Consider the following 57671-nt stretch of genomic DNA (forward strand, 5'->3'; position numbering starts at 1 on the left):
CCCTTTTAAAACAGGATTGTCGCCGTAGGTCAGGTGCAGATCGTTAACCGCTAATTCAATCATGTATTTTCACTCCGAAACGAAGGGCAATGCCCAGACCTACCACCACCAGCAGGATGTTAATAAAAGAGAGCGCCGCCACAATATCAATGGCTCCCGCGGCCCAGAGGGATACCAGCATCGAGCCGATGGTTTCCGTGCCGGGTGAAAGCAGGTATACACCCGTTGAATATTCGCGTTCAAAAATCAGGAACATCAGCAGCCACGAACCGATAAGGCCGTAGCGGGAGAGCGGGATCGTGACATGGCGGGTGATCTGGCCACGCGTAGCCCCCGTACTGCGGGCGGCCTCTTCAAGCTCCGGCGCGACCTGCAGCAGGGTGGACGAGATGAGTCTCAGCCCGTACGCCATCCAGACCACCGTATAGGCCAGCCAGACGCTGAAAATGGTGCTGCGCAGCGAACGTAGCCAGACAATCAGGTTTTCACGCATCCAGTCGCTCCAGGCGAACCCGGAAAGCCAGCCCGATTTCAGCGAGTTATCCAGCCACATGGGCAGGAACAGGAACACCCAGAGAAAGGCCAGACCCGCGAGCAGGCCAGGCACGGCGCGCGGCACCAGGACGCTGTAATCCAGGAAACGCGTGGTATTGTCCGGTTTGCGGTGCATGGCGATACCGACAAACAGGTAGCACGCCACGGCCAGCGCGCCGCCAATGACCCCAATGGACATGGAGTTGACGATGGCGCGCAGCAGGTTCGGCTGCGCCCATATCGTGCGAAAAGTACTGAGGGAAAGCTCGTCCCACAGCGAAACGCCCACGCCCCAGTTTGAGATAAACGCGCGCAATACCACGCCGAGCAGGGGAACGCCGATCGTGACGGTAAGCCAGAAGGCGACCACCGCGCCCGCCACCCAGCGCCATTTACCCAGAGGTAAGGCCCGGGCCTGGGACGCTTTGCCTTTCATGGTCACGAAACGGTTGGCGGTGCGCATCAGGCGACGCTGCAGCATGACCAGCGGAATGGTGATACAGATAAGCACCACCGCAACCGCCGCCATCAGGTGGTAGGAAGGGGTACCAAGCTTGTTGGTCAGCTGGTACAGGTAGGTTGCCAGCACCATGTTGCCTTCCGGATCGCCGAGGACCAGCATCAGACCAAACACTTCAAGACCGAGGAAGAACAGCAGAACGATGGCGTACAAAATGGACGGGCGCACCATCGGCAGGCTGACCGAGGTCATCACCTGTAACGGCGACGCGCCCGCGGTACGTGCGGCCTCTTCCACATCGGAACCGACGCTTCGCAGCGCGGACGAAATATAGAGATAGGCATGCGGAACATGCGTCAGGCCAGCAATGACCACGATGCTCGACATGTCGTAGATATTCCACGGTACGAAACCAATCAGCGCCTGGGCCCAGAGGGATAAAAAGCCCACCGGACCGGCGGCCACCACGTAGCCGAATCCCAGCACCATTGGCGACACGAAAACCGGCACGAGGATCAGCGGTTCAATCAGACGGCGGCCGGGCAGGTCGGTACGCACCATCAGAAAGGCCAGCACGCCCCCTAACGGAATGGCGATGATGACCAGCCCGAAAGCGAGAATAAAACCGCTTTTCAGCGCCTTATAGAAATCAGGGTCGGTGAAGATAAAACCAAATGATTCAAGGCTCCACTCTTTTGCCGGTGAAAAGAACGGGGCGGACAAGAAGCTCTGTATCACGATAAACGACAGCGGCGTGTAGATAACCAGGGCGGTTATCAACACGACAATACCGCGCGGCAGGCTTTGCCACTTTCTGCGTAATGTATTCATGGGGTATCCCTGGTGTTGCAGCCCAGCAAAACGAACTCAGGTAACAGGAGCGCGACGACCCGCGTCGCGCTCAGACGCTTATTTGGCGGCGGCGGTACGCCACTGTTTGATGTACTCCAGGCGTTTTTTCGGCTGCAGATACTCCAGCAGGCTTTCATCAACCGGAATAGGTTTCAGCGCATTGCCGAGCACTTTCGTCAGGCCGTCGATATCATTTTTGCCGTCGATATCGTTACGAATGGACGGGATATCCGCCTGGCTTGCCAGAATACTTTGTCCTTTTTCAGACAGGACGTAGTCCAGCCACAGTTTCGCGGCATTGCTGTTTTGCGCCTGCTGGCTGATGAACGACACGCGTGATAACACCAGGGTGTAATCTTTTGGATAGGCGATCCCCAGCGACGGATCGTTCTTCGCACGCGCTTCCGCGTAGGATCCGAGGATATTAAAACCGATCAGGTTTTCCCCTGATGACACCCTCTCCATCATGGTGCCGGTTGAAGACTGAACGGCTAGGCCCCCTTTGGCGATATCGGCCAGGGTTTTGAAGTAGTTAGGATCGGCCTTGTGATCCTGCACCGAGAGCATAAAGCCCAGACCCGATTTTTCGATGTCGTAGGTGGTGACTTTGCTCTTGAATTTATCCGTCTGGCTGGCAATAAGCTTAGCCAGCGCCGCATGGGAATCAGGCACGTCGCCCGCCGGGATCAGCCGTTTGTTGTAGATAAACACGACGGGCTCATAGGTGGTGCCGTAGGCTTTATCTTTCCAGACCGCCCATTTCGGTAGCTGACTTTGCTCCGGTGATTTGTACTCCATGGCGTAGTCGGTAGCGAGCTTCAGCCCGGTGTCCATGGAGGAGCTCCAGACCACATCGCCGCTACCGCCACCCGAGGCCTGTTCGCTGATAAAACGGTTGTACAGCTCGGTGCTGTTCATGTCGTTATATTCAACTTTGATGCCCGGATAGGTTTTTTCGAAGCCCTCAATCAGCGGCCCGGCAGCTTTGGTGTCGGTGGTGGAGTAGATCACCACTTTGCCCTCTTTGGTCGCGGCATCGACCATTTTTTGATAGTCAGCAGGGTAGCCCTGCGGCAAAGCAGACAGTGCGGAAGCAGAACACAGTACGGTAGCGGTAATCAGAGAAATTCGGAAAATGTTCGACATTATAGTTAACCTTTTAGTTACATTTGAGGAACTAATTGTCAACATAGCGCATGGCTCCGCGCCGACAATAGGGGGGCGCGGGTTGCGGTTCCGAAGTGTGATTGTCGGCGTCGTTTCAGCAATTAACACCATAAAATCCGCGACGCTTAGCAAACGAACGGTTGCGGATTACGTTTTCTCTGCCACTTTGCGGTAAAGCCTTCTGGGATGACCGATATTGCCATACAGCATTTCAATGCTGATTAACCCACTTTCCACGCAGTATTCCAGATAACGGCGGCCCGTGGTTTTGCTGATCCCGACGTATTCCACCACCTCTTCCACCGACATTGTTTTTTCGGGGTGCTCCGCAAATAAACGCTTAATACGGTCCAGGGTGTGGGGCTCAATACCCTTTGTGGACGGGGTCTGCGAGGTGTCCGCGGCGGGGAGGTTAAACAGGCGATCCAGCGCATGCTGGTCGACAACCTTCACCTGCTGCACGGTGTGGATGAAACGCATAAAACGCTCCAGCGAGGCGTGCAGACGCTGGAAAAAAACGGGCTTAATCAGGTAGTCAAACGCGCCGCTGCGCATGGCATGGCTACAGGTCTGCATATCGCTGGCTGCGGTGATAAAGATCACCGAGCATTCATAGCTTTTCAGGAGCGGGTTATCGATTAACGCCACGCCTTTACCGTCCGGGAGATAATTGTCCAGCAGTATCAGCCTCGGCTGATGCTGGCGTATCAGGTTACACGCCTGCTCAATCGACGCGGCAATGCCCACCACGCGCAAATGGAAATTTTGCTCGATATACTCGCGATGCAGTTCCGCCAGGTGCGGCTCATCCTCAACAATCACAACATCAAGTGCTCGGGTCGTGGTCATGCGTTAGCCCTGTCGAACGGGGAGTGGATTGGGAATAAACACAGAGAATATCGTGCCTTGAGGAGCGTTATCCGTTATCTCAATGCTGCCGCCCGCCTTGTTGATATAGCCTGCCACCAGAAACAGGCCAATACCGTGCTCTGTGCCCACAATGTCGTTCTCGCTTTCCGGCTTACTGCTGAACCCCTGGCGAAAAAGATGCGGTTTCATCGCCTCATCCACCCCGCAACCCCGATCGGCCACCTCTATCAGCAACTCCTGGTTGCGATCGGAAATGTAAAGCTCTACAGGTGCGGGAACCGGGGCTTTCAGGGTGGCGTCAACGGCGTTATCCAGCAGGTTGCCAATCACCGACACCAGCTCCGTTTCCGTGATGCTGGCAGGCATGCGGGTGAGCTGGCAGGCGGGATCAAACTGCAGTTCAACGCCCTTTTCCCGGGCGCTGACATATTTCCCTAGCAGCAATCCGCACAGGGCCGGCGAGACAAAATGGGCTGAGACGAAGTCCAGCACGCGCTGCGCCCCTTCTGACTGTGCCTGGATGTAACGGATCGCCTCGTCATAGTGTTTCATCTGCAGCAACCCCACCAGCGTGGCGGTCCAGTTCAGTTGTTCATGACGCATAATGCGCAGGTTATCCGCATAGCGTTTAATCTGGCTTAGCTGGCTGCTGAGAGTGTTGATATCATTCTTGTCGCGAAAGCTATAAACCCAACCGCTTTCAACACCAGGTTCAACCTCAATCGCCACGCGGTTCACAATCACCTCGCGCTGGTTAAGCACCGCAATCTGGTCGTGGCTGCCCCGGCTAACCGAGGCGTAGCGCTGAGATAAAAAACCGGGGGACGTTTGCAGAACGTCTTCCAGCGGTTTGCCGATAAGCGCTTTCTCACTTTGATGAATATCCAGCATCTCTCTGGCGGCACGGTTAATTAAAATCAGCTGCTTTTCTTCATTGACGGCAAATACCCCTTCATACATTGCTTCCAGCAGCGCGCGTTGCTGTAAGACCAGTTGCGCAATATCTTTTGGCTCAAGGCGGAACATCTGCTTTTTAAGATTGCGGGTAAACAACCAGGAAAAAATAAACAGTAACAGCAACAGACCCATACCGTATAACCCGGACTGCCAGAGAATACGCGCATTGATATTCGCAATGTACGACGTCAAATAACCGACCGAGACAATCCCAATCACCTGATGCTGCGCATTAAAGATGGGCGCTTTGCTGCGCAGTGAAACCCCAATCCCACCCTTACGCACCGAAATAATTGTTTTGCCTTGTAATACCTCCGCATTATCCCCGCCGATCATCGGTAAATTGATGCGCTCCGGTGATTCTGAATGATAGAGATGCTGTTCCCGGGTATCGCCAATGACAATATAACTGGCATCACTTTCGGCCCGTATAGGCTGAATTAAACGGGCGATGGCGGGGATATTTCTGGCCGCGACGTTTTCCGCCAGACCCGGCATCAACGCGATTTCGCTGGCCTGAACCCGGGCGCGTTGGCCGAGATCGTGATGCAATTGCCGGTCAATAAAATGAAACAGGATGGTTCCCAGCAGAACTAACAGCAGGCAGGAGAAGCACACCAGCGCTAAAAAAAGTTTTACCTGAAAAGAGAGTCTGCGTTTCATACGACCTGACGCGGGGAGTCTGATTAGAGCGGTCTGCGCAGACTGACATGAGGAAATGGGGGATGCAATCTGGCGAAAACAGAGTTGTGACCTGGCTTTTCGTTTTGGGGGTTATAGCTATCAGGATCGCGTAAGGCTATGCTTCATTCAGCACCCGAATAATTACAGAGGCAATGTCGTGGATAAAGCGCTACTGGATGCAGGCTACCGGGCCTATACCGGAGAGAAAATTGACGTTTACTTCAACACCGCGATCTGCAAACACTCAGGAAATTGCGTGCGCGGGAGCGCTAAGCTCTTCAACCTGAAACGTAAACCGTGGATTATACCGGATGAAGTCGACGTCGAAACGGTTATACATGTGATTGATACCTGCCCGAGCGGTGCGCTGAAGTATCGCCAAAAATAAGCGAGGAACCATGGATATTCTGGAAGGCCATAACAAGTTTTACGTCAACGATGCTGACGGTAACCAGGTTGCAGAGATTGTCTTCGTACCGACCGGTGAACATCTGAGCATTATCGAGCACACCGATGTGGATCCAAGCCTGAAAGGGCAAGGTGTGGGTAAACAGCTGGTGGCAAAAGTGGTCGCAAAGATGCGCGGTGAAAATCGAAAAATTATCCCGCTATGCCCGTTTGCCAAACATGAGTTTGATAATACGCGGGAATATGACGATATTCGGGCGTAGAAACACACCGGCGATGGCCGGTGTTTTTTTATCTGATCTGTTCAAACAGCAACACCACCGCAATCACTACCATCATTCCCCCTGATGCTCTGCTCACCAGACGCGCGGCCTGCGGGCGGGTGGCCAGGATGGCTTTTGAACCGTATCCCACCAGCAGATAGACCAGCGTACAGGTGATGAGGTGTAGCAAGCCCAGCGCGGACATCTGCATCGCAACCGACCAGCTTCCCTTCGGGTCAGTAAATTGTGGAAGCAGGGCCAGGAACAGCAAAAAAACTTTCGGGTTAAGGCCGCTGATACATAATCCCTTCACCGCCCACTGTTTCCAGTTTGCCGCCGAGGTTGTGGCGCTTTCCGGTGCGCCAGGAGCGCGTAACAGTGAGATACCAAGCCACAGCAAGTAAAGTGCGCCCGCTATTGTCAGCCCGGATAATGCCAGCGGATGTTGCGCCATCATGACGCCCACGCCCGCGACCACAATCAGTGTCGCCAGCAGATGCCCGGACATGAGGCCCATCACTGCGGGTACCACGCGCCGCCCGTGGATGCCGGCGCTAATGGCGTAAGCCCAGTCGGCGCCCGGTGTCATGATGAGCAGGAAAGACACCACCCAAAACCCGGCCACAATACTCATTTCCATCGTCTGTAAAACTCCAGAATTTCACCCGTCAACAGAGAGAAAGCATATCGGTATCCGGACGAAATGAGTTTTCAATGTTATGCTCAAAAGACGGTGAAATTGACAAAATCTTCCACATGGACAGCATCGATCGAAAAATTCTTGCGCAGTTGCAGGCTGATGGCCGTTTATCTCTTACGGAGCTGGCTGAACGGGTGAACCTGAGCCTCTCGCCGTGTCACCGGCGCGTGCGGGCACTGGAGCAGAGCGGGGCCATTACGGGATACCGGGCCAGTCTCGATCCCGCCAAAATGGGGTTTAACTTTCTGGCGATCGTGTTTGCGACGCTGAAAGAGGGCGACAGAAAGGCGGTGAGCGCCTTTGAGGAGGCGGTGGAAGAGATCCCGCAAATTGTGCTGGCGCAGCGTTTATTTGGCGATCCTGATTATCTGATGCACGTCGTGACCCGCGACCTGCCGGCTTTTCAGAAACTCTATGATGAGAAGCTCTCTGCGATGCCCGGCGTTCAGCATCTTCGCTCAACGCTGGTCATGAAAACGGTCGTGCAGGACAGGCCGTTTCCGCTCGACATCTCAGGGCGTGACGAATAACGCGCCCGGCAGAACGCCGGGCGCAGGGGCGTTTAGCCTACAAACATCACTGACACGCACAGTACGCCAACGATCAGCGTCAGCAGGTTGCCGACAGATCGGTACGGTTTCAGGGACGGGATCAGGTACGTCGACAGCGTCGGCATGATAAACAGGATCATGGCGATAAGCGGACCGCTGATGGCATAAATCATCGAAATGGCATTCGGATTAATGCAGCACACCGCAAAGGTGATTAACGACACCCCCATGATGGAGATCGCGCGGTTAAAGGCGCGGCTCTTTTTCACGCCCACCTGGTTCAGCGATGACTTCACAATCTCCGTCGCCCCTTCGATCACCCCAAAATAGGTGCCGAGGAACGATTTCGACATGGCGATAATCGCCACAATAATCCCGGAAATCCCCAGCCATGTCGGAGAAGAGGGCATCATCGACAGCGCTGACAGAATGGTTACCCCTTCCTCTTTTGCCGAAACGATATAGGACGGTGGAATTGAGAGCAGGCAGCTGAACACGAAGAACAGCACGCTCAGGCAGATAATCAGGTACGCCACCTTCATGATTTTCTTGCACTTGTCCATAGCGGCGTCGCCAAACTTCTCACGGCGGTCAACGGCAAACGTCGAGATAATCGGCGTATGGCTGAAAGCGAATACCATCACCGGAATCGAAATCCAGACCTGATGCAGCGTATGGCGGTCAAATGCCATCTGGCTTGTGAGCAGCGCGGGTTGCCAGCTTCCGGTCAGATAGAGCGAGACAAACAGGAAGTAGGCGATCAGCGGAAACACCAGGAAGCCCATCACTTTTATGGTGATATGCCGTCCCATCAGGAAGATCAGATTTAACACCAGCACCACGCCAAAACTGACCAGCACGCGAACGGCGGTATCCACCGTCATGTGTTTTGCCAGCTGCTCAGTTAACGAGTTGGTGATGGCCACTGCATAAATCTGCACCACCACGAAGAAGGCGATGAAATAGAGCGTGGTGATCAGGTTGCCTATCTTCCTGCCGTAATAATGGGAGACGGCGCCGGTGATCCCTTCATTGCCTTTTGTTTTCGACGACAGGATGAATTGTGCCAGCGCGCGGTGCGGCCAGTAGGTTAATGGGTAGGCCACAAGGGCAGTGATAAACAGGACGATAGCGCCTGCGGAGCCCAGCTGAATGGGCAAGAACAGCGTTCCTGCGCCCACGGCCGTGCCATAGAGAGCGAAACTCCAGAGAGTCTCATCTTTTGACCAAATTTTCGACATTAGAGCAACGTATCAACTATCAAACCAACAGAATGGAGCGCAATTTACCATAATTATGGGTTGAGAGCGCAGTTGCTTCGAAGGAGTTTGGCCGGAGCGGGCGTCCGGCCAGAGGGAATTAGCCTGCGAGGGCGCGTCGCTGCTGGCGACGTTTAAGGAATTTCGCGCGCAGCGTATCGTAAACCCAGTTATAGAACATGGTGTACGGCAGGAAGAACAGGAAGAAACCAATTTCCAGTGTGAATGCCTGCAGCAGCGTGACGCCCAGCACCGCGGCGACTATCGACACGCCGATCACAATAAACCCGCTCTCGAATCCCAGCGCATGCAGTGCGCGGATTTTTGCCGTGCGTGTGATGCGGTGAACCGGCCAGAAACGGTCGAAGCCGACGTTATAGATAATGTTCCAGAGCATGGCCGTGGTTGCCAGGATAATGGTCAACCCACCCATCTCCACCACGGAACGTTGCATAAGCCACGCCGCCGTCGGGGCGAGGATCGCCGTGGCAATCCCTTCGAAACAGACGGCATGAAAGATCCGCTCCGGCAGTTTACGTTGGAGTGCATCCTGATGTTGCATAGTTTTAGACCTCGTGAATACGCATTTTGGCGTTGATGCGGCCTATTGTTATCGCTAAAGGTGATATATTAAAGATGGTATCCATCGATAAAGTAGATAGTGCATGCGTTATTCACCTGAAGCCCTTACCGCATTCGTTGAGACCGTCGCGGCGGGCTCTTTTTCTGCCGCCGCGCGTCGGTTACGTAAAAGCCAGTCGACCGTGAGCACATCCATCGCCAATCTTGAAGCCGATCTGGGCTTTGATCTGTTTGACCGTTCGGCCCGTCAGCCGGTGTTAACCGCCCAGGGCGAACAGGTGCTGGGTTATGTGCAGGCGATCCTCGCGGCCAGCACGCGGCTTGACGAGCTGGCGGTGTCGTTAACGGCACAAACGGAGGCGCGCCTGACGTTTGTTCTTTCCGATACCCTCAACCCGGACGTGCTGGAAGACCTGATGAACCAGTTCGACCAGCGCTTTCCCCATACCGAATTTGAATGCCTGATTGGCGAGGAAGAGGACGTTATCGATCTGCTGCAGAAGTCGCGTGCGCAGGTTGGTCTCACGGAAGCGCGTGACAGTTATCCGACCGATATTGGTTTTACCCGGTTGCCGATACAGACCCGGATGGCAATCTATGTCGCGACCAACCATCCTCTGGCCGGGCAGCAAGTAATCCAGGCCGATGAGCTGCACGGCTGGCGGGAGTTGCGGCTCAGCACCTATCTGGAGCGGGAGGCAACGCTCGCACGCGGACCCGTCTGGTCGGCACCCAACTACCTGTTACTGCTGAGTATGGCCGTGCAGGGATTTGGCTGGTGCGTGCTGCCGTGCGCGCTGGTGGATGAATTTGCCGCCGCGAAATCGCTGGTGCAGCTGAATGTCCCCGGCTGGCCACGGGCGATCGGTATCGATCTGCTCTGGAATAAACGATCCCCGCCCGGCGTTGCCGGAAGCTGGCTGCGGCAGTATCTGCAGGATGCGCGCTAATCCTTGTGATTAAACTCACTATTTTTAAACAATTAAGATAATTGCCAATAACAATCCACTACTATCGTCATGTCATTTAACACAGAGGTTGTGATGAAAGATGTCGTTATAGTGGGTGCGTTGCGTACGGCTATCGGCTGTTTTCAGGGGGCGCTTGCACGCCACTCGGCTGTTGATTTGGGCAGCGTAGTGGTGAAAGCGCTGGTGGAACGCAGCGGGATTGCAGCACATGAAATTGATGAGGTGATCCTGGGACAGGTGCTGACCGCCGGTGCCGGGCAAAACCCTGCCCGTCAGGCGGCCCTCAAGGGCGGCCTGCCCAATACCGTCTCCGCTATCACCATCAACGACGTCTGTGGCTCAGGGTTAAAAGCGCTGCATCTGGCGACGCAGGCCATTCAGTGTGGTGAAGCGGATGTCGTGATTGCCGGCGGACAAGAAAATATGAGCCGGGCACCACACGTGCTGACCGACAGCCGTACCGGCGCGCAGCTGGGCAACAGCCAGTTGCTCGACAGTCTGGTGCATGACGGTCTGTGGGATGCGTTCAATGACTATCATATGGGCGTGACGGCGGAAAATCTGGCACGTGAGTATGGTATCAGCCGTGAGTTGCAGGACGCTTACGCGTTAAGCTCGCAGCAAAAAGCGCGCGCAGCGATTGATGCCGGGCGCTTTCGGGATGAAATCGTCCCGGTCAGCACGCAGCGTCAGAACGGTGAGGTTGCCGTGGTGGATACCGATGAGCAGCCGCGCACCGACGCCAGCGCTGAAGGGCTGGCGAGGCTCAATCCTGCGTTTGAAACTCAGGGCTCAGTGACGGCGGGAAACGCCTCCTCCATTAATGATGGCGCTGCGGCCGTGATGATGATGAGTGAAAGCAAAGCCCTCGAGCTGGATCTGCCCGTCCTGGCCCGCATTAAGGCATTTGCCAGCGTGGGTGTTGATCCTGCGTTAATGGGTATCGCCCCGGTTTATGCTACCCGTCGCTGCCTGGAACGCGCAGGGTGGCAGCTCTCTGATGTGGATCTGATTGAAGTCAACGAGGCCTTTGCCGCACAGGCAATCTCGGTTGGCAAAATGCTGGAATGGGATCCCCTGCGGGTAAACGTGAACGGTGGGGCAATCGCACTGGGTCATCCTATCGGCGCGTCCGGTTGTCGAATTCTGGTATCGCTGGTGCATGAGATGAAAAAGCGCAATGCCCGCAAAGGCATTGCGACGCTCTGTATCGGTGGTGGACAAGGTGTCGCCCTCGCCATTGAACGCTAAAATCCCGCCCGCATAAAAGAGCCTCCCTTCAGGAGGTTTTTTTTACATAACGTATGACGAATTAACCGTTATTAGTACATTCTCACTCTGGTATTGAATAATTACGGCCTTAATTATTATCGTTGTTAACGTCTTAGTGTGATCCCCCTCCGATAATTTCACGTTAATACACCCTGTTTGTTGATGGATGTCACGTCCATCTTTGCCAAAAAAAATGAAACAAATAATTACGATCTTTGTCACTAAAATAATGTTCTTTAAAAAATAAACTGCAGTTTCATAAATAAGAAACATTATTTCAGTTGAGGGTTTTTTCATGTTTAAGAAATCTCTGGTCCTTACTTCCCTTATCGGTACGTCCTTCATGGCTCAGGCCGTTACCGTCGATCTGCGCCATGAATATATCGACAGTGGTGCCAATGCTGACCGTGTCTCGGTCTCACATCGCTTTGCTAACGGGGTCGGTTTTTCTGTAGAAGCTAAATGGAAATCCGGCGGTGATAAAGCCGACCAGCCGTTTGCGGATGTGGTGGGTAACGGGCATGAAGATCAAATTAGCTGGCGCTGGAAAGCGACTGAGAATATTGCACTGACGCCGGCGTTTACCCTTGAAAGTAACGACAGCCGCACAATATATAAACCGAATCTGCATCTGCAATATAGTTTCGACAACGGCTTCTACGTTGCCGCGCGTTATCGTTATGAATATACCCGCTACCCGTCAAGCTCGAATAAAGATGACGACAAAGTTAACCGTGGTGATGCCTGGGTTGGCTGGGTAATGGGTGACTGGCGTACCGAACTCAATTATGTTTATGCGAAGAGTTCTGAAGGTATGGTTCGTAATAATAACAAAGATTATTCCAACGAATATAACGCCAAGCTGGCGTATAAATGGGATAAAAACTGGGCACCGTATGTTGAAGTGGGTAACATCGGCGTGAAAGACACCGATGAACGCCAGACCCGCCTTCGTTTGGGCGTGGCCTATTCTTTCTGATATCACGTTATTCCGCTGAACATTGCCGGGTAGCGCCAGTGCCTACCCGGCTTACTCATGCCTGATAAGCGCCGCCCAATGGGCAAAAGTCCACTAAAAAAAAGGCCCTCCTAAACGGAGGGCAAGGCCAGTTACAGAAACACAAACTCAAATCATGCATGCAACATTTCAGGTTGCTCAGGAAGTTTCGCGATATAGAGGGCGGGTTGACCGTCTTTATCGGAACTGAACAGCACCGCTTTCTCATCCGGAGTAAAGGAGGGATGCGGGTGGGTGACCTGGCGGCTATTTGCCACCGTTGCCCAGGAGGTGTCGTGACGGGCAATGCGGAAGTAGCTTTTTTTCGCCACGTCAAAGGCGTACAGATACGGATCGTTATCGATGGTGTAACCGTGCGTATCCTTCACATCAACCGGCGTGCCTGAACCGTCGCCCACCAGCAGGGAGCCGTCAACGTTGCTCATCAGATGGGAACAGGCGGGCATTGGCATGACTGCGTCATTGACGCCCGTATCCGGATTGAAGCTGCAGATGGTGCGGCCCTTTTGGCCCTTCAGATAAGAGACATACACAAGGGCAGAACCGTTCGGCACCCAGAATTCATGGGTACAGCTTTCGCCTTCCGCATGCGTTTTCACTTTGCGCACGTGCGTACCATCTTCGTTGACCAGCCACATGCGGGCGTCGACCAGGTCGTGCGGCCCTTCATGGCAAAACGCCACCGTGTTGTCATCAAACGGACGATAGATAGGGTGGCCAAGCCAGTTTTTCTCTTCGTGGATTGTGGTGCTTAAACCGGTTTTCAGATCCACCCGCAGCAGTCGACAGTGCGGCCCCTTATGGAAGAAGTCGTGGAAAATTTTCCAGTCGTTGAGCGGCGTCCAGTCACGTCGGGCGATTTCTATCCCAACCAGTTTGGTGCAGTCGCTGTTGGCGACCCAGGTACCGTAACCCACCCAGTCATCTGGGACACGGTACACCTCGCGTTCTACCAGGGTATGGAGATCCACCTCCAGCAGCGTGCGGTCGTTCTTCACATAGTAGAAGGATTTATCATCCGGAGAGAGGAACCCGCCAAAGGTATTATCCCCTGCGCCTTCCGTCAGCTGTACCGCTTCGGCCTTCTGCAGATCCAGCAGGTAGTAGTTCCAGTGACCGTCAAACGCCCCTGCGAACAGCAGGTGGCTGCCATCATTAAAGAAGCACTTCTGGTAGAAGTAGTTGCGGTGACAGGTCACGTCGGGTGGGGTCAGGCGGGTGACTTCCACGCCTGTATCCGGATCGTGGCTGACCTCGTAGTTCAGCTTGACCCGCATACCTTTAGCCATAATGCACTCCTTTGAACGATAAAAGTAGATTAAAAAGTGAGTATTAAATTATCAAAACAATGTTTCATTATGTGTGACTGATGGCGCACTTTGTCTGTTTCATTGGCGAGATTAATGTCTGGCTCTCTTTATCGTGATCCGAACGCCATTTCTGGTATAAACAAACAGAAAAAATGAAACGTTGTTTTAAATGTAATTGAAAACCCCCTTCTCTGGGGCTAGACTGTGCTCATCATGAAAACGGAACGTCGTTTCGTTAATTTTCTGCCTGCGGGCACGATCATTTCTGGAGGTTACGGTGGACGTCAGACAAAGCATCCACAGTGCGCACGCCAAAACGCTGGATACTCAGGGGCTGCGCAATGAGTTTTTAGTCGAGCAGGTGTTCGAGGCCGATAAGTACACCATGGTCTACAGCCATATCGACCGTATTATCGTTGGCGGGATTATGCCAGTGACGCAGACCGTCTCCGTGGGCGGAGAAGTGGGTAAACAGCTTGGTGTGAGCTATTTCCTTGAGCGTCGCGAGCTGGGCGTGATTAACATCGGTGGCCCCGGTACCATCACCGTAGACGGACAGTGCTATGAGATAGGTCATCGCGACGCGTTGTATGTCGGTAAAGGGGCGAAAGAGGTCGTGTTCGCCAGCATCGACAGCGGTAAACCGGCGAAGTTTTACTACAACTGTGCGCCCGCACATACCCCGTATCCCACCAAAAAAGTGACCCCGGCGGATGTCGCCCCGGTGACGCTGGGTGACAACCTCACCAGCAACCGTCGCACCATCAATAAATACTTTGTTCCGGATGTGCTGGAAACCTGCCAGCTCAGCATGGGGCTCACCGAGCTTGCTCCGGGCAACCTGTGGAACACCATGCCGTGCCATACCCACGAGCGCCGTATGGAAGTGTATTTCTACTTCAACATGGACGAGGACGCCTGCGTGTTCCACATGATGGGGCAACCGCAGGAAACGCGCCATATCGTGATGCATAACGAGCAGGCGGTTATTTCGCCGAGCTGGTCTATTCATTCGGGCGTAGGCACGAAAGCGTACACCTTCATCTGGGGTATGGTCGGTGAAAACCAGGTCTTTGATGACATGGACCACGTCGCGGTTAACGAGCTGCGCTAGCCGCAGGCAGTTAAGCATAAACCTGCCTGTTGGTGACAGGCGCTGAAAGATTAAGGAACAAACATGATTCTGGATGCATTTTCTCTGCAGGGTAAAGTGGCTGTGGTGTCCGGTTGTGACACCGGACTGGGCCAGGGTATGGCGTTAGGGCTGGCGGAAGCGGGCTGCGATATCGTCGGGATTAACATTGTTGAGCCTACTGAAACCATCGAGCGCGTCACCGCGCTGGGGCGTCGTTTTCTGAGCCTGACCGCCGATCTGCGTAAAATTGACGCCATCCCTGAACTGCTGGATCGCGCGGTGGCGGAATTCGGCCATATCGACATTCTGGTGAACAATGCCGGACTGATTCGCCGTGAAGACGCGATTAATTTCAGCGAGCGCGACTGGGACGACGTGATGAACCTGAACATTAAGAGCGTGTTCTTTATGTCCCAGGCGGCGGCGAAACACTTTATTGCCCAGGGGAAAGGCGGCAAGATCATTAATATCGCCTCTATGCTCTCCTTCCAGGGCGGTATCCGCGTGCCGTCTTATACCGCATCCAAGAGCGCGGTGATGGGCGTTACCCGTCTGCTGGCAAACGAGTGGGCGAAGCACAACATCAACGTCAACGCGATTGCGCCGGGGTACATGGCGACGAATAACACTCAGCAGTTGCGTGCTGACGAACAGCGTAGCGCGGAAATCCTCGACCGTATCCCGGCAGGCCGCTGGGGCCTTCCGGACGATCTCAAGGGACCGATCGTGTTCCTGGCATCTCCGGCATCCGATTACATCAACGGCTATACCGTGGCGGTCGATGGCGGCTGGCTGGCGCGTTAATTGCGTATTCCGTCTTAAACCTCTGCCGGTGGGTGGAGGTTTTTTTTGCCCAAAAATTGCCATTATCCATATGGCTCAAGACGAAAAATCCATACTAAAAAATCATAAATGATATGCATCACAGTTTTATTGCTTAAAAATTAAATGATTAATAAAAACTGGCGGTATTTCATCGTTAGTTGAAATTGTAATGTCCATCACAGATCGCTATGCAACAGCGAAATAATCCATATCTTCGCGAATTACGGCCTGACACTTTTCCGCGCTATCTCGTAATTTCAGTTAACGAATTTCGCTGTTCAGGCAGGAAAATATGACATCTATAAATGACTCTACCCTTATGCCCGCCGCGTTGCGTGATACCCGACGCATGAATCAGTTTGTCTCCATCGCGGCTGCAGTGGCCGGTTTACTGTTCGGTCTGGATATTGGCGTGATCGCCGGGGCGCTGCCCTTTATCACCGATCACTTTACGTTGAGTAACCGCCTGCAGGAGTGGGTGGTCAGCAGCATGATGCTGGGTGCGGCCATCGGCGCGCTGTTTAACGGCTGGCTTTCGTTCCGCCTCGGGCGAAAATACAGCCTGATGGTGGGGGCGATTCTGTTTGTCGCCGGCTCCATTGGGTCAGCATTTGCCACGAACGTGGAAATGCTGCTGCTCTCCCGCGTGCTGCTCGGCGTGGCGGTGGGGATTGCCTCTTACACTGCGCCGTTGTACCTCTCCGAAATGGCGAGCGAGAACGTGCGCGGCAAGATGATCAGTATGTACCAGTTGATGGTGACGCTGGGTATCGTGCTGGCGTTTCTGTCTGACACTTATTTCAGCTACAGCGGCAACTGGCGCGCGATGCTGGGCGTGCTGGCGCTCCCGGCGCTGGTGTTGATTGTTCTGGTGATTTTCCTGCCAAACAGTCCGCGCTGGCTGGCGCAAAAGGGCCGTCATGTGGAAGCGGAAGAGGTGCTGCGGATGCTGCGTGATACCTCAGAAAAAGCACGTGAAGAGCTGAACGAGATCCGCGAAAGCCTGAAGCTGAAGCAGGGGGGCTGGGCGCTGTTTAAGATCAACCGCAACGTACGCCGCGCGGTGTTCCTCGGCATGTTGCTGCAGGCAATGCAGCAGTTCACCGGGATGAACATCATCATGTACTACGCGCCACGTATCTTCAAAATGGCGGGGTTCACCACCACGGAACAGCAAATGGTTGCCACGCTGGTGGTGGGGCTGACCTTTATGTTCGCCACCTTTATCGCGGTGTTCACCGTGGATAAAGCCGGACGTAAACCGGCACTCAAGATTGGCTTTAGCGTCATGGCGCTCGGTACGCTGATCCTTGGCTACTGCCTGATGCAGTTTGATAACGGCACGGCCTCAAGCGGTCTTTCCTGGCTCTCTGTTGGCATGACCATGATGTGTATTGCCGGATATGCGATGAGCGCTGCGCCCGTCGTGTGGATCCTGTGTTCCGAAATTCAGCCGCTCAAATGCCGTGACTTTGGCATCACCTGTTCCACGACCACCAACTGGGTGTCGAACATGATCATCGGCGCGACCTTCCTGACGCTGCTGGATTCAATTGGCGCGGCAGGAACCTTCTGGCTCTATACGGTTCTCAACGTCGCGTTTATCGGGGTCACGTTCTGGCTGATCCCTGAAACCAAAGGCGTCACGCTGGAGCATATCGAGCGCAGGCTGATGTCCGGCGAGAAGCTGCGTAATATTGGCGTGTAATCTGTTGCCGGGTGGCGAAGAGGCCACCGGGCTTTTTGTTAGCGCATCGCGCGTTTCAGAATACGTTCAGCCTGACGCTGGAAGTCAGCGGCGGTCTCTTCCACGGATTTCTGTCCATAATCGATGTACTGCAGAGAGGTGCCGAACTGGGCCACAATCTGCGGATCGTCAAAGTAAGGTGACACGGAAAGTTTGGCCGGCAGAGACTGCGCCAGACGCAGCCCCGCGACCGACGGATCGCTCTCTTTGATGGTGCCGTCTTCGGTCAGGAACTGCACCGCGGCTTTACTCAGCGGCACGCCACGCTCCAGACCCAGCGTGTCTACTCCCTCTTTGCTGTTCAGCAGGAAGTTAATCAGTTTCGCCGCCGCTTCCGGGTTTTTGGTGGATTTACCAATCGAGAGCATCTGCGCCGGTTTGAAGAAAAGGCCCGCATCGGTTGCGCCCGGCAGCATCGGGTAACTGCCCAGCACCAGTTTTGCCGGTGGCTTCAGGTTGTCGGAATACTTGTTGATGGTGGAGTTCCACATGTAGGTTCCCGCCCATTCCCCCTGGATCCACGGCTTCATCTCATACATGTTGCTCTTACCAAACGACGCATAGTATTTGGTGTCCGGCATGACGTGGCTATCCACCAGCGTTTTGTAGGTCTGGAAGAATTCCACCCACTGCGCTTTGCTGTAGGCGAACTTCTTGGTTTTTTCGTCCACGGCAGGGATGTTGTACTTCTGAATCATGTACGAGTTCAGCAACGCCAGCGTGTCCTGATGCTCCAGCACGACCGGGTAGTACTGCTTGCCGAGTTTACTCTCGAAGGTTTTACCCGCCGCCATCAGCTCGTCCCAGGTTTTCGGGTATGCAATACCGGCTTTTTTCCAGGTCTCGTCGTTGAAGTAGAACACGCGTGCGGTGACGGAGATCGGAATGCCGTTCAGCTTGCCGTTGATGGTGGTGGACTGAAGTTCTTTGGGATCGAACTGGGTCAGGTCGATCACGTCTTTCATTTTGTTCAGGTCGTAGAACCCGTCGCCGGTTTTCGAGAAGATTGGCAGCCAGTTCCAGTTGGTCTGCATCACATCCGGCTCGGTGCCGCCCGCAATTTGAGTGGTCAGGCGGGAGAGGTGCCCATCCCAGCCGGTGTACTCTGCTTTAACGTTGATATCCGGGTTCTGCTTATGGAATTCCTCCAGCGCTTTCAACGTCACCTGATGGCGGCCATTACCGCCCCACCAGGACATGCGTAATTCGACATCTTGCGCCATCGATGGCAAAGCGGTAAGGCCCAGCGTCGCGGAGATTGCTGCGCTTAAAAGCACTTTTTTCATTTTTATAAACTCCATCAGAGAGAGAGGTTCTGTTCAGTTTTTGCGTCAAAAATATGACATTTATTCATATCAAATTTGAAATACACCTTGCGATGAAGGCCTTTATCAATCATTGGCTTAGCTTCATCGGATGGAATTCTGGCGGTCAGTTCGTACTCCGCAACCTTCAGATAGACGAAGAATTCGTGGCCCATGTTTTCCACGCGAACCATTTCGCCACTGCAGCCCCCGTCAACGAATGGTGCGTCGGAGAGGGAAACGAATTCCGGACGTACGCCGTAGTAAATGGCCTGCCCGGCATAAGCGGAGACTTTCTCCTGCATCCCGGCGTTCAGCGGCATGGTTTCATTGCCGATGGCGATGTGCAGTTTCCCGGCGCTTTCCACCAGCTGGCTTTGACGAATATTCATCTCCGGCGCGCCGATAAAGCCTGCCACGAACATGTTTTTCGGCTTGTGGTAGAGGTTGTCCGGGGTATCAACCTGCATGATGTGGCCGAGTTTCATCACGCAGATGCGGTCGCCCATGGTCATCGCTTCGGTCTGGTCGTGGGTGACGTAGACGGTGGTCGCCGGTTTACCGGATTTCTTTAACTGCTTATGCAGGTCGGAAATACGAATGCGCATTGAGGCGCGTAGTTTGGCGTCGAGGTTTGACAGCGGTTCGTCAAACAGGAATACATCCGGCTTTTTCACAATCGCACGGCCTACCGCCACGCGCTGTGCCTGGCCGCCGGAAAGCTGGCGTGGCAGGCGGTCGAGTAACTCTTCCAGCTCAAGGATTTTGGCCGCTTCGTTGACCTGAGATTCAATCTGATCTTTTGGCAGTTTGCTCAGCTTCAGACCAAAGGCCAGGTTTTCGCGCACCGTCATGTGGGGATAGAGCGCGTAGTTCTGGAACACCATCGCAATCCCGCGCTCTTTTGGCGCGAGGTTGTTCACAATCTTATCGCCGATGCGGACTTCACCCCCGCTGATGGTTTCCAGGCCGGCCAGCATGCGCAGGGTGGTGGATTTGGCGCAGCCGGAGGGGCCGACGATCACCATGAACTCTCCTTCAGCGATTTTCAGGTCAATGGCATGTACCGCTTTAAAGCCGTTGGAGTAGACCTTTTCCAGTTTGTTGAAGATAACTTCAGCCATAATATTTCCCTCTTAACCTTTAATTCCGCTGCTGGTGACGCCCTGGACGAAGTAGCGCTGTGCCAGGAAGAAGACAATGATGGATGGCAGAATGGAGATGCTCGCCATTGCCAGAATTTCGTTCCACGGCGCCCCTTCGGTGACGTCGATGGACATTTTCAGCGCCAGTGCAATCGGGTATTTATCCACGCTGTAGACATAAATCAGCGGCCCGATAAAGTCGTTCATTGACCACATGAACTGGAACAGGGCGACGGAGATAATGGCCGGTTTCAGGATCGGCACCACCACGTACCACAGCACCTGAAGCGAGTTACAACCGTCAATTTGCGCCGCCTCCTCCATGTCACGCGGCACGCCGCGCAGGAACTGGATAAGCATGAAGACGAAGAACCCCTGGGTGGCGAAGGCCAGCGGCAGGTACAGCGGCATATAGCTGTTGAGCATGCCCATTTCACGGAACATCAGGTACTGCGGGATCAGCAGCACGGTGCTGGGGAGCAGCATGGTGGTGATGAGGGTAGCGAACCAGAATTTCTTCCACGGGATTTCAAAGCGCGCAAAGCCGTACGCCACGATGGTGGAGGAGATAATGGTCAGGATCACTTTCGGGATCACATACTTAAAGGTGTTCAGCATGTAATGGCCGAAGTTGTATTCGGTACCGGTTTTCCAGCCATTCACAAAACCGTCCCAGGTCGCATGGGCAGGCCACAGGCTGAGAGTGGTGAAAATCTCGTGGTTCGGTTTGAACGACGCCGAGAACATCCACACCAGCGGATAAAGCATCAGCAGGCCGACAAACAGCAGGATCACGTAGCGCACAGCGGCGTTAATTTTCTCTCTGCGCAGCGTGCGGGCGACTTCACGCTCGGCAATCGTCCTCGCCGTGGAAAGTTGTTGGATATCAGCCATTTTTGCCTCCTTTATCGGCGGAGTAGAACACCCAGTATTTCGATGACTTAAAGGCGATACCGGCAAAAATGGCTACCACCAGGAACAGGATCCACGCCAGTGCTGCGCCGTAACCCATGTCAAAGTATTTGAACGCGGTGTCGTAGATGTAGAGTGAGAACAGGTAAGTGGAATACGTTGGCCCGCCGCCGGTAATGACATACGGTCCGGTAAATTCCTGGAACGCCTGGGTGGTCTGCATAATGAAGTTGAAGAAAATCACCGGCGTGATCAGCGGCACGGTCACTTTCGTGAACATCTGCCATTTGGATGCCCCATCGATCATCGCCGCTTCATACTGCGACTGCGGAACGTTTTGCAGCGCGGCCAGGAAGATGACCATCGCGGAACCGAACTGCCAGACGCGCAGCAGGGTGACCGACATCAGTGCCAGCGAGGGCTCACCCAGCCAGTTCACCGGGTCAAAACCAAATACGCCAATAAAGCTGTTCAGCAGACCATCAATGGCAAAGAGCGCGCGCCACAAAACAGCAATGGCCACGGAGCTGCCGAGGATCGACGGAATATAGTAGGCGGTACGGAAGAATCCAATACCGCGTAATTTAAAGTTCAGAACAAACGCAATCCCTAATGCAAAGGCGAGCTTCAGGGGGATGGTCAGAAATACATACGCAAACGTCACTCCCATTGATGTCCAGAAGAGCGTGTCTTCCGTAAACATGTAGCGATAATTTTCAATGCCGTTAAATACCGGCGGGCTCATCAGGTCGTAATCCGTAAAACTCAGGAAAAACGATGAGACGAAGGGGAAAGCCGTAAAGAGTATCAACCCAATGATGTAGGGTGATATCCACGCGAGCCCCAGCAGCTTGTTTTCATTCATACTTACCTACCTGGTAATCAATGGTTTAAAACGGAATCTGCGTCTGTAACAACCTTTCAGGCTGTCGAAACCGAGCCTGAACGGCAATGTTCTGGGTAATACGTGTCACGGTTACTTCATTTAACTTTGTTTTATAAGACTTTTTTCGATTTCATCGATGCGCGAAACGCCTGGGTTTCAATACGGTAGAACTCGTGTTCCTGGATAATAAAACGCCGTTTTATTTTATATTATTGCTATTTGTTTCTGCGTCATTCGCTTAATAGCGGAAATGTGATCAAAGTCGAAACGGTGTTTCAATAAGGTGATGAGGATGGCATTTTTGCGCTATTTCAGGCGTTCAAAGAAGAGAGAGGAGGGCGGGCGGAAAGAACCGGATGATTAATAAAGACAATACCGTGGAGAAACTAACTACTAATTCTGATAGCAGGTCTACAGCTGGATCATTCTTTCGTTCAGATAATTCTTACTTTCTTGTATCATCGGACCACTGTAACCAATCAGGCAGAAATGGTCTGCACCCTCAAAAGAAGAATGGCTATGTCAGCAATGGATTTCAAAAAAAATACGGATCTCGACTTCCCCCATTACGCGGCCCCGGTAGTCAGTTCCAAAGAAATTGACCTTCTGGGACTGTTAGAAGTTCTTCTGGCGGCAAAAAAACGTATCATCGTGATTGCCTTCGCATTCGCACTGGTTGGACTGGCCATCGCGTTCTTACTGCCACAAAAATGGACCAGTAAAGCGGTGATCACACCGGCGGAACAGACGCAGTGGAACCCGCTGCGCCAGATGATGGTCGCCCTGCAGGTGCTCGACGTGGACGTGAAAATTACCCGTCCGGACGTGTTTAACCAGTTTATTAAAAAGTTCCAGTCGCAGTCGTTGCTTGAGGAGTACATGAAATCCTCACCTTACGTGATGGCACAGCTGGAAGGCACTGACGTGGATCCGCTTGAGCTGCATCGTGCGGTGGTCAATATCTCCGAAAAGATGAAAGCGGTAGATAACACCCTGGCAAAAGACGCGGATAAAGCGCCGTACGTCTCGTGGACATTGAGCTTCACCGCGCCGACGGCGGGGGATGCGCAAACGGTTCTTAAAGGTTACGTGGATTACATCTCGCAGATTGTTGAGCAGGAAACCATGGAGAATATCCGTAACCAGATCACCCTGAAAACCAAAGTGGTGGAGCAGCAGCTGGAGCTGGATCGGGTACGTCTGACGAATGTTCACAACACCAATCTGCAGCGTCTTAACTATTCTCTGGAAGTGGCCAACGCGGCGGGTATCAAAAAGCCGGTCTACAGCAACGGTCAGGCGGTTAAAGACGATCCGGATTACTCCGTCGCGCTCGGTGCCGACGGTATCGCGCAAAAACTGCAGATTGAAAAAAATCTCAAGGATATCGCTGAGCTGAACGCAGACTTCCAGAACCGGGAATACTACCTGGCGCAGCTGAAAAAGCTGTCTGTCGAAGACGTAAAACTTGAACCTTTCAAGTATCAGCTCTCTCCATCCATGCCGGTGAAAAAAGACGGTCCGGGCAAAGCCCTGATTGTGATCCTGGCGGGACTGCTGGGCGGGCTGTTTGCCTGTGGCAGCGTATTACTGCGTGAGGCCATGCTCAGTCGCAATCCTCTGGTCGAGCCTGTAACGGAATAAAAAACGCAGACGAGAAGGGCGCTGTTATCAGCGCCCTTTTTTTATTTCAAAAAATCCTCACGTACCGGCGTGAAGGTATCCAGCAGCGTGCCGGGTTTAAGACACACGCAGCCGTGCATCACATGTGGCTTTTTGTAGAGGGTATCCCCGGCTGTCACCACATGTTTTTCATCTCCAATCGTGAACTCAAACTCGCCGGACAGCACATAGGTTAACTGTTCATGAGGATGGTTATGCAGTGGGCCAGTCGCGCCCTGTTCAAAATTCACCTCCACCGCCATCATTTTACCGCCATGGGCAAGAATACGGCGCGTCACGCCGTTACCCAGATCGTCAAGCGTGGTCTCGTTGTGGAAAATAAACATATCGTCACCCCGGAATGTATTAAAACAATGTTTCATTTAATTTATATCACCAGGGGTTAAAAAGAAACGACGTGACAAAGAACTGGAAACACGATCACAAGTTTGCTTCACTGGGATAAACACATAAGGAGGGATGATGAAAACGATCGGCCTGTTAGGGGGGATGAGCTGGGAATCGACAATCCCCTATTACCGCCTGATTAATGAAGGGGTGAAGCAACGTCTGGGGGGCCTGCATTCTGCCAGCCTGCTGCTGCACAGCGTAGATTTCCATGAAATCGAAGCCTGCCAGTCGAGCGGTGAATGGGATAAAGCCGGGGAAATACTGGCCGAGGCCGCGCTGGGGCTGGAGCGTGCGGGAGCAGCGGGGATTTTGCTCTGTACCAACACCATGCATAAAGTCGCGTCCCATATCGAAGCGCGCTGTTCGCTGCCCTTCCTGCACATTGCCGATGCAACCGGGCGGGCCATCACCGCATCCGGGTTACGTCGTGTGGCGCTGCTGGGAACGCGCTACACCATGGAGCAGGATTTTTACCGCGGTCGGTTGAGCAGCCAGTTTGGCATTGAAAGCCTGATCCCGGATGAGGCAGACCGGGCCCGCATCAACCAGATTATCTTTGATGAACTCTGCCTCGGCACCTTTAGCGAATCATCCCGGGCATATTACGTCAGCGTGATTGAAAAACTCGCGCAGCAGGGGGCGGAAGGGGTGATCTTCGGCTGTACGGAAATCGGTTTACTGGTGCCGGTTGAGCAAAGCCCGATTCCGGTCTTCGATACCGCCGCGATTCATGCCGCCGATGCCGTGGAGTTTATGCTGTCATAAACTTTGCCGATCGGATAAACGAAGCGCCACCTGACGGGCATGGGCTATAAGGTGCTCCGTAAACGCCTCCACCAGCGCTGAGACCGGGCGATGGAGGGGGCGGATCAGGCTCACGGTGAACGGGACTGACAGGCTAAACGGGCGGATCACAATATCGCGCCCGGCGTAATCCAGCGCCGTCAGTGGATTCACCACCGAAACGCCCACCCCGGCGCGCACCATGGCGCAAATGGAGGCCGCACTGTGGGTCTCGACCACCATCCTGCGCTTCACCTGATGCTCGGCAAACAGTGAATCCAGCAGCTGCCGGTAGCTGTCGGTTTGTGACAGGCTAATGTAGTTCTCACTGTGAAAATCCGCTGGCGTCAGAATCTGCTTGCGGGCAAGTGGATGCCCGGCTGGCAGCACGCACACCTCATCTAAAGAGAGCAGTTCCGTGCGTTCCGTTCCCGCGGGCGTAGAGAGGGTTTCGGTCAGGCCTAAATCATGGCGCTGTGCGGAGAGCCACTCCTCGAGCAGCGGTGACTCCTGCGGGACAATCGTGAGATTCACCTCCGGATATCGGGCCAGAAAAGGCTGGAGCAGCGTCGGCAAAAAAGACTGTGAAAAGACGGGCAGGCAGACAATCGATAGCTCGCCCTGCCGAAACTCGCGCAGGCTTTCCGCTGCACTGACAATGCGGTCCAGCCCGTACCATGAGCGCTGCACTTCCTCGAACAGGCGCAGCCCCTGTACCGTCGGATGAAGCCTGCCCCGGGTGCGTTCGAACAGCTTCAGTCCCAGCACTTTTTCGAATCGCGCCAGCTCGCGGCTGACCGTTGGCTGCGAGGTATGGAGCATCTGCGCAGCCTCGGTGAGGTTGCCCGTGGTCATCACGGCGTGAAAAATCTCGATATGGCGTAAATTGACGGCGGGCATAGGTCACCTGAATACAAAGAACTGTCCATATCATTTTTGCATAGACTCGCGATAAAACGATATTTTTTATTCTCTTCCTGCTGTGGCGTAATCATAAAAAAATGTCACCCCGGAGAAAGACCATGCCACGCCCGCTTAACCAGACTGATACCGATTTGAATGCCGAAAACCTGCTACGCCTGCCTGCCGAGTTTGGCTGTCCGGTGTGGGTCTACGACGCGCAGATCGTTCGCGAGAAGATTGCTGCCCTGCATCAGTTTGACGTGGTGCGTTTTGCCCAGAAGGCGTGCTCCAATATTCACATTCTGCGTCTGATGCGTGAGCAGGGTGTGAAGGTCGACTCCGTCTCCCTGGGGGAGATTGAGCGCGCGCTGGCGGCCGGGTTTGATCCGAAAGCCGATCCTGACGCGATTGTGTTTACCGCCGATGTGATCGACGACGCCACGCTTGCTCGCGTCCATGAGCTGCAGGTGCCGGTAAACGCCGGGTCCGTGGATATGCTGGAACAGCTTGGGCAAGTTTCTCCGGGCCACCGCGTCTGGCTGCGCGTGAACCCTGGCTTTGGTCACGGTCATAGCCAAAAAACCAATACCGGCGGCGAAAACAGCAAGCACGGTATCTGGTATGCCGATATGCCCGCTGCCCTGGACGTATTGCAGCGTTACAATCTGAAGCTGGTGGGGATTCATATGCACATCGGCTCCGGCGTGGATTACGCGCACCTTGAGCAGGTCTGTGGCGCAATGGTGCGCCAGGTGATCGAGTTTGGTCAGGATCTGGAGGCGATCTCTGCCGGGGGCGGTCTTTCCATTCCTTACCGTGAAGGGGAAGAGGCGATCGACACCGATCACTATTACGGCCTGTGGAGCGCCGCGCGTGACCAGGTCGCCGCGCATCTTGGTCATGCCGTTAAGCTGGAAATTGAGCCGGGTCGTTTCCTGGTGGCTGAATCCGGGGTGCTGGTGGCGCAGGTTCGCAGCGTGAAAGAGATGGGCTCGCGCCACTTTGTGCTGATTGACGCGGGCTTTAACGATCTGATGCGCCCGTCAATGTACGGCAGCTATCACCACATTTCGGCTCTGGCTGCCGATGGCCGCGATTTAACTCACGCGCCGCGTATCGAGACGGTTGTTGCGGGCCCGCTGTGTGAGTCTGGTGATGTCTTTACCCAGCAGGAAGGGGGGAAAGTGGAAACCCGCGCGCTGCCGGAAGTTAAACCAGGCGACTATCTGGTGCTGCACGATACCGGTGCGTACGGGGCGTCAATGTCCTCAAACTACAACAGCCGCCCGCTGCTGCCAGAAGTGTTGTTTGATAACGGCAAGGCGCGGCTGATCCGCCGCCGCCAGACCATTCAGGAACTGCTGGCGCTGGAACTCGTCTGAGTGAAGTACGGCCCCGTCGTGACCGAGTCGCGTAATACCAGCGTACCGGTGAACGGCGGGATCGCGTCGACCGGTTGGTTTTTTGCCAGCCGGATCGCCTGATCGATAGCCGTAACGATCATATTGTCGATGGGCAGGTAAACCGACGAGAGCGCTGGCTCCAGCCATTTCGCGCATGGGGCATCGTCAAAGCCAAACAGGGAAATATCCTGTGGGATCCGCAGCCCCGCCTGGTGTAGCGCCTTGGACGCACCCAGCGCCATATCATCGTTACAGGCAAACAGAGCGCTAAACGCTATACCGTCGGCAATCAGCTCTTTGCAGAGCTCATATCCTCGCGTCATTCCCGCATCGCCATACTTAATCCGCCGCTCGTCCAGACGAATGCCGTGCTTTTCCAGCGCCTTACGGTAGCCCATCAGCCTCGCTTTCCCGGTTGGCGTGTGGATCGGGACGGTGATACAGGCGATCTCCCGGTGGCCCTGGTTGATCAGGTAATCCACGGCCTTAAAGGCGGCATCCTGCTGTTCGAAGAACACGCAGCGATCGGGCGCCTGGCTGACTTCACGGTTGATGACCACGAGCGGGGTTTGCACCGAATGGATCAGCTTCATGATCGCTTTTTCGCTCATGTAGCGGGTGTAAAGCACTATGGCATCGCATTTGCGATCGGCCAGCATTTGTACCGCCTGCTCTTCCTGCTCCGGGGCGTCGTGACCATCCGTGACGATCAGCTGCTTGCCGTGGGTTTCCGTCTGCCGGGAGGCCTGCTGAAGAAGACGACCAAAGTAAAAACCATCAAAGGTAGAGACCACCAGACCAATGCTGTTGCTGGTCTGGTTCGCCAGCGAACGCGCGAGAAAATTTGGGCGGTAGCCCAGCTCTTCCATCGCATTAAACACCTGCTGACGCGTACTCTCTTTAACCTGACCTGTGCCGTTCAGCACGCGCGATACCGTGGCTTTCGACACGCCCGCGCGCAATGAGACATCCAGCATTGTTGCCATTAGACATTCCTGATTCCACGTAACGATCTGCAGTTTAACACAGACCATCCGGTGCATAAGCGATGCGGGAAGGGCAAAACTTCCAGCACGATCACGCTTTTAGGTAACGATCGGTCAGTTCGAAATACAGGATTTTAAGTGGTATGCCAAAATCGATATAAACCGCATTTTGGAATACCTGTTACGTCGTTGAGAGCTTAATCACAGAACAAAACCCGACATGAAGCTATTTTTGGTATGCCAATAGTATCCGGCTGTACACCTTATCCAATAAAAGCCCTTTTACTGAGGTATTACCCTATGGCATTACAGGAAAAACTGATCGACGCTCTGGGCAGTTTTGCCACAAAATTCAACAGTTATCGCTATATCATGGCGATCAAGTCTGCCTTTATTACCTTAATGCCGGTCATCATCGTTGGGGCATTCTCTGTCTTGATCTCCAATATGGTACTGGATCCGAAAAATGGCCTGGCGAGCTTCCAGTCCCTCTCTTTTCTCGCCACGCTAAAACCCATCACCAGCGCGCTCAATTACGCCACCCTGAATTTCCTTAACATTGGCGCGGTGTTCTTAATCGGCATCGAACTGGGCCGCATCAACGGGATCAAATCCTTATTCCCTGGCCTGCTGGCGGTGATCTGCTTTATCTGCGTGACGCCGACAACCGTTGAGATGCTGGTGGATGGTGAAATGCACGTGGTGAAAGACGTGCTGCTGCGTCAGTTCTCTGATACCCGCAGCCTGTTCCTCGGTATGTTTATCGCGATTCTGTCGGTAGAAATTTACTGCTGGCTGGAAAACCGCAAGGGGCTGAAGATCAGGATGCCGGACACCGTACCGCCAAACGTGGCGGCATCGTTCTCCGCGCTGATCCCGGCGATCATCACCACTACCGCGATTGCCACATTGGGTTTCGTCTTCCATCAACTCACCGGCATGTATCTCTATGACGCGGTCTATCAGGTGGTGCAACAGCCGCTGGAGCGCGTGGTGCAAAGCCTGCCGGGCATTCTGCTGCTGATGTTTGTCGCACAGCTTTTCTGGGTGATTGGTATTCACGGCAACCAGATGATCAAGCCGATCCGCGAGCCGCTGCTGTTAGGCGCCATCACCGTTAATATGAGCGCCTTTGAGCAGGGCAAAGAGGTGCCGAATATCATCACCATGCCGTTCTGGGATGTGTACATGAGCATCGGCGGGTCGGGGCTGACCATCGGCCTGCTGATCGCGGTCATGATTGCCACCAAACGCAAAGAAATGAAAGAGATCGCCAAGCTTTCCATTGGTCCGGGGCTCTTTAACATCAACGAACCGGTGATCTTCGGCATGCCAATCATGCTCAACCCGATCCTCGCCATTCCTTTCATTATCACGCCGCTGGTGACCGGCTCTATCGGTTACTTTGCCACCGTAACCGGCTTTGCCGGTAAAGCCGTGGTGATGGTGCCGTGGACCACGCCGCCGCTGATCAACGCCTGGCTCTCCACCGCCGGATCGATGGGGGCGGTCATCACTCAGCTTATCTGCATTGTGACTGCCGTCATTATCTACCTGCCGTTTGTGAAGATTGCTTCACGACGTGCCGAACAGGCCGCACTGCAACAGGCGACCGACAATGCATGAGGATGTGATGACGACAAAACAGATAACCATTCCGCAGGATTTCATTCTGGGCGCGGCCGCGTCAGCCTGGCAAACCGAAGGCTGGAGCGGCAAAAAGGCGGGGCAGGATTCGTGGATCGATCTCTGGTACAAAAACGATCGCCACGTCTGGCACAACGGCTATGGCCCGGCGGTGGCGACCGACTTTATCAACCGCTTTCGCGAGGATGTGGCGCTGATGAAGCAGGCAGGGCTGACGCACTACCGAACCTCGATTAACTGGTCACGTTTTTTAACCGACTATGAAAAAGTGACGGTGGACGAGGAGTACGCCGCCTATTACGACGCGTTGTTCGATGAGATGCACCGTCAGGGCATTGAGCCGATGATCTGCCTTGAGCATTACGAGCTGCCGGGCGTGCTGCTTGACACTTACGGCGGCTGGGCTTCAAAGCAGGTTGTCGACCTGTTTGTCCGCTATGCGGAAAAAGTCTTTGAACGCTACCACGGTAAAGTCACCCGCTGGTTTACCTTCAATGAACCGATCGTGGTACAGACCCGCGTTTATCTCGATGCGCTGCGCTGGCCCTACGAGCAGAATACCGGTAAATGGATGCAGTGGAACCACCATAAGGTTCTGGCGACGGCAAAGGTTGTACAGCTGTTTCGTGCCAAAGGCTACCCTGGCTCGGTTGGTTGTATTCTCAACCCCGAAGTCACCTATCCTCGCTCGTGCGCGCCGCACGATGTTAACGCCGCAGAGAAGTACGATCTGTTCTATAACCGCGTATTTCTCGATCCGCTGGTGCACGGGCGCTACCCGCCAGAACTGTTTACGCTGCTGGAACAGCATCAGGTGGCGTGGGACTACACCGCAGAAGAGCTGGAACTGATTGCGCAGAACACCGTCGATGAGCTGGGGATAAACCTCTATTACCCGCATCGGGTGAAAGCGCCGTCTCGTGCCTGGCACCCGGAGACACCGTTCCACCCGGCGTACTACTACGAACCGTTCGAACTGCCTGGACGGCGAATGAATAAATCCCGCGGCTGGGAAATCTACCCCCGCATTATCTACGATATGGCGATGCGGATAAAAAATGACTACCGCAACATCGACTGGTTCGTGGCGGAGAGCGGGATGGGCGTGGAGAACGAAGCGCAGTTTCGCAACAGTGACGGGGTCATTGACGACGAGTACCGCATTGCGTTCATTCGCGAGCACCTCTATTACACGCTGCTGGCGCGGGAGGAGGGGGCAAACTGTCATGGCTATATGCTGTGGGCCTTCACGGACAACGTATCGCCGATGAACGCCTTCAAAAACCGCTACGGGCTGATTGAGATCGATCTCGATAACAATCGCGCCAGGCGGGCGAAAAGGTCGGCGAGCTGGTTCCGGCAGCTGCGCGATGCGCGCGTGCTCACGCTCCCGGTCGATGATGAATGGAAGTAAGCGAAAACCATGCTGGTTCTGGTAAAATAGCGCACAAACTGGCCGGGAGGACGCCCGGCCTGCGCATTAACTGAAAAAACAGGTGAAAACGTGGATAAGGCTGTCATCCTGCCGGAAAAAAAACAGTACCAGGAAATTGGCGAGGATTTACGGGCGCAAATTATCCAGGGGCACTATCCCGTAGGTTCCCGTCTGCCGCCCGAGCGAAATATTGCTGAGAAGTACGGCGTAAGTCGTACCATCGTGCGTGAGGCATTGTTGATGCTGGAGCTGCAGGGCACGGTGGATATCCGCCAGGGTTCTGGCGTTTATGTGATGCGCATTCCTGAAGAACACGAAAACGAAGAAGAACGTTTTCTGAACAGCGACGTCGGCCCCTTTGAGATCCTGCAGGCGCGCCAGCTCCTCGAAAGCAACATCGCCGCGTTTGCTGCCAAAATGGCGACACGCGCAGACATCGACAATCTGCGCCGTATTATTGAGCAGGAGCAGCGCGCTATTGCCGCCAACGATAACAGCCAGGACAACAATAAAATGTTTCACCTGGTACTGGCGGGGGCAACGCAAAACCAGATGCTGCTGGCAACGGTAGAGAGTATCTGGCACCACATGGACAGCAGCCCGCTGTGGCAGCAATTCAATGGGCATATCGCCAGCCGTGCATACCGCCTGAAATGGCTGGGCGACAGACAAACCATCCTCGCGGCGCTTCGCCGTCGTGACGTGATGGGCGCCTGGCAGGCGATGTTCCAGCATCTGGAAAATGTGAAAAAGAGCTTACTTGAACTCTCCGATGAAGATGCGCCGGATTTTGACGGTTATCTTTTTGAATCTGTGCCCGTGTTTCAGGGGAAGCTGGTGTGACTATTCTGCCTCTCTATGCCGCGTCTCAGTATGCGGAACAGGTAACTGACTGGATCTGGCAGGCGTTCGGTGACGGGCTTACGCGGGCGTTTTTCCAGAGCATCGTTGAACATAGCCAGACGCCGGGCGCGTTACCGTTGACCTTTATTGCTCTGGAGGGCGAACAGCTTCTGGGTACGGTCGGGATCTGGCGCTGCGATTTAATCACCCGACAGGATCTTTGTCCGTGGCTGGCTGCGCTGTACGTTGATGAAGCGGCGCGTGGTAACGGACTGGCGGGAAAACTGCAGCAGCATGTTATCGCCTATGCCGCGCAGGCCGGGTATCACGAACTGCATCTGTGGTCTGCCTGCCGCGACTTCTACGAACGTTACGGCTGGCAGTACATTGGCGATGCGCTTGAATACCCGAACAAAACGGTACATCTGTATCGCTATTCCTCTCCCGCTTCTGCTGGCGAACCTACGGAGTGACGGCGGACTAAGGTGGGGCTGAACAGGTGGGTGATATCCGGTGGCTGGCGTTGTTCGGCCAGCGCCAGTGCCAGCTCCGCAGCCTGCGTTGCCATTGTGATAATCGGGTAACGTACCGTGGTCAGGCGGGGACGCACGTAGCGGGACACCAGCACATCATCAAAGCCAATGAGTGAAATTTCTCCCGGCACTTCGATTCCGTTGTCATTTAACACCCCCATTGCCCCGGCGGCCATCGAGTCGTTATAGCTGGCAACCGCCGTGAAATTCCGTCCACGCCCCAGCAGTTCTGTCATTGCCTGTTCGCCGCCACTCTCATCCGGCTCGCCGTAGGCCACCAGCCGGTCATTACACGGCAAACCGTTTTCGCGCAGGGCATCGTAGTAGCCCTGCAGGCGATCTTCGGCATCGGAAATCGGGTGATTGGAGCAGAGATAACCAATGCGGGTATGGCCCTGCTGAATCAAATGGCGGGTAGCAAGCCAGGCGCCGTAGCGGTCGTCGAGTGCCACGCAGCGTTTCTCAAAACCGGGAATAATTCGGTTGATGATCACCATGCCGGGGATCTGCTTCATCAGATGAATGAGTTCAGCATCGGGGATCATTTTGGCGTGAACAACCAGCGCAGCGCAGCGGTGGCGCATCAGCTGTTCGATAGCCTGGCGTTCTTTTTGTTCGTTGTGATAGCCATTGCCGATCAGCAGAAAATTGCCGGTCTGATAAGAAACCTGTTCAACCGCTTTTACCATGGCGCCAAAAAACGGGTCAGACACATCGCCCACCACCAGTCCGATGGTTTCAGTAGACTGTTGGGCAAGGGCGCGGGCGTTGGCATTCGGATGGTAATTCAATGATTCCATGGCGTTTTGCACCGCCTGGCGTGATGCGTCACTGGCTTTAGGGGAGTCGTTAATCACGCGCGAGACGGTCGCCACGGAAACACCAGCCAGACGGGCCACATCCTTTATTGTCGCCATTACATACCTTCTTAGTGGGGGTAAGCGTTTACACACGAAATAGTGTTGCGGAAAAGCGCCGTGCATTCAAGGGGCGCGGGGTTTCGCCCTCCACAAACGTGACGCAGCACAACCCTGGCCGTGTAATCGTTACACGGCCAGTCATGTCTGAATAATGTCAATCTGAACCTTTAGTTACACTTTGCCTCAGGCTGTTGCGATTGTCCGATGGCGAGGATGAGGGGGAGATTGATAGAGTCGAGATCCCAGAGGTATTGATTGGTGAGAATTCTTAGTACGGTTTCGTACTCTTCTCTTGCACCAACCTGCGCGGATGCGCAGGTTTTTTTTCGCCTCAACTTTGCAGTCGCTCCCGTATCACTTCTCGTGTAATCTGCCACCATTTACTATCAACCCTTCACACTGGCTGGCAAAGGGAGTTGAGATGCTTTTTGGGTTCTTCCGTACACTCTTCCGTATTCTCTTTCGCATTCGCGTCACTGGCGATGCTCAGGCGCTTCGCGGCGAACGCGTTCTTATCACACCAAACCATGTTTCCTTTATCGACGGCATTCTGCTGGCACTATTTCTGCCCGTGCGTCCGGTGTTTGCGGTTTATACCTCCATCAGCCAGCAGTGGTACATGCGCTGGCTCACGCCGCTGATTGATTTTGTGCCGCTCGACCCGACCAAACCGATGATGATTAAACATCTGGTGCGTCTGGTGGAGCAGGGGCGTCCGGTGGTTATTTTCCCGGAAGGGCGCATCTCGGTGACCGGTTCACTGATGAAAATCTACGACGGCGCCGGGTTTGTCGCGGCGAAGTCAAAAGCAACCGTGGTGCCACTGCGTATTGAAGGGGCGGAGCGCTCCTATTTCAGCCGTCTGAAAGGGCTGGTAAAGCAGCGCGTGTTCCCAAAAATTACGTTGCATATCCTGCCGCCAACGTCGTTACCGATGCCTGACGCGCCCCGTGCACGCGATCGCCGTAAAATTGCCGGAGAGATGCTGCACCAGATTATGATGGAAGCGCGTATGGCGGTCCGCCCGCGCGAGACGCTGTATGAATCCCTGCTGTCGGCACAGCACCGTTACGGCGCGAAGAAAAACTGCATCGAAGACATCAACTTTACCCCGGATACCTATCGCAAGCTGCTGACCAAAACATTGTTCGTGGGCCGTATTCTTGAGAAGTACAGTCAGCAGGGCGAAAAGATTGGCCTGATGCTGCCCAACGCAGGCATCAGTGCGGCGGTGATTTTTGGAGCCGTTTCCCGTGGCCGTATTCCGGCGATGATGAACTACACGGCGGGCGTGAAAGGGCTGACCAGCGCCATCACGGCAGCGCAAATCAAAACCGTCTTTACCTCCCGCCAGTTCCTCGACAAAGGCAAACTGTGGCATCTTCCTGAACAGCTTACCCAGGTACGCTGGGTCTTCCTGGAAGATCTTAAAGCGGACGTGACGACAGGCGACAAACTGTGGATTTTTGCTCATCTGCTGATGCCGCGTCTGGCCCAGGTGAAACAGCAGCCGGAAGACGACGCGATTATCCTCTTCACCTCTGGCTCTGAAGGCAACCCGAAAGGTGTCGTCCACAGTCACAAGAGTATTCTGGCGAACGTTGAGCAGATCAAAAGCATTGCCGACTTTACCGCGAAAGACCGGTTTATGTCAGCGCTGCCGCTGTTCCACTCTTTTGGTCTGACGGTGGGGCTTTTCACGCCGTTGCTGACCGGTGCCGAAGTCTTCCTTTATCCAAGCCCGTTGCATTACCGCATTGTGCCGGAGCTGGTGTATGACCGTAACTGTACCGTGTTGTTTGGAACCTCAACCTTCCTCGGGAACTACGCGCGTTTCGCCAACCCGTATGACTTCTTCCGTGTGCGCTATGTGGTTGCTGGCGCGGAAAAACTGCAGGAGAGCACGCGACAGATCTGGCAGGACAAATTTGGTCTGCGCATCCTCGAGGGGTATGGCGTGACAGAGTGTGCGCCGGTGGTCTCTATCAACGTGCCAATGGCGGCGAAACCGGGGACAGTAGGCCGAATTCTGCCTGGGCTGGATGCTCGTCTGCTGGCGGTGCCTGGCATTGAAGACGGTGGACGTCTGCAGCTGAAAGGGCCAAACGTGATGAACGGCTATCTGCGCGTGGAAAACCCCGGCGTGCTGGAAGCACCGACCGCAGAAAACGTTAATGGCGAGATTGAAACGGGCTGGTACGACACCGGCGATATTGTACGTTTCGATGAGCAAGGCTTTGTGCAGATCCAGGGGCGTGCAAAACGCTTTGCCAAGATTGCGGGTGAAATGGTCTCTCTTGAGATGGTTGAACAGCTGGCATCGGGCGTCTCTGCCGACAAGATGCATGCCACGGTTGTAAAGAGTGATGCAAGTAAAGGCGAGGCGCTGGTGCTGTTCACCACCGACAGCGAGCTTAAGCGCGACCAGTTACTGAGCTATGCCCGCGAGCACGGCATTCCGGAGCTGGCGGTACCTCGTGATATTCGCTACCTGAAACAGCTTCCGGTGCTCGGCAGCGGTAAGCCCGACTTCGTGACCCTCAAGGGCATGGTTGAACAGGCGGAACAACATAATGCGTAAGTCAGTACACACTAACACCTCTCTGCGCTCAAAAGGCATGATGGCGGTGATTGCCGCCCAGTTCCTTTCCGCCTTTGGCGATAACGCGCTGCTGTTTGCCACGCTGGCACTGCTCAAGGCTGAGTTTTACCCCGACTGGAGTCAGCCGGTTCTGCAAATGGTGTTTGTGGGCGCTTACATTATCTTTGCACCGTTTGTCGGACAGGTTGCGGACAGCTTCCCGAAAGGCCGGGTAATGATGTTTGCCAACGGCCTGAAATTGCTGGGAGCCGCCAGCATTTGTTTTGGTTTCAATCCGTTTATTGGCTATACGCTGGTCGGCATTGGCGCGGCAGCCTACTCCCCGGCGAAGTATGGCATCCTCGGGGAGCTGACCACCGGTGATAAGCTGGTGAAAGCCAATGGGCTGATGGAGTCCTCTACCATTGCGGCAATCCTGCTTGGCTCCGTCGCAGGCGGTGTCCTCGCTGACTGGCACGTGCTGGCGGCCCTCGGCGTGTGTGCTGTGGTGTACGGTGGCGCGGTAGTCGCTAACCTGTTTATTCCGAAACTGCCGGTGGCGCGTCCGGGGCAATCCTGGCGCTTTAAGCCGATGACCGGCAGCTTCTTCAATGCCTGCCGCGTACTGTGGCGTAACGGTGAAACGCGATTCTCTCTGATGGGCACCAGTATGTTCTGGGGCGCTGGCGTTACGCTGCGCTTCCTGCTGGTGCTGTGGGTGCCGGTGGCGCTGGGGATCACGGACAACGCGACGCCAACCTACCTTAATGCAATGGTAGCGATCGGGATTGTGGTGGGCGCGGGGGCAGCGGCAAAACTGGTGACGCTCGACACCGTTGCTCGCTGCATGCCGGCAGGGATCCTGATTGGCGTTGCGGTGCTTTTTTTCGCGCTGCAACACGCGTTATTGCCAGCCTACGTACTGCTGATCCTGATTGGTATTCTGGGGGGCTTCTTCGTGGTGCCGCTGAATGCGCTTTTGCAGGAGCGTGGCAAGCAGACGGTCGGGGCGGGCAATGCTATTGCGGTGCAAAACCTCGGTGAAAACCTGGCGATGCTGCTGATGCTGGGCCTGTATTCGCTGGCGGTTAAAGCCGGTGCGCCTGTGGTAGGGATTGGCGTCGGGTTCGGTGGACTGTTCGCGCTGGCGATTGCCGGCTTGTGGGTCTGGCAGCGCCGCCGCTGATTCGGATCGTCTTCAGCGCCTTTTCACAAGCGGGTGCAAACATTAAAAACGGCAACAGAGGTTGCCGTTTTGTTTTTTTACGGTGCCGGATAGGTATAAACCTGATGCACCGCGTCAATCTCCGCCAGCACGTCCTCGCTCAGGTCCAGATGGAAACTCTCAATGTTGGTTTTCAACTGTTCCATCGTCGTTGCGCCCAGCAGGGTGCTGGCCACAAACGGCTGACGGCGTACGAAGGCCAGTGCCATCTGGGCAGGATCGAGCCCGTGACGCTTCGCAATATCAACGTAGGCCGCGACGGCTTTCTGCGTCTGCTCGCCGCTATAGCGGGTAAAGCGGCTGAAGAGCGTATTACGCGCGCCGGCTGGCTTCGCACCGTTCAGGTATTTACCCGTCAGCGTACCAAAGCCCAGGCAGGAATAGGCGAGCAGCTCAACCTCTTCATATTGCGTCACTTCGGCCAGACCCACTTCGTAACTGCGGTTGAGCAGGCTGTAGGGGTTCTGGATGGTGACAATGCGCGGCAGATCGTGTTTATCAGCCAGGTGCAGGTAGCGCATAACGCCAAAAGCCGTTTCGTTAGACACGCCGATGTAGCGGATTTTGCCCGCTCGCTGGCATTCGGTCAGTGCTTCCAGCGTTTCAAGCAGCGTAACGGCGGGAGCACTTTCGTTCCAGCTGTAGCCGAGCTTACCAAAGCAGTTGGTTGGACGCTGCGGCCAGTGTACCTGGTAGAGATCAAGATAATCGGTTTGCAGGCGCTTCAGGCTGGCATCCAGCGCGGCACGGATATTCTTGCGATCGAGGATCTGGTTTGGGCGGATCCCGGCATCGCTGTTACGCGCAGGGCCGCTGACTTTCGAGGCGATAACCAATTTTTCTCGGTTGCCGCGTTTTGCCAGCCAGTTGCCGACGTAGGTTTCGGTAAGCCCCTGCGTTTCCGGGCGTGGAGGAACAGGGTACATCTCTGCGACATCAATCAGGTTAATGCCCTGGCTGACGGCATAATCGAGTTGTGCATGGGCATCGGCTTCGCTGTTTTGTTCACCAAATGTCATCGTGCCCAACCCCAGTTGGCTTATTTCCAGAGAGCTGTGGGGGATACGGTGATAATGCATAGCCGGCTTCCTTCAATAGACATGTAGACCGCGTCAGGAACCTCCCGACAAAGGAATATAAACATGGCAGAGGGGAAGCAAAAGGGGAAGAAAAAAATCAAAAAGGCCAGCAAGGTACTGACCTCTCTCTGTTTATCGCTCGATAATTTGCGAGACTTCGTCGCGATTGATCTGCATTTTATTCCCGGACTGATCGCGGTAGCTGACCAGACCGGTGTCATCATCGACTTCCGGCTTGCCGTCTGTCAGGATCATCCGGCCATCTTTTGTCGCCATCACGTAATCGCTGCTACAGCCCGATACTGCAAACGCTAATCCGACTGCTGAAATTAACACTGCCCATTTTTTCATCGTTATCGTCCTCACCTGGCTCGTATCAAATCATAGTGTAGTAATAACCCGATATTTCGACAGGAGGAAGCGGTAAAATCTTAAAAACCAGGTGATTATGTTTGAGAGCTCTCAAAATAAGTAAAAAACTACGTTTTGAGTAAGAAATGGCGAGCAAGCAGCGCCCCGGTAAAGTTCTTTTTGAGATAAAAACCGCGTGGCAATGTCAGTATCGGCTCGCCCCGGGCACCGATTGCTTCCGTGAGCGCTTTACTGTTCGCCGCCTTTGGCCGCAGCTGTAACACCTCTCCGTGTCGGGCGGTGATGCGCTCAACCTGACCGAGGACAATCATATCCATCAGCTCTTCCCAGTCCAGACGCAGCTGATGCTCTTCATCTTCATCCGGACTCCACAGCAGCGGTGCGCCAACCCGGCGTTCAGCCAGCGGGATCTGACGTTCTCCTTCTACGGGGACCCAAAGTACGCGCTTCAGTTTATGGCGAACGTGACTGGTTTCCCACGTCACACCGGTATTCCCGGTTAACGGTGCAACGCAGACAAATGTCGTTTCCAGGGGCTTACCAAGGCTATCGATGGGAATGGTTTTTAACTCTACGCCCAGGGCGGCGAAATCCTGCTCCGGTTTACTCCCTGCGCTTGCACCCAACCACAGCTCCAGCAGCATGCCGATCCAGCCTTTATCCCGCTTCAGATCCTGAGGGATCGGCAGGCCAGCCATTGCCGCCAGCTCGCCAAGCGAAAAGCCAGCCAGACGCTGCGCCTGCTGTAGCAACTGGGTTTCGCTGGACGGCGGTGAAAGCAAGGGTAAAAGCGAATGCATGAAGGTAACCTTTTGATTAAAAAATACACTAAGAAATTGTCCCCTGTGGATAGAGTTTAACTTTTTCTGTACGAATATGCCATGTGTATGATTTATAGGTTTTTTTAGTACGCTAAAAATGGATGGCGAAGGACAAAAATTCGGTTGTTCAATTCTGGTCACTGACAATGAACAGGATCTTACACCATGTTATCCACAGAAAAGTGGGATAACTGGGCATAACCCTGACTACTGTTTCAATTTACAGCCTTGACGTGGGACGAAAATCCAATTTTCAAACAAATTGTGCCTAACTTATTGGCACAATCTGTGGATAAAACCGACGCTGTTCGATCTTTCATCAGCACAACGATCCCTGATGTGACGATCGTCACGATTAAGCGGTGTGGGTTGGTTTTATGGTTATTAACTTTATGAAAATAATGATTTTATTTTTTATTGGTAATGGAGGGAGATTGACGGCGGCTGAGGTTGTTCATCGGTAATCAGACACTTCTTCACAACTATATCCACAGAAAAGGTGAATAAAATTCCCCTCAGAGCCGCTCATCTGTTTATAACTCTGCCTGTATTTGTGAGTTATTCAAATGTTATTAGGTTGCAGCCCTGTAAGAGAGTGGTTTACCGCCTCCCTGTAGTGTGAAACAATCATTCATATATAAGGTTTAGTTTGGGGTAGTCCGGTGATTGATGACGATGGCTACCGCCCGAACGTAGGAATAGTAATTTGTAATCGTCAGGGCCAGGTGATGTGGGCCCGTCGATATGGTCAGCACTCCTGGCAGTTCCCGCAAGGCGGGATCAACCCGGGAGAGTCCCCAGAACAAGCGATGTACCGGGAGCTGTTTGAAGAGGTTGGTTTAAGCCGAAAAGATGTTCGCATCCTGGCTTCGACCCGCAACTGGTTGCGTTACAAGTTACCGAAACGTTTGGTGCGTTGGGACACAAAGCCGGTTTGTATCGGCCAGAAACAAAAATGGTTTCTACTGCAGTTGGTGGGCAACGATTCAGATATCAATATGCAAACCAGCAGTACGCCGGAGTTTGATGGCTGGCGTTGGGTGAGCTATTGGTATCCTGTTCGTCAGGTCGTGTCATTTAAACGCGATGTTTACCGTAGGGTGATGAAAGAGTTCGCAAGTGTTGTCATGCAGCTTCAGGAGATCCCGCCTAAGCCGCAGAGCGCACCTGCCTGGCGACGTAAAAGAGGTTAAGCTACGCAAATCATGCTCACCCGCTTGCGAGAAATAGTCGAGAAGGTGGCCAGTGCGCCGCGTCTGAATGAGGCGCTGAACATTCTGGTTACCGACATCTGTCTTGCGATGGAGACCGAAGTCTGTTCGGTGTATCTGGCCGACCACGATCGGCGTTGCTATTACCTGATGGCGACCCGTGGTTTGAAAAAGCCACGTGGACGCACCGTAACGCTCGCGTTTGATGAAGGTATTGTTGGTCTGGTTGGGCGACTCGCCGAACCTATCAACCTTGCCGACGCGCAAAAACACCCCAGCTTTAAATATATCCCCTCCGTAAAAGAAGATCGTTTCCGCGCCTTCCTGGGCGTGCCGATTATTCAGCGCCGTCAGCTGCTTGGTGTGCTGGTGGTACAGCAGCGTGAGTTGCGTCAGTACGATGAAAGCGAAGAGTCTTTCCTCGTCACGCTGGCCACGCAGATGGCCGCGATCCTCTCCCAGTCCCAGTTGACGGCACTGTTTGGTCAGTATCGTCATACGCGTATTCGCGCGCTTCCGGCGTCGCCGGGCGTCGCTATCGCCGAAGGCTGGATGGACGCCACTCTGCCGTTGATGGAACAGGTGTACGAAGCCTCAACGCTTGATGAAGCGCTTGAGCGTGAGCGTCTCACCGCCGCGCTGGAAGAGGCGTCGAATGAGTTTCGTCGCTACAGCAAGCGCTTTGCCGCTGGGGCGCAAAAAGAGACGGCGGCCATTTTTGACCTCTACTCGCACCTTCTCTCCGATGCACGTCTGCGCCGCGAGCTTTTTGACGAAGTCGACAAAGGTGCGGTTGCGGAGTGGGCGGTTAAAAAGGTCATCGAAAAATTTGCCGAGCAGTTTGCGGCACTGACCGACGGTTACCTGAAAGAGCGGGCCGGTGATTTACGCGCCCTGGGGCAGCGTTTACTGTTCCATCTTGATGACACTATTCAGGGCGCGAATGCCTGGCCAAAACGTTTTGTGCTGGTTGCCGATGAACTCTCCGCGACAACGCTGGCTGAACTGCCTCATGACCGCCTGGCGGGCGTAGTGGTACGCGATGGCGCGGCGAACTCGCACGCGGCCATTATGGTGCGTGCGCTGGGAATTCCCACCGTTATGGGGGCGGATATCCAGCCATCGGTGCTGCACCGACGCACCCTGGTGGTCGACGGTTATCGCGGTGAGCTGTTGGTTGATCCTGAGCCGGTTCTGCTTCAGGAATACCAGCGCCTTATCAGCGAAGAGAATGAATTAAGCAAGCTGGCAGAGGATGACGTTAATCTGCCCGCGCAGCTCAAAAGCGGCGAGCGAATCAAAGTCATGCTCAACGCAGGTTTAAGCCCCGAGCATGAAGAGAAGCTCGGCAGCCGCATCGACGGTATCGGCTTATACCGCACCGAAATCCCGTTCATGCTGCAAAGTGGCTTTCCTTCTGAAGAGGAGCAGGTCGCGCAGTATCAGGGCATGCTGCAGATGTTTAACGACAAACCGGTCACCCTGCGCACCCTTGATGTCGGGGCAGATAAACAGCTGCCGTACATGCCGATCAGTGAAGAAAACCCGTGCCTGGGCTGGCGTGGGATACGCATTACGCTCGATCAGCCTGAGATCTTCCTGATCCAGGTGCGTGCCATGCTGCGCGCGAATGCGGCGACGGGTAACCTTAGCATTTTACTGCCGATGGTCACCAGCATTGATGAGATTGACGAGGCGCGGCGTCTGATTGAGCGTGCCGGCCGTGAAGTCGAAGAGATGATTGGCTATGCGATCCCTAAACCACGAATTGGGGTGATGCTTGAAGTGCCGTCAATGGTCTTTATGCTGCCGCAGCTGGCTAACCGTGTCGACTTTATCTCGGTCGGTACCAATGACCTGACGCAGTATATTCTGGCCGTCGACCGTAACAACACGCGTGTTGCCAGCATTTATGACAGCCTGCACCCTGCGATGATCCGGGCGTTAGCGATGATCGCGCGAGAAGCCGAACAGCACGATATTGATTTGCGCCTGTGTGGTGAAATGGCCGGGGATTCGATGTGCGTAGCAATCCTGATTGGGCTGGGGTACCGCCACCTCTCCATGAACGGCCGTGCGGTTGCCCGCGTGAAGTACCTGCTGCGGCATATCGATATTGAGGATGCCCGCGAGCTGGCTGAACGCAGTCTTGAAGCGCAGCTGGCCGCTGAAGTGCGTCATCAGGTGGCTGCTTTCATGGAACGACGCGGTATGGGCGGCCTGATTCGCGGCGGTCGCTAATACGTACTTTTCACCTCACTCCGTCCTCGTCCTTTGTGACAGGGCGGCGGTGAGGATATAACACACTCCTCTATACACATCTTTTACATCTCTGGCGCATCCTCCGCGTCCGCCTTATGCTATGATTCGCAACTTTGGAGCCTCTGCTAACAGCAGAATCGCATTTCTACCGCTGTCCACTTTCAGCGGAATAACAACATCTTGTGGTGACAGATGAACAGTGGTTATCTGCATTTTCCGGAATTCGATCCGGTCATTTTCTCAATAGGACCTGTTTCGCTTCACTGGTACGGTCTGATGTACCTGGTCGGCTTCATTTTTGCCATGTGGCTTGCTGGCCGTCGCGCCAGTCGTCCCGGCAGTGGCTGGACCAAAAACGAAGTCGAGAACCTGCTGTATGCAGGCTTCCTTGGCGTGTTCCTGGGCGGCCGTATTGGGTATGTTCTGTTCTATAACCTCCCGGTATTCCTGAACGATCCACTCTACCTGTTCCGAGTATGGGATGGCGGCATGTCCTTCCACGGCGGGCTGATTGGTGTGATCCTGGTGATGGTGATTTTTGCCAAACGCACCAAACGCAACTTCTTCCAGGTGTCAGATTTTATCGCGCCACTGATCCCGTTTGGTCTGGGAGCAGGACGTCTGGGCAACTTTATCAATGGCGAGCTCTGGGGACGTGTCGACCCGAGTGTCTCCTTTACCATGCTGTTCCCGGGCTCGCGTGCAGAGGACATGGCGCTGCTGCCGTCTCATCCTGAGTGGCAATCCCTGTTCGATACTTACGGTGTTCTGCCGCGCCACATGTCTCAGCTTTACGAGCTGGCGCTGGAAGGCGTGGTGCTGTTTATCATCCTGAATCTGTTTATCCGTAAACCGCGTCCGATGGGGTCTGTCTCCGGTCTGTTCCTGATTGGCTACGGTGCATTCCGTATCATCGTCGAGTTCTTCCGCCAGCCGGATGCACAGTTCACCGGCGAATGGGTACAGTACATCAGCATGGGGCAGATCCTCTCCATTCCGATGATTGTCGCGGGTGTCATTATGATGATTTGGGCGTATCGTCGTCGTCCACAGCAACAACTTTCCTGAGGAACCATGAAACAGTATCTTGAACTGATGAAAAAAGTGCTCGATGAGGGCACGCCGAAAAATGACCGTACCGGTACCGGCACGCTCTCCATTTTTGGCCACCAGATGCGCTTCAATCTGCAGGAAGGTTTTCCGCTGGTGACGACAAAGCGCTGCCACCTGCGCTCGATCATTCATGAACTGCTCTGGTTCCTGCAAGGCGATACCAACGTTGCGTATCTGCATGAAAACAACGTCTCTATCTGGGACGAATGGGCAGATGAAAACGGCAACCTGGGCCCGGTGTACGGTAAGCAGTGGCGCGCATGGCCTACGCCGGATGGCCGCCATATTGACCAGATCACCACTGTGATGAACCAGCTGAAAAACGATCCGGACTCGCGCCGTATTATCGTTTCCGCCTGGAACGTCGGCGAGCTGGATAAAATGGCACTGGCACCGTGCCATGCGTTCTTCCAGTTCTATGTGGCAGACGGCAAGCTCTCCTGTCAGCTCTATCAGCGCTCCTGCGACGTGTTCCTCGGCCTGCCGTTCAACATTGCCAGCTATGCGTTGTTAGTGCATATGATGGCGCAGCAGTGCGATCTGGAAGTGGGCGATTTCGTCTGGACCGGTGGGGATACCCACCTCTACAGCAACCATATGGAACAGACGCATCTCCAGCTGACTCGCGAACCGCGCGCCTTGCCTAAGCTGATTATCAAACGCAAACCGGAATCCATTTTTGATTACCGCTTTGACGATTTTGAGATTGAGGGTTATGACCCTCATCCAGGCATCAAAGCGCCCGTCGCTATCTGAGGCCGTCAATCGTGACATAACCGGTGCTGTTTAGCGCCGGTTTTTTTTTCGCCTTCTTCCCGCTTTCCGACGCGTTATCCAGAACGTATGCAACGCGCTGCAACCGTTTAACTTTCCTTGATAAGGGCTCGTAAAACGGTCATCCGTTGCTCGTCAATTCCAGGCCATTTCGCCACACTCCCGGCATGAAAAAAGAGAACGGTTTTACGCTTATCGAAACCCTGGTGGCTATCTCGCTGGTGGTCATTCTCAGCGCCTCCGGGCTATACGGCTGGGACAACTGGCAACGACAGCAACGGCTCTGGCAAACCGCCGGACAGGTGCGTGATTACCTGGTATTTCTGCGTAATGACGCAAACCGGCACAACCGTGACCACCAGGTCACACTGCGGCGCGACAGGGGCGTCACCTGTCTGATGAGCGCATTCGTGCAGGGCTGTGATAAGGGCAGTTCGTTTGTATTTATTCCCCTGTGGCCGGAGGTCACGGTAAGTGAAATAACGCCGTTATTTGGCTTCTATGGACTCAGGGATACGGCATGGGCAGGGCGAATACGCCTGCAAAGTCGTGCAGGAGAATGGCTCGTCATTGTCTCGAATGGAGGGCGAATCAGGATGTGCAATGTCACAGGAGAAGGTTCATGTCCCTAAACCAGCAGGGTTTCTCACTGATGGAAGTTCTGATTGCCACGGCGATCAGCAGTCTGTTACTGATAAGCGCCTCGCGCTTTTTACCGGGCTTGCAGCGGGCTGTTTTACAGCAGTCCGGTCAGCGGGAGCTTGAGGAGGAGGTGTGGCAACGCCTTTTTTCCCTCGGCAAACAGCTTCAGCGTGCGGGATATTGCGCCGGAAACTGTGCGGGGCAGGGACTGACGATTGGCAGGCAAGGTCGCTGTGTCATTGTACGGTGGGATGCAAACAGTAACGGTAACTGGGATAGCTCGTCTTCGGAAAACGACAGCACAGGTTTTCGTCTGGAATCAGGTGCACTGGAGACCCTGCATGGGGCGACCTCGTGTGAGGGTAAAGGATGGGAGAAACTCACTGACCCCAACAGGCTTCTCATCCAGCACTTTGTGGTGAGTCAAGTTGAGCATGCGGGGTTTACCCCCCAGCTGAATATTGAAATGACTGCCCTTCGTCAGGGCGAGCAGGGGGCCCCCTGTCAGGCTTTTTATGGCGTCACGGGGTACAACCTGTGAACCGGCAGCGCGGAATGTCCTCGCTGGCGCTGGTATTACTTTTACTGGTGTTGGGCACGCTGATCCTCACCGGCCTCAATCAGCAGCTGGCCACGTTTAGCGCACTGGTGGGCGGTGAGAGCCGCTCGGTTCAACAGCAGGCATCCGTGCAGTCAGCGCTTGAATGGGGACGCGTTCAGAGCTGGTTATCTGAGCCTGAGATCCAGTGCAAAAAGGTATCGGCGTGGCGAGTTTGCCTGCGACTACTGAATGAAGCGCGTGTGCTGCTTATCGCCGGGAGTGATGACCTGCTGCTATGGCGCAGAGGCGAAATCATCGACGGTAAGATCCATTTCTCGCCACACGGCTGGAGTGATTTTTGTCCGCTTAAGGAGAATGCGTTATGCCAGCTGCCGTGAGCAGAGAAAAAGGCTTTAGCATGGTTGAGGTATTACTGGCGATGATGCTGCTGGTGATGATCGTCACGGCACTGTCGGGTTATCAGCGGGCACTGGCGACGCGGTTCTCCATGTTTAATCAGTATCGTCAGCTCTGGCACCATGCCTGGAATCAGTCTCAGCTTTCAACAATTGCTCTCCCGGCAGGCTGGCAGGTCAGTCGGGGGCAGACAACACTCTCTGGATGTGTCAGCATCACGGTTACACTTATTTCTCCTCTGGGGCGGCGCGGCGAGATGACGCGTCTGCATTGCCCGGTTAGCCAGTAGTCGGGAGCGTCTATGTTAAGGGTCTACCACTCAAATCGTCTGGATGTGCTGGAAGCGCTGATGGAATTTATCGTTGAGCGCGAGCGGCTTGACGATCCTTTTGAGCCAGAAATGGTGCTGGTGCAGAGCACCGGTATGGCGCAGTGGCTGCAGATGTCGCTTTCGCGTAAATTCGGCATTGCCGCAAATATCGATTTCCCGCTGCCCGCAAGTTTTATCTGGGAGATGTTTGTCCGCGTGTTGCCGGATATCCCGGAGCAGAGTGCCTTCAACAAGCAAAGCATGAGCTGGAAGCTGATGGCATTGTTGCCGGACATGCTGCAGCATGATGAATTCGTCATGCTACGCCACTACCTCAATGACGACACCGATAAACGCAAGCTGTTCCAGCTGGCATCGCGCACCGCCGATCTCTATGACCAGTATCTGGTGTATCGCCCGGAATGGCTGACTCGCTGGGAAGCGGGCGAGCGGGTCGATGGGTTACCGGAGGCGCAAGTCTGGCAGGCACCGCTCTGGAAAGCGCTGGTGGAACACACTGAGAAACTTGGCCAGCCGAAGTGGCACCGTGCAAACCTCTACCAGCGGTTTATCTCCATACTGGAAAACAGTGCTGAGCGACCAGGCCGGCTGCCCTCTCGCGTGTTTATCTGCGGCATCTCGGCGCTGCCACCGGTGTATTTGCAGGCGCTGAGTGCGCTGGGTAAACACATCGACATACATATCCTCTTTACCAATCCGTGTCGCCAGTACTGGGGCGACATTCAGGATGAACGCTGGCTTTCGCGACTGGTGTCTCGCCAGAGACGACGCCTGTTTGAAGAGCGTACCGTGCCACTGTTTAAAGACAGCGCGTCTGCCGCACAGCTATTTGATGAGCACGGCATTCAAAATCTGCCGAACCCGCTGCTTGCCTCCTGGGGAAAGCTGGGCCGTGACTACATTCACATGCTCTCAGACATCACGTCGTCAGGCGAAGGGGATGTGGATGCCTTCGTCGAGATCGCTCCGGATAGCCTGCTGCATAATATCCAGCTCGACATTCTGGATCTCGAAAACCGCGCCGTCATGGGCGTTACGGCGAAAGAATTTGAACGCAGCGACAGTAAGCGCAAGCTGGACGGCGACGATCGCAGCGTCACGATCCACGTTTGCCACAGCCCGCAGCGCGAGGTTGAAGTCCTTCACGATCAACTGCTGGCGATGCTGCAGGACGATCCTGAGCTGACGCCACGTGACATTGTGGTGATGGTGGCGGATATCGACAGTTACAGTCCCTTTATTCAGGCTGTTTTTGGGAGTGCGACGGGTGAACGCTACCTGCCGTACGCCATTTCTGACCGACGGGCCCGCCAGTCTCATCCGGCCTTGCAGGCCTTTATTACTTTGCTTTCATTACCGGATAGCCGGTTTATCTCCGAAGATGTCCTGGCATTACTGGATGTCCCAGTCCTGGCCGCACGTTTCAATATCAATGAAGAGGGGCTGCGCTACCTTCGTCAGTGGGTTAACGAGTCCGGCGTACGCTGGGGCATTGATGATGACAACGTTCAGGCGTTCGAGCTTCCTCCTACCGGCCAGCACACCTGGCGGTTTGGCCTGACGCGTATGCTGCTGGGCTATGCGATGGAAAGCAGCCAGGGCGAGTGGAATGAAGTCCTGCCCTACGATGAGTCCAGCGGGTTGATCGCTGAGCTGGTTGGTCATTTAGCTTCCCTGCTGATGCAACTTAACCGCTGGCGGCTTGAGTTGATGCAGCCGCGTCCGCTGGATGCGTGGCTCCCGGTTTGCAGGGCATTGCTCAATGATTTCTTCCTGCCGGACAGTGATACCGAAGCCGCTATGGCGCTCATTGAAACGCAGTGGCAGGCAATCGTCGAAGAGGGCGTGAGTTCCCACTATAACGAGGCTATCCCGTTGTCATTGCTGCGCGATGAGCTGACGCAACGGCTCGATCAGGAGCGAATTAGCCAGCGTTTCCTGGCAGGCCCAATCAATATTTGCACCCTGATGCCAATGCGTTCTATCCCGTTCAAAGTGGTGTGCCTGCTCGGAATGAATGACGGTATTTATCCACGCGCCCTGGCGCCGCTTGGTTTTGATCTGATGAGTGCGAATCCAAAGCGGGGCGATCGTAGCCGTCGTGACGATGACCGCTATCTCTTCCTTGAGGCGCTCATTTCGGCTCAACGTCAGCTGTATATCAGCTATATCGGCCGCTCTATCCAGGACAACAGCGAGCGCTTTCCTTCTGTTCTGGTGCAGGAACTGGTGGATTATATCGGGCAGAGCCACTATCTGGCGGGGGATGAAGCCCGTAACTGTGATGAAAGTGCGCAGCGAGTGAAAGCGCATATCACCCGCTTCCATAGCCGCATGCCGTTTGACCCGGTGAACTACGTGGTCAGCGATCATCAGAGCTATGCCCACGAATGGCTGCCTGCGGCGAAAAAAGAGGGGAGAGCGCATACCGATTTCATTCAGGAGCTTGATCCTCGCCCGATAGACACCCTGACCTTTGAACAGCTTCAGCGGTTTTGGGGGCATCCGGTACGCGCTTTCTTCCAGCAACGGTTGCAGGTCAATTTCCGTTCTGAAGAGAGTGAAATTCCTGATGCAGAGCCGTTTACGCTGGAAGGGCTGGAGCGGTATCAGTTAAACCTGCAGTTGCTGAACGCGCTGGTTGAAGAGGAAGATGCCGACAAGCTTTACCGCCGCTACCGTGCTGCGGGGCAGTTACCCTACGGGGCGTTCGGAGAAATTGTCTGGGAGGCGCAGCGCCAGGAGATGGAAGCTCTGGCAGAACGCGTGAGGGAATGCCGGCAACCCGGAACCAGTCTTGAAATCGATCTCAACTGCCAGGGTGTGCAGCTCACGGGCTGGCTAACTCAGGTACAGCCGGATGGGCTCCTGCGCTGGCGTCCTTCCATGCTTAGCGTTTCACAAGGTTTGCAACTCTGGCTCGAACATCTTGTCTACAGTGCTGGCGGCCATAAAGGCGAAAGCCGTATTTTTGTCCGCAAAGAGGGCGAATGGCGCTTTCCGCCGATGGACGCAGAGCAGGCGTTACGTTATTTATCCTTGTACGTTGAAGGCTACCTGCGGGGAATGAATAAACCGCTCCTGCTACTGCCCGAGAGCGGTGGTGCCTGGATAAAAGCCTGTTATGACGCACAGAATGATGCCATGTTAACGGATGACGCTTCACTGCAAAAAGCACGGAGTAAATTCATGCAGGTGTATGAAGGTAACATGATGGTGCGCGGCGAAGGTGAGGATGTCTGGTATCAACGTTTATGGCGAACGCTTGAGCCTGAATACTTCGAGGCTATCACGGAAGAAGCACAACGCTACCTGTTACCGTTGTTCAAATTTAATCAGTCCTGAGTGCTGTATAAAAATTGCGCAGCATGGGGTGTTCATTTATGATGCACTTCTTATCACGGACTGATGTACCCAAAGAAAGAGATGTTGGTGAGTCCAGCACGCAGTTTGTTAATGATGTAGCCGTGATAAAGAGGTCGTAATGCCAGGCAGCACCTTGTTCAAAGCGTTTGTTTTGTTTGTCGCCCTTTGGGCACCTTTCACTCAGGCAGGCTCCGGTTGGCAACCCATTCAGGAAACTATCCGTAAGAGCGAAAAAGATACCCGTCAGTATCAGGCTATTCGCCTTGATAACGGGATGACTGTGCTGCTGGTTTCCGATCCGCAGGCGGTGAAATCCCTGTCGGCACTGGTGGTGCCGGTTGGGTCGCTGGAAGATCCGGAAGCCCACCCTGGGCTTGCACACTATCTGGAACATATGACGCTTATGGGTTCCAAAAAATACCCCCAGCCAGATAGCCTGTCCGAATTTCTCAAAATGCATGGCGGCAGCCACAACGCCAGCACGGCGCCGTACCGTACAGCCTTCTATCTCGAAGTTGAGAATGATGCGCTGGGAGGTGCAGTGGATCGTCTGGCGGATTCTATCGCGGCTCCCCTGCTGGATAAAAAATACGCTGACCGCGAACGCAATGCCGTTAATGCTGAACTGACCCTTGCCCGTACGCGAGACGGGATGCGTATGGCGCAGGTGAGTGCAGAAACCATTAACCCGGCGCACCCGGGATCGCGTTTTTCCGGTGGTAATCTGGAGACGCTGAGCGATAAACCGAACAGCCCGGTGCTGGATGCCCTGCATGCCTTTCGCGATAAATACTACTCCGCCAATCTGATGAAAGCGGTCATCTACAGCAACAAACCGTTGCCTGAGCTGGCAAGCATGGCGGCACAGACGTTTGGCCGGGTACCGAATAAAAATATCGACCTGCCGCAGATAAACGTTCCTGTGGTCACGGACGCGCAAAAAGGGATCGTTATCCACTACGTTCCTGCACTGCCGCGTAAAGTGTTACGCGTTGAGTTCCGCATTGATAACAATACGGCGCAGTTTCGCAGCAAAACCGATGAACTGGTCACCTACCTGATTGGCAACCGTAGCCCGGGAACACTTTCTGACTGGCTGCAAAAACAAGGGCTGGTGGAAGGTATCCGTGCCGACTCCGATCCGGTTGTGAACGGCAACAGCGGCGTGCTGGCGATCTCCGCCACCCTGACTGACAAAGGTCTGGCTCACCGTGATGACGTCGTGGCGGCTATCTTCAGCTACCTCTCTTTGCTGCGCGATAAAGGCGTCGATAAACGTTACTTTGATGAACTGGCGCACGTGCTGGATCTCGATTTCCGTTATCCGTCCATTACCCGCGACATGGATTACGTTGAATGGCTGGCCGATACCATGATCCGTGTGCCGGTGGAACATACCCTCGACGCGGTCAATATTGCCGACCAGTATGACGCCGACGCGGTAAAAGCCCGTCTGGCGATGATGACGCCGCAGAATGCCCGCGTCTGGTATATCAGCCCGAACGAACCGCATAACAAAATGGCCTATTTTGTCGATGCCCCTTACCAGGTGGATAAAATCAGTGACCAGACCTTCGCCGACTGGCAGAAAAAGGCCGGTGAGATCGCGCTTAAATTGCCGGAGCTGAACCCCTACATTCCGGATGATTTCTCGCTGATTAAAACCACGAAAGCCTATCCGCACCCGGAACTTATCGTTGACGAGCCGACGCTGCGCGTGGTGTATACGCCAAGCCGCTATTTCGCGAGTGAACCGAAAGCCGATGTGAGCGTGGTTCTGCGTAACCCAAAAGCAATGAACAGCGCTAAAAATCAGGTGATGTTTGCGCTCAATGACTATCTTGCCGGTATCGCACTCGATCAGCTTAGCAATCAGGCGGCCGTCGGCGGGATAAGCTTCTCGACCAACGCCAATAACGGTCTGATGGTCAATGCCAACGGCTACACCCAGCGTCTGCCGCAGCTGTTCCAGGCGTTACTGGAAGGTTATTTCAGCTATACCCCGACGGAAGAGCAACTTGAGCAGGCCAAATCCTGGTATGCGCAGATGATGGATTCTGCCGAGAAGGGTAAAGCGTATGACCTGGCGCTCATGCCGACGCAAATGCTTTCGCAAATTCCCTATTTCCAGCGCGAAGATCGCCGGGCGCTGCTGCCCTCTATCACCTTAAAAGATGTGCTGGCGTATCGTGATGCGCTGAAAACGAACACGCGTCCGGAGTTCCTTATCGTCGGAAACATGAGTGACGTACAGGCCAAAACACTGGCAGAAAATGTCCGTACGCAGCTTGGTTCGAAAGGCGACGAGTGGTGCCGCAACCAGGACGTACTGGTTGAGAAAAAACAGAATGTGATTTTTGAAAAGGCGGGTAACAGCACGGATTCAGCCCTGGCCGCTGTGTTTGTACCCACGGGTTATGATGAATTCACCAGTACCGCGCAGAGTGCGGTGCTGGGGCAGATTATTCAGCCGTGGTTCTACAACCAGCTGCGTACAGAAGAGCAGCTTGGTTACGCGGTCTTTGCCTTCTCCATGAACGTGGGTCGCCAGTGGGGGCTGGGCTTCCTGCTGCAAAGCAGTGATAAACAGCCTGCTTATCTCTGGCAGCGTTATCAGGCATTCTTCCCACAGGCGGAAGCGAAGCTGCGGGCGATGAAGCCGGAGGAGTTTGCTCAGATTCAGCAGGCCGTCATCGCTCAGGTGATGCAGCCGCCGCAGACGCTGGGTGAAGAAGCATCACAACTGAGCAAAGATTTTGATCGCGGTAATCTGAAATTTGATTCGCGTGATAAAGTAGTGGCCGAGATAAAACAGCTGACGCCGCAGAAGGTTGCTGATTTCTTCCACCAGGCGGTGGTTAAACCGCAGGGAATGGCGATTCTGTCGCAGGTTTCCGGTAGTCAGAACGGGAAAACGGACTACGTTAACCCCAAAGGCTGGACGATCTGGAAGAGCGTCAGCGCGCTGCAGCAATCTATGCCCTGGAGTAAGAAAGAATGACCGATACCGCTGAGCCCCTTAATCCCTTACGTTTACCTCTACAGGGTGAACGATTGATTGAAGCCTCAGCGGGAACGGGAAAAACCTTCACCATCGCCGCGCTCTATCTGCGTCTTCTGTTAGGGCTTGGTGGTAACGCCGCTTTTCCACGTCCGTTAAGCGTGGAAGAGCTGCTGGTGGTCACCTTCACCGAGGCCGCTACCGCTGAGCTGCGCGGTCGTATTCGTGCCAATATTCATGAGCTGCGCATCGCCTGCCTGCGCCAGACCACGGATAACCCTCTCTACGCCAACCTTCTTGAAGAGATTGCAGATAAGCAACAGGCCGCCCAGTGGCTGCTGTTGGCGGAACGGCAGATGGACGAAGCGTCCGTTTTCACCATTCATGGTTTTTGTCAGCGCATGCTGAGCCTGAATGCGTTTGAATCCGGAATGCTGTTTGAACAGCAGCTCATTGAAGATGAATCTGTGCTTCGCTATCAGGCCTGTGCGGATTTCTGGCGTCGCCACTGTTACCCTTTATCGCGCGATATCGCTGAAGCGGTCCATGCGTTGTGGAAAGGTCCCGAAGAGCTTCTTCGCGCTATCGACCGTTATCTTCAGGGCGAAGCGCCGGTTATCAAATCCCCGCCACCTGCAGACGAAACGCTGGCTTCACGTCATGAAAAGATCGTCGGAAAAATTGCTGCGCTCAAGCAACAATGGAATGCGTCCGTCGGTGAGATTGAGGCAATCATCGAAAACTCCGGGATCGACAGACGTAAATTTAACCGCGGCAACCAGGGTAAATGGATCGAGAAGATCAGCGCCTGGGCGCAGGAAGAGACGCGCGGTTATCAGCTTCCGGACGCACTGGAGAAATTCTCGCAGCGTTTTTTGATTGAGCGGACTAAAGCCGACGGCATTGTGCCTGAGCATCCTCTGTTTGTTGCGATTGAATCGCTGCTCGCTGAGCCACTCACGCTCAATGACCTGATGATCACCCGCGCCATGACGGAAATTCGCGAAGCCGTATCACGTGAGAAACGTCGCCGTGGCGAACTGGGTTTTGACGATATGCTGAGCCGCCTTGATGCGGCGCTGTGCAGTGAAAACGGCGAAGCCCTTGCCTGCGCGATCCGCACCCGATTCCCGGTAGCGATGATTGACGAATTTCAGGATACGGACCCTCAGCAGTACCGTATTTTCCGCCGCATCTGGCGACAACAGCCCGACACTGCGCTGTTGTTAATCGGCGATCCGAAACAGGCCATTTACGCCTTCCGCGGTGCGGATATTTTCACCTACATGAAGGCCCGCAGTGAGGTAGAGGCGCACTATACGCTGGATACCAACTGGCGCTCTTCCCCGGGCATAGTGCAAAGCGTCAATGCGCTGTTTAGCCGCATGGATACGGCGTTTATGTTCCGTGAGATCCCCTTTCAGCCGGTAAAGTTTGCCGCAAAAAACAGCTCGCTGCGTTTCGAATTCAACGGGGTGACGCAGCCCGCCATGAACTTCTGGCTGCTTGACGGTGAAGGCTGTGGCGTCGCGGACTATCAAAATGCCATGGCCCAGCATTGTGCCGCGCAGATCCGTGACTGGCTCAGCGCTGGTGCGCGTGGCGAGGCGCTGTTGTGGAAGGAAAATGAGTCAGCCCCCGTGAAGGCTTCTGATATCACGGTGCTGGTGCGCAGTCGTCAGGAGGCGTCGCTGATCCGCGATGCGCTTACCCTGCTGAACATCCCGTCCGTTTACCTCTCAAACCGTGACAGCGTTTTTGAAACTCTGGAAGCACAGGAGATGTTGTGGCTGCTTCAGGCCGTGCTGTCCCCGGAGCGCGAAAGTACGCTTCGCAGTGCACTAGCCAGCGCCATGCTCGGTCTGAACGCCCGTGACATTGATGCACTCAATAATGACGAAGCCGCATGGGATGCGGTCGTCGAAGAGTTTGTTCACTACCGTGAACGATGGCAGAAGCGCGGTGTGATGGCGATGGTGCGTGAGCTCATGGCGAAGCGACACCTTGCGGAGAATATGCTCGCGACAGCAGGCGGTGAACGCCGTCTGACCGACATTTTACATATCAGTGAGCTGTTGCAGGAGGCGGGCACGCAGCTTGAAAGCGAACATGCTCTGGTGCGCTGGCTGGCGCAACAGATTGCCGACCCAAACAGCAACGCCTCCAGCCAGCAGATGCGTCTTGAGAGTGATAAACATCTGGTACAGATCGTCACGATTCACAAGTCGAAAGGCCTGGAGTATCCGCTGGTCTGGCTGCCGTTTATCGCCAATTACCGCGTGCAGGATCAGGCCTTTTACCACGATCGCGAGTCGTTCGACGCGGTGCTCGATCTCAGTAAAGCGGAGTCCAGCGTTGAGCTGGCCGAGGCCGAACGTCTGGCGGAAGATTTACGCCTGCTCTACGTGGCATTGACCCGTTCGGTCTGGCACTGCAGCCTGGGCGTGGCGCCGCTGTTTCGCCGTCGTGGCGACAAGTCGGGGGAGAGCGATTTCCACCTGAGCGCGCTGGGGCGACTCATTCAGCTCGGCGAGCCCAAAGATGCTGCCGGGCTGCGCCAGTGCATCGAGTCGCTGTGCGGCGAGCATGTTGCCCTGCACATTCCGTCGCCACCCGATAACAGCCGCTGGCAGATGCCGGACTGGCGGGAATCTGAACTGGAAGCCCGGCAGATTCTGCGCACCATTGCCGACGACTGGCGCGTTACCAGCTACTCCGGGTTACAGCAGCACGGGCAGAGCATTGCGCAGGACCTGATGCCAAAGCTGGATATTGATGCCGCCGGAGCCGGTAGCGTGCCGGTTGAGCCTGCGCTTACGCCGCATCAATTTCCACGCGGCGCGTCACCGGGAACCTTTTTGCATAGCCTGTTTGAAGAGCTGGATTTTACCCATCCTGTCTCTGACGAATGGGTCCTGAAGATGTTACAGAGTGGGGGCTATGATGCACAATGGCAGCCGGTCCTCACCGAGTGGATCCGCGCTATTCTGCACGCCCCGCTCACGGCAGAGGGCCTCTCTCTCAGCCAGTTGACCGCCAAAGATAAACAGGTGGAGATGGAGTTTTACCTTCCCATCGCCAGCCCGCTGCGGGCTGACGTGCTTGATGCGGTGATCCGCGAGTATGACCCGTTGTCCGCCGGTTGCCCGCCGCTGAACTTCCGCCAGGTGCAGGGGATGTTAAAAGGCTTTATCGACCTGGTTTTCCGTCACGAAGGGCGCTACTACCTGCTGGATTACAAATCAAACTGGCTGGGTGAGAACAGCGAAGCCTACACCCAGCAGGCGATGGCATCCGCCATGCAAATGCATCGCTACGATCTGCAGTACCAGCTCTATACTCTGGCGCTGCATCGTTATCTGCGCCATCGCATTGCTGACTACCGTTACGAAGAGCACTTTGGTGGGGTGATTTACCTTTTCCTGCGCGGTGTGGATGCGGCTGACCCGCGTTCAGGCATCTTTAGCACACGCCCGCATGCGGCACTGATTGAGAAAATGGATAACTTATTTGCAGCAAACACGGAGGAAGTGGCATGACGATGCAGGAATTGTTGCTGGAAGCGGTAGAACAGCGACTACTGCGCCACCTGGACGTACAGTTCGCCATGATGGTGTCCGGTGATGAGCCTGCCGTGATGCTCGCCGCTGCCATCCTGAGTAAAGACGCAGGGGAAGGGCACGTTTGCCTGCCGCTTTCGCGTCTGGCGATGGATGAGAAAATGCCCGCGGCCCTGCAGTCCTGTTTTGCACTGCTGGGAGAATCCGTGGACTGGCCGACGGTGTTGCACCGTTCGCCTGCCGTCAGCGCAGCCGATAGCCAGACACCCATGATCCTGACGGGCGATCGTTTGTATCTCAACCGACTGTGGCGTAATGAACTGGCGGTCGCGCGTTTTTTCAGCGAGACCAATGCGCCTCTTCCCTGCGATGAAGACCAACTGCGGCAAACGCTGGATACCTTGTTTACCTCTGTTGAGGCGACAGACTGGCAGAAAGTGGCGGCGGCCGTGGCCTTAACACGGCGGATCTCCGTCATCTCTGGCGGCCCGGGAACCGGTAAAACTACCACCGTGGCCAAACTGCTTGCCGCCCTGATTCAGTTATCGGGTGAGCAAAAGTGCCGTATTCGTCTGGCGGCCCCTACCGGCAAAGCGGCGGCACGCCTGACCGAGTCGTTAGGTGGTGCGCTGCAGAAGTTGCCACTCACCGGGGAGCAGCTTGCCCTTTTCCCAAACGAAGCCAGCACGCTGCACCGGCTGCTGGGTGCTCAGCCGGGAAGCCAGCGTCTGCGTTATCACGCCGGTAACCCGTTGCACCTGGATGTGCTGGTGGTGGATGAGGCGTCAATGATCGACCTGACGATGATGGCGCGGTTGATTGATGCTCTGCCAGCGCACGCCCGCGTCATTTTCCTGGGCGATCGCGACCAGCTTGCCTCGGTGGAAGCCGGGGCGGTGCTGGGAGATATCTGCACTTATGCAAGCCTGGGATATACCGCTGAACGCGCTGAGGAGCTGTCCCGTCTGACCGGCTGTTCGCTCGCCAGTGAAAACCATTCCCTGGCGGGGGCGCTGCGCGACAGCCTGTGCCTGCTG

The 57671-nt window shown here is 54.7% G+C and carries 50 protein-coding genes and 1 pseudogene (2 of these 51 cut by a window edge); 30 read left to right on the plus strand and 21 right to left on the minus strand.

Going from position 1 to position 57671, the window contains the following annotated elements; translation table 11 throughout:
* From QLG09_RS12530 to QLG09_RS12550, 5 genes are all read right to left on the minus strand, one after another.
* Positions 1-63, minus strand: the 5' end (the start) of a protein-coding gene (locus tag QLG09_RS12530; protein ID WP_049023251.1) for an ABC transporter ATP-binding protein. It extends 1008 nt beyond the left edge of the window; the window shows 63 of its 1071 coding nt (coding positions 1-63); its start codon is at positions 61-63; its stop codon lies off the left edge, out of view.
* Positions 56-1825 (minus strand): iron ABC transporter permease, encoded by a 1770-nt coding sequence (locus QLG09_RS12535; protein ID WP_020883752.1) that lies wholly within the window; start codon positions 1823-1825, stop codon positions 56-58. Before QLG09_RS12535 ends, QLG09_RS12530 begins: the two co-directional genes overlap by 8 nt.
* A gap of 78 nt (positions 1826-1903) precedes the next feature.
* Positions 1904-2992 carry an ABC transporter substrate-binding protein gene (locus QLG09_RS12540; RefSeq protein WP_020883753.1) on the minus strand — a complete coding sequence of 363 codons (1089 nt, stop codon included), beginning with the start codon at positions 2990-2992 and terminating at the stop codon, positions 1904-1906.
* A 168-nt stretch (positions 2993-3160) separates the two neighbouring features.
* Positions 3161-3862, minus strand: a complete 702-nt coding sequence (locus QLG09_RS12545) for a response regulator (RefSeq protein ID WP_049023253.1) — start codon at positions 3860-3862, stop codon at positions 3161-3163.
* A gap of 3 nt (positions 3863-3865) precedes the next feature.
* Positions 3866-5503, minus strand: a complete 1638-nt coding sequence (locus QLG09_RS12550) for a sensor histidine kinase (protein WP_032678909.1) — start codon at positions 5501-5503, stop codon at positions 3866-3868.
* Between the two features lie 178 nt (positions 5504-5681).
* On the opposite strand from QLG09_RS12550, the gene yjdI reads away from it, so the two are divergent.
* Both yjdI and QLG09_RS12560 read left to right on the plus strand, forming a co-directional pair.
* On the plus strand, positions 5682-5912 hold the full coding sequence (gene yjdI, locus QLG09_RS12555) for a 4Fe-4S mono-cluster protein YjdI (RefSeq protein ID WP_032680349.1): 231 nt from the start codon (positions 5682-5684) through the stop codon (positions 5910-5912).
* Between the two features lie 10 nt (positions 5913-5922).
* Positions 5923-6195 (plus strand): GNAT family N-acetyltransferase, encoded by a 273-nt coding sequence (locus tag QLG09_RS12560; protein WP_014171484.1) that lies wholly within the window; start codon positions 5923-5925, stop codon positions 6193-6195.
* Positions 6196-6223: 28 nt separating this feature from the next.
* On the opposite strand, the gene QLG09_RS12565 is transcribed toward QLG09_RS12560, so the two are convergent.
* Positions 6224-6835 carry a LysE family translocator gene (locus QLG09_RS12565; RefSeq protein ID WP_032680350.1) on the minus strand — a complete coding sequence of 204 codons (612 nt, stop codon included), beginning with the start codon at positions 6833-6835 and terminating at the stop codon, positions 6224-6226.
* A 116-nt stretch (positions 6836-6951) separates the two neighbouring features.
* On the opposite strand from QLG09_RS12565, the gene QLG09_RS12570 reads away from it, so the two are divergent.
* Complete coding sequence (locus QLG09_RS12570; protein WP_032670215.1) at positions 6952-7425, plus strand: Lrp/AsnC family transcriptional regulator; 474 nt, start codon at positions 6952-6954, stop codon at positions 7423-7425.
* Between the two features lie 32 nt (positions 7426-7457).
* On the opposite strand, the gene QLG09_RS12575 is transcribed toward QLG09_RS12570, so the two are convergent.
* Together QLG09_RS12575 and QLG09_RS12580 are read right to left on the minus strand one after the other, a co-directional pair.
* Positions 7458-8687, minus strand: a complete 1230-nt coding sequence (locus tag QLG09_RS12575) for an amino acid permease (RefSeq protein WP_049023254.1) — start codon at positions 8685-8687, stop codon at positions 7458-7460.
* A gap of 118 nt (positions 8688-8805) precedes the next feature.
* The gene (locus QLG09_RS12580; RefSeq protein WP_049023255.1) at positions 8806-9267 is read right to left on the minus strand and encodes a multidrug/biocide efflux PACE transporter; all 462 of its coding nucleotides are present in this window, start codon (positions 9265-9267) and stop codon (positions 8806-8808) included.
* Between the two features lie 103 nt (positions 9268-9370).
* On the opposite strand from QLG09_RS12580, the gene QLG09_RS12585 reads away from it, so the two are divergent.
* The 3 genes from QLG09_RS12585 (at position 9371) to QLG09_RS12595 (ending at position 12509) form a co-directional block, all read left to right on the plus strand.
* Entirely contained in the window at positions 9371-10237 is an 867-nt protein-coding gene (locus tag QLG09_RS12585) for a LysR family transcriptional regulator (protein ID WP_025203325.1), read from the plus strand.
* Positions 10238-10330: 93 nt separating this feature from the next.
* Positions 10331-11509, plus strand: coding sequence for an acetyl-CoA C-acetyltransferase (locus QLG09_RS12590; RefSeq protein WP_020883759.1), 1179 nt, complete (start codon positions 10331-10333; stop codon positions 11507-11509).
* Between the two features lie 316 nt (positions 11510-11825).
* Positions 11826-12509, plus strand: coding sequence for a porin (locus QLG09_RS12595; protein ID WP_014171477.1), 684 nt, complete (start codon positions 11826-11828; stop codon positions 12507-12509).
* 152 nt (positions 12510-12661) lie between these two features.
* Here QLG09_RS12595 and QLG09_RS12600 read toward each other — a convergent pair whose 3' ends face one another.
* Positions 12662-13837, minus strand: a complete 1176-nt coding sequence (locus QLG09_RS12600; RefSeq protein ID WP_020883760.1) for an oligogalacturonate lyase family protein — start codon at positions 13835-13837, stop codon at positions 12662-12664.
* Between the two features lie 298 nt (positions 13838-14135).
* Between QLG09_RS12600 and kduI the strand changes: the two genes are divergently transcribed.
* The 3 genes from kduI to QLG09_RS12615 all read left to right on the plus strand — a co-directional run bounded on the left by kduI (position 14136) and on the right by QLG09_RS12615 (position 17526).
* Entirely contained in the window at positions 14136-14972 is an 837-nt protein-coding gene (kduI, locus tag QLG09_RS12605; RefSeq protein WP_049023257.1) for a 5-dehydro-4-deoxy-D-glucuronate isomerase, read from the plus strand.
* 63 nt (positions 14973-15035) lie between these two features.
* Positions 15036-15797, plus strand: coding sequence for a 2-dehydro-3-deoxy-D-gluconate 5-dehydrogenase KduD (gene kduD, locus QLG09_RS12610; RefSeq protein ID WP_014171473.1), 762 nt, complete (start codon positions 15036-15038; stop codon positions 15795-15797).
* A gap of 295 nt (positions 15798-16092) precedes the next feature.
* Positions 16093-17526, plus strand: a complete 1434-nt coding sequence (locus tag QLG09_RS12615) for a sugar porter family MFS transporter (protein ID WP_226777985.1) — start codon at positions 16093-16095, stop codon at positions 17524-17526.
* A 38-nt stretch (positions 17527-17564) separates the two neighbouring features.
* On the opposite strand, the gene QLG09_RS12620 is transcribed toward QLG09_RS12615, so the two are convergent.
* Genes QLG09_RS12620 through QLG09_RS12635 form a run of 4 tightly spaced genes read right to left on the minus strand, consistent with a single transcriptional unit; the run spans position 17565 to position 21791 of the window.
* Complete coding sequence (locus QLG09_RS12620; protein WP_020883762.1) at positions 17565-18851, minus strand: ABC transporter substrate-binding protein; 1287 nt, start codon at positions 18849-18851, stop codon at positions 17565-17567.
* 14 nt (positions 18852-18865) lie between these two features.
* Positions 18866-19993 carry an ABC transporter ATP-binding protein gene (locus QLG09_RS12625; RefSeq protein ID WP_049023258.1) on the minus strand — a complete coding sequence of 376 codons (1128 nt, stop codon included), beginning with the start codon at positions 19991-19993 and terminating at the stop codon, positions 18866-18868.
* A 12-nt stretch (positions 19994-20005) separates the two neighbouring features.
* The gene (locus QLG09_RS12630; RefSeq protein WP_025203331.1) at positions 20006-20908 is read right to left on the minus strand and encodes a carbohydrate ABC transporter permease; all 903 of its coding nucleotides are present in this window, start codon (positions 20906-20908) and stop codon (positions 20006-20008) included.
* Positions 20901-21791 carry a sugar ABC transporter permease gene (locus QLG09_RS12635; protein WP_014171468.1) on the minus strand — a complete coding sequence of 297 codons (891 nt, stop codon included), beginning with the start codon at positions 21789-21791 and terminating at the stop codon, positions 20901-20903. The genes QLG09_RS12630 and QLG09_RS12635 overlap by 8 nt, the downstream gene beginning before the upstream one ends.
* Before the next feature lie 540 nt (positions 21792-22331).
* Here QLG09_RS12635 and wzz(fepE) point away from each other — a divergent pair.
* Positions 22332-23456 carry an LPS O-antigen length regulator Wzz(fepE) gene (gene wzz(fepE) / locus QLG09_RS12640; protein ID WP_049023259.1) on the plus strand — a complete coding sequence of 375 codons (1125 nt, stop codon included), beginning with the start codon at positions 22332-22334 and terminating at the stop codon, positions 23454-23456.
* A 41-nt stretch (positions 23457-23497) separates the two neighbouring features.
* On the opposite strand, the gene QLG09_RS12645 is transcribed toward wzz(fepE), so the two are convergent.
* Positions 23498-23821 carry a cupin domain-containing protein gene (locus QLG09_RS12645; protein WP_020883766.1) on the minus strand — a complete coding sequence of 108 codons (324 nt, stop codon included), beginning with the start codon at positions 23819-23821 and terminating at the stop codon, positions 23498-23500.
* A gap of 136 nt (positions 23822-23957) precedes the next feature.
* On the opposite strand from QLG09_RS12645, the gene QLG09_RS12650 reads away from it, so the two are divergent.
* Positions 23958-24650: an aspartate/glutamate racemase gene (locus QLG09_RS12650; RefSeq protein ID WP_049023260.1), complete on the plus strand. Its 693-nt coding sequence runs from the start codon at positions 23958-23960 to the stop codon at positions 24648-24650.
* Here QLG09_RS12650 and QLG09_RS12655 read toward each other — a convergent pair.
* Entirely contained in the window at positions 24645-25568 is a 924-nt protein-coding gene (locus tag QLG09_RS12655; RefSeq protein ID WP_063435127.1) for a LysR family transcriptional regulator, read from the minus strand. The genes QLG09_RS12650 and QLG09_RS12655 overlap by 6 nt on opposite strands.
* A gap of 122 nt (positions 25569-25690) precedes the next feature.
* Here QLG09_RS12655 and lysA point away from each other — a divergent pair, with 122 nt between their 5' ends.
* A complete protein-coding gene (lysA, locus tag QLG09_RS12660) occupies positions 25691-26953 on the plus strand; it encodes a diaminopimelate decarboxylase (protein WP_025203335.1) in 1263 nt (420 codons plus the stop codon).
* On the opposite strand, the gene QLG09_RS12665 is transcribed toward lysA, so the two are convergent.
* Positions 26923-27960, minus strand: a complete 1038-nt coding sequence (locus QLG09_RS12665) for a LacI family DNA-binding transcriptional regulator (RefSeq protein ID WP_032678896.1) — start codon at positions 27958-27960, stop codon at positions 26923-26925. The two genes, lysA and QLG09_RS12665, sit on opposite strands and share 31 nt — an antisense overlap.
* 300 nt (positions 27961-28260) lie before the next feature.
* Between QLG09_RS12665 and QLG09_RS12670 the strand changes: the two genes are divergently transcribed.
* The 4 genes from QLG09_RS12670 to QLG09_RS12685 all read left to right on the plus strand — a co-directional run bounded on the left by QLG09_RS12670 (position 28261) and on the right by QLG09_RS12685 (position 32358).
* Positions 28261-29586 carry a PTS transporter subunit EIIC gene (locus QLG09_RS12670; protein ID WP_020883770.1) on the plus strand — a complete coding sequence of 442 codons (1326 nt, stop codon included), beginning with the start codon at positions 28261-28263 and terminating at the stop codon, positions 29584-29586.
* Positions 29587-29593: 7 nt separating this feature from the next.
* Positions 29594-31021: a glycoside hydrolase family 1 protein gene (locus tag QLG09_RS12675; RefSeq protein WP_040019076.1), complete on the plus strand. Its 1428-nt coding sequence runs from the start codon at positions 29594-29596 to the stop codon at positions 31019-31021.
* Positions 31022-31111: 90 nt separating this feature from the next.
* A complete protein-coding gene (locus QLG09_RS12680) occupies positions 31112-31885 on the plus strand; it encodes a GntR family transcriptional regulator (RefSeq protein ID WP_014171459.1) in 774 nt (257 codons plus the stop codon).
* Positions 31882-32358: a GNAT family N-acetyltransferase gene (locus QLG09_RS12685; RefSeq protein WP_049023262.1), complete on the plus strand. Its 477-nt coding sequence runs from the start codon at positions 31882-31884 to the stop codon at positions 32356-32358. Before QLG09_RS12680 ends, QLG09_RS12685 begins: the two co-directional genes overlap by 4 nt.
* Here QLG09_RS12685 and galR read toward each other — a convergent pair.
* Positions 32319-33335: an HTH-type transcriptional regulator GalR gene (galR, locus tag QLG09_RS12690; RefSeq protein WP_020883772.1), complete on the minus strand. Its 1017-nt coding sequence runs from the start codon at positions 33333-33335 to the stop codon at positions 32319-32321. The genes QLG09_RS12685 and galR overlap by 40 nt on opposite strands.
* 424 nt (positions 33336-33759) lie before the next feature.
* On the opposite strand from galR, the gene aas reads away from it, so the two are divergent.
* Together aas and lplT are read left to right on the plus strand one after the other, a co-directional pair.
* The gene (gene aas / locus QLG09_RS12695) at positions 33760-35919 is read left to right on the plus strand and encodes a bifunctional acyl-ACP--phospholipid O-acyltransferase/long-chain-fatty-acid--ACP ligase (protein ID WP_020883773.1); all 2160 of its coding nucleotides are present in this window, start codon (positions 33760-33762) and stop codon (positions 35917-35919) included.
* Positions 35912-37105, plus strand: coding sequence for a lysophospholipid transporter LplT (lplT, locus tag QLG09_RS12700; protein WP_080975372.1), 1194 nt, complete (start codon positions 35912-35914; stop codon positions 37103-37105). Before aas ends, lplT begins: the two co-directional genes overlap by 8 nt.
* 77 nt (positions 37106-37182) lie before the next feature.
* Here lplT and QLG09_RS12705 read toward each other — a convergent pair whose 3' ends face one another.
* From QLG09_RS12705 to QLG09_RS12720, 4 genes and pseudogenes are all read right to left on the minus strand, one after another.
* Positions 37183-38223 (minus strand): NADP(H)-dependent aldo-keto reductase, encoded by a 1041-nt coding sequence (locus tag QLG09_RS12705; protein WP_025203341.1) that lies wholly within the window; start codon positions 38221-38223, stop codon positions 37183-37185.
* 132 nt (positions 38224-38355) lie between these two features.
* On the minus strand, positions 38356-38574 hold the full coding sequence (locus QLG09_RS12710) for a YgdI/YgdR family lipoprotein (protein ID WP_020883776.1): 219 nt from the start codon (positions 38572-38574) through the stop codon (positions 38356-38358).
* A 128-nt stretch (positions 38575-38702) separates the two neighbouring features.
* Positions 38703-39395: a DNA mismatch repair endonuclease MutH gene (mutH, locus tag QLG09_RS12715; RefSeq protein WP_032678891.1), complete on the minus strand. Its 693-nt coding sequence runs from the start codon at positions 39393-39395 to the stop codon at positions 38703-38705.
* A gap of 154 nt (positions 39396-39549) precedes the next feature.
* Positions 39550-39615 (minus strand): annotated as a pseudogene (locus QLG09_RS12720) (hypothetical protein); the annotation flags it as partial.
* Between the two features lie 463 nt (positions 39616-40078).
* On the opposite strand from QLG09_RS12720, the gene rppH reads away from it, so the two are divergent.
* From rppH to recD, 12 genes are all read left to right on the plus strand, one after another.
* Positions 40079-40609, plus strand: a complete 531-nt coding sequence (gene rppH / locus QLG09_RS12725; RefSeq protein WP_013098553.1) for an RNA pyrophosphohydrolase — start codon at positions 40079-40081, stop codon at positions 40607-40609.
* Positions 40610-40621: 12 nt separating this feature from the next.
* Complete coding sequence (ptsP, locus tag QLG09_RS12730; protein WP_014171450.1) at positions 40622-42868, plus strand: phosphoenolpyruvate--protein phosphotransferase; 2247 nt, start codon at positions 40622-40624, stop codon at positions 42866-42868.
* A gap of 213 nt (positions 42869-43081) precedes the next feature.
* Complete coding sequence (gene lgt / locus QLG09_RS12735; RefSeq protein WP_014171449.1) at positions 43082-43957, plus strand: prolipoprotein diacylglyceryl transferase; 876 nt, start codon at positions 43082-43084, stop codon at positions 43955-43957.
* Between the two features lie 6 nt (positions 43958-43963).
* Positions 43964-44758: a thymidylate synthase gene (gene thyA / locus QLG09_RS12740; protein WP_013098550.1), complete on the plus strand. Its 795-nt coding sequence runs from the start codon at positions 43964-43966 to the stop codon at positions 44756-44758.
* Positions 44759-44943: 185 nt separating this feature from the next.
* Complete coding sequence (locus QLG09_RS12745; protein WP_282488951.1) at positions 44944-45408, plus strand: prepilin peptidase-dependent protein; 465 nt, start codon at positions 44944-44946, stop codon at positions 45406-45408.
* Entirely contained in the window at positions 45399-45959 is a 561-nt protein-coding gene (locus tag QLG09_RS12750) for a prepilin peptidase-dependent protein (RefSeq protein WP_049023264.1), read from the plus strand. Before QLG09_RS12745 ends, QLG09_RS12750 begins: the two co-directional genes overlap by 10 nt.
* Positions 45956-46357 (plus strand): DUF2509 family protein, encoded by a 402-nt coding sequence (locus QLG09_RS12755; protein ID WP_049023265.1) that lies wholly within the window; start codon positions 45956-45958, stop codon positions 46355-46357. Before QLG09_RS12750 ends, QLG09_RS12755 begins: the two co-directional genes overlap by 4 nt.
* Complete coding sequence (locus QLG09_RS12760) at positions 46342-46665, plus strand: prepilin-type N-terminal cleavage/methylation domain-containing protein (RefSeq protein ID WP_014171443.1); 324 nt, start codon at positions 46342-46344, stop codon at positions 46663-46665. The genes QLG09_RS12755 and QLG09_RS12760 overlap by 16 nt, the downstream gene beginning before the upstream one ends.
* 12 nt (positions 46666-46677) lie before the next feature.
* Entirely contained in the window at positions 46678-50052 is a 3375-nt protein-coding gene (recC, locus tag QLG09_RS12765; protein ID WP_049023266.1) for an exodeoxyribonuclease V subunit gamma, read from the plus strand.
* Between the two features lie 139 nt (positions 50053-50191).
* Positions 50192-53074 (plus strand): pitrilysin, encoded by a 2883-nt coding sequence (gene ptrA, locus QLG09_RS12770; RefSeq protein WP_020883783.1) that lies wholly within the window; start codon positions 50192-50194, stop codon positions 53072-53074.
* Entirely contained in the window at positions 53071-56613 is a 3543-nt protein-coding gene (recB, locus tag QLG09_RS12775) for an exodeoxyribonuclease V subunit beta (protein ID WP_049023267.1), read from the plus strand. Before ptrA ends, recB begins: the two co-directional genes overlap by 4 nt.
* Positions 56610-57671 carry the 5' portion of an exodeoxyribonuclease V subunit alpha gene (gene recD, locus QLG09_RS12780; RefSeq protein WP_049023268.1) on the plus strand. Its footprint extends 759 nt past the window's final position, so only the first 1062 of its 1821 coding nucleotides appear in the window; it begins with the start codon at positions 56610-56612; its stop codon lies off the right edge, out of view. The genes recB and recD overlap by 4 nt, the downstream gene beginning before the upstream one ends.

Source organism: Enterobacter sp. V89_11, assembly GCF_029967775.1.
GTDB lineage: Bacteria > Pseudomonadota > Gammaproteobacteria > Enterobacterales > Enterobacteriaceae > Enterobacter > Enterobacter ludwigii.

Coding starts and splice junctions, on each gene's coding strand:
- QLG09_RS12635 (WP_014171468.1), bottom strand. CDS start 21,791: ATGAATGAAAACAAGCTGCTGGGGCTCGCGTGGATATCACCCTACATC.
- aas (WP_020883773.1), top strand. CDS start 33,760: ATGCTTTTTGGGTTCTTCCGTACACTCTTCCGTATTCTCTTTCGCATT.
- recC (WP_049023266.1), top strand. CDS start 46,678: ATGTTAAGGGTCTACCACTCAAATCGTCTGGATGTGCTGGAAGCGCTG.
- QLG09_RS12570 (WP_032670215.1), top strand. CDS start 6,952: ATGGACAGCATCGATCGAAAAATTCTTGCGCAGTTGCAGGCTGATGGC.
- thyA (WP_013098550.1), top strand. CDS start 43,964: ATGAAACAGTATCTTGAACTGATGAAAAAAGTGCTCGATGAGGGCACG.
- QLG09_RS12550 (WP_032678909.1), bottom strand. CDS start 5,503: ATGAAACGCAGACTCTCTTTTCAGGTAAAACTTTTTTTAGCGCTGGTG.
- QLG09_RS12590 (WP_020883759.1), top strand. CDS start 10,331: ATGAAAGATGTCGTTATAGTGGGTGCGTTGCGTACGGCTATCGGCTGT.
- QLG09_RS12585 (WP_025203325.1), top strand. CDS start 9,371: ATGCGTTATTCACCTGAAGCCCTTACCGCATTCGTTGAGACCGTCGCG.
- lgt (WP_014171449.1), top strand. CDS start 43,082: ATGAACAGTGGTTATCTGCATTTTCCGGAATTCGATCCGGTCATTTTC.
- kduD (WP_014171473.1), top strand. CDS start 15,036: ATGATTCTGGATGCATTTTCTCTGCAGGGTAAAGTGGCTGTGGTGTCC.
- QLG09_RS12655 (WP_063435127.1), bottom strand. CDS start 25,568: ATGCCCGCCGTCAATTTACGCCATATCGAGATTTTTCACGCCGTGATG.
- QLG09_RS12710 (WP_020883776.1), bottom strand. CDS start 38,574: ATGAAAAAATGGGCAGTGTTAATTTCAGCAGTCGGATTAGCGTTTGCA.
- QLG09_RS12630 (WP_025203331.1), bottom strand. CDS start 20,908: ATGGCTGATATCCAACAACTTTCCACGGCGAGGACGATTGCCGAGCGT.
- QLG09_RS12575 (WP_049023254.1), bottom strand. CDS start 8,687: ATGTCGAAAATTTGGTCAAAAGATGAGACTCTCTGGAGTTTCGCTCTC.
- QLG09_RS12560 (WP_014171484.1), top strand. CDS start 5,923: ATGGATATTCTGGAAGGCCATAACAAGTTTTACGTCAACGATGCTGAC.
- QLG09_RS12675 (WP_040019076.1), top strand. CDS start 29,594: ATGACGACAAAACAGATAACCATTCCGCAGGATTTCATTCTGGGCGCG.
- QLG09_RS12620 (WP_020883762.1), bottom strand. CDS start 18,851: ATGAAAAAAGTGCTTTTAAGCGCAGCAATCTCCGCGACGCTGGGCCTT.
- QLG09_RS12745 (WP_282488951.1), top strand. CDS start 44,944: ATGAAAAAAGAGAACGGTTTTACGCTTATCGAAACCCTGGTGGCTATC.
- lysA (WP_025203335.1), top strand. CDS start 25,691: ATGCCACGCCCGCTTAACCAGACTGATACCGATTTGAATGCCGAAAAC.
- mutH (WP_032678891.1), bottom strand. CDS start 39,395: ATGCATTCGCTTTTACCCTTGCTTTCACCGCCGTCCAGCGAAACCCAG.
- QLG09_RS12625 (WP_049023258.1), bottom strand. CDS start 19,993: ATGGCTGAAGTTATCTTCAACAAACTGGAAAAGGTCTACTCCAACGGC.
- galR (WP_020883772.1), bottom strand. CDS start 33,335: ATGGCGACAATAAAGGATGTGGCCCGTCTGGCTGGTGTTTCCGTGGCG.
- lplT (WP_080975372.1), top strand. CDS start 35,912: ATGCGTAAGTCAGTACACACTAACACCTCTCTGCGCTCAAAAGGCATG.
- QLG09_RS12705 (WP_025203341.1), bottom strand. CDS start 38,223: ATGCATTATCACCGTATCCCCCACAGCTCTCTGGAAATAAGCCAACTG.
- QLG09_RS12665 (WP_032678896.1), bottom strand. CDS start 27,960: ATGGCAACAATGCTGGATGTCTCATTGCGCGCGGGCGTGTCGAAAGCC.
- QLG09_RS12535 (WP_020883752.1), bottom strand. CDS start 1,825: ATGAATACATTACGCAGAAAGTGGCAAAGCCTGCCGCGCGGTATTGTC.
- QLG09_RS12760 (WP_014171443.1), top strand. CDS start 46,342: ATGCCAGCTGCCGTGAGCAGAGAAAAAGGCTTTAGCATGGTTGAGGTA.
- QLG09_RS12670 (WP_020883770.1), top strand. CDS start 28,261: ATGGCATTACAGGAAAAACTGATCGACGCTCTGGGCAGTTTTGCCACA.
- QLG09_RS12595 (WP_014171477.1), top strand. CDS start 11,826: ATGTTTAAGAAATCTCTGGTCCTTACTTCCCTTATCGGTACGTCCTTC.
- QLG09_RS12580 (WP_049023255.1), bottom strand. CDS start 9,267: ATGCAACATCAGGATGCACTCCAACGTAAACTGCCGGAGCGGATCTTT.
- ptsP (WP_014171450.1), top strand. CDS start 40,622: ATGCTCACCCGCTTGCGAGAAATAGTCGAGAAGGTGGCCAGTGCGCCG.
- QLG09_RS12645 (WP_020883766.1), bottom strand. CDS start 23,821: ATGTTTATTTTCCACAACGAGACCACGCTTGACGATCTGGGTAACGGC.
- QLG09_RS12750 (WP_049023264.1), top strand. CDS start 45,399: ATGTCCCTAAACCAGCAGGGTTTCTCACTGATGGAAGTTCTGATTGCC.
- QLG09_RS12565 (WP_032680350.1), bottom strand. CDS start 6,835: ATGGAAATGAGTATTGTGGCCGGGTTTTGGGTGGTGTCTTTCCTGCTC.
- QLG09_RS12540 (WP_020883753.1), bottom strand. CDS start 2,992: ATGTCGAACATTTTCCGAATTTCTCTGATTACCGCTACCGTACTGTGT.
- QLG09_RS12600 (WP_020883760.1), bottom strand. CDS start 13,837: ATGGCTAAAGGTATGCGGGTCAAGCTGAACTACGAGGTCAGCCACGAT.
- ptrA (WP_020883783.1), top strand. CDS start 50,192: ATGCCAGGCAGCACCTTGTTCAAAGCGTTTGTTTTGTTTGTCGCCCTT.
- QLG09_RS12650 (WP_049023260.1), top strand. CDS start 23,958: ATGAAAACGATCGGCCTGTTAGGGGGGATGAGCTGGGAATCGACAATC.
- QLG09_RS12545 (WP_049023253.1), bottom strand. CDS start 3,862: ATGACCACGACCCGAGCACTTGATGTTGTGATTGTTGAGGATGAGCCG.
- recB (WP_049023267.1), top strand. CDS start 53,071: ATGACCGATACCGCTGAGCCCCTTAATCCCTTACGTTTACCTCTACAG.